The organism is Bradyrhizobium sp. P3_C3 (genome assembly GCF_056402655.1).
Genome location: NZ_JBFUGY010000022.1, coordinates 1 through 56,521, shown reverse-complemented (window position 1 = coordinate 56,521; position 56,521 = coordinate 1). Strand labels below are relative to the sequence as shown.

The following is a 56,521-nucleotide window of genomic DNA, read 5'->3' as shown; positions in this document are numbered from 1 at the left end:
ATGAGCGCGGCCGCAGCTCGATCGACGGGCTCTGGGCCGGCGGCGAAGTGTCCTCCACCGGCGCGCATGGTGCCAACCGGCTCGCCTCGAATTCGCTCTTGGAGGCGGTGGTCTACGCCGCCCGTATCGCCGACGACATCGCCGGCCGCGCGATCCCCTCGCCCGCCCGCCTTCCCGATGCGTTGGTGACGTCGCGTGGCGGCATGACGGACGCTGCCGCCGTGAAGCGGTTGCGAACGATGATGAGCGCGCATGTCGGCGTGATCCGCAACAGTGACGGGCTTGCGGAGGCCGTGCGCAGCTTCGCCGCAGTCGAACGCGGCCCCGCAAGCATCGCTCTTCGCAACATGGCGGCTTCAGCCCTGCTCGTCGCGGCTTCAGCCTGGAGGCGGCGCGAGAGCCGCGGCGCGCATTTCCGCTCCGACCATCCGGCGGATGTCCCCACGCTGGCACAGAGAACGATGACGACGCTCACGGAGGCACGTGAGATCGCGGAGAGCCTGAGCGAGCGTCCGCTGCCACGCACCGCCCGACCGATGATCGCCTGATGGAGTTCCCCATGATCACCCCGACGTCACTGCTCTATCCCGACGCCTTCCTGTCGCCGCTTGCGATCGACGAGGCCGTGCATCGCGCACTCGACGAGGATCTCGGCCGCGCCGGCGACATCACCTCGCTTGCAACGATCCCGGAGGCGACCAAGGCGCAGGCCGTCCTGGTCGCCCGCCAGTCCGGCGTGATCGCCGGCCTGCCGCTGGCGCTGGCGACGCTGCAAAAGCTCTCATCCGATATCGAGGTGCGCGCACATGTCCGCGACGCCGCACGGGTTGCCCGCGGCCAGCACGTGCTGACGATATCCGGCCCGGCCCGCGCCATTCTCACGGCGGAGCGGACGGCGCTGAATTTCGTGGGCCGGCTGTCGGGCGTTGCGACGCTCACGGCGGACTATGTCGCGCGCACCGAAGGCACCAAAATGCGCATCTGCTGCACGCGAAAAACCACGCCGGGATTGCGGGCGCTGGAGAAATACGCCGTGCGCTGCGGCGGCGGCTTCAACCACCGCTTCGGGCTCGACGATGCGATCCTGATCAAGGACAACCACATCGCGGTCGCCGGCGGCATCGGTGCGGTGCTGGAGCGCGCTCGTGCCCATGCCGGTCATCTCGTCAAGATCGAGATCGAGGTCGATACGCTCGCGCAAATGCGCGAGGTGCTCGGCACCGGGCTCGCCGATGCCGTGCTGCTCGACAACATGGACCTTGCGACGCTGCGCGAGGCTGTCAGGCTCAACGAGGGGCGCCTCGAGCTGGAGGCATCCGGCGGCGTCACGCTGGACTCGATCGCGGCCATCGCGGCGACCGGCGTCGACTACGTCTCATCCGGCGCGCTGACGCATTCGGCGCCGAATTTCGACTGCGCGCTGGATATCGAGGCGTGAGCCACACCGTCATGGTCGGGCTTGTCCCGGCCATCCACGCCTCGCCTCGCAACACAAAGAACGTGGATGCCCGGGACAAGCCCGGGCATGACGAACTTCCGTGAATGATTATCTTCGTTCGCTCACACCCATCTCGGCGGAACTCTTGGCTTCCTGGGCGAGCTCGGCAGAGAGCGCGGCGGTCTGGGCCGGGGTGCCCCAGCTCGGTTCTTTGCTGCCGTCGCCCCAGGCGCGCGGGCGATAGAAGGTGTGGACGCCGGTCTTGTACATCTTCTTCATCTCGGCGACCCAGGACGGACGCACCCAGTAGGCGTGGTAGTGGGTGGACTTGCCCACTTCGGGCAGCCAGATCTGGCCGTCGAGCATCGCCTTCGAAATCTTTTTCGCGCGCTCCCACATCTCGGGCTCGCGGATCACGTCGGCATTGTTGTCGCAGGCGAAGGTGAACTGACACGCCAAATGGCGGTGCTTGTTCTGATAGACCGCGCCGCACACGGTGTCCGGATATTTGCCGGAGAAGACGCGGTTCATCACGACTTGTGCAACCGCCATCTGGCCACGCACGGCCTCGCCGCGCGATTCGAAATAGACGGCTTCGGCGAGACACTTCTCGGCCTTTGCGCGCGACTTGTCGTCGAGCGCGAGCCGCTCCGCCGGCGATCTGGCGCGCTGGTTGTCGGCGTTGACCTCGCCCTTCGGCGCGACGCTCTCGCCGCTTTCGATGTCCCTGGCGATCTCGGCCGACGGCGGCGACAGCGCGGCCGTCACCTTCATATCAGGATCGGGCATCACGATCAGCGGCTCGGCGCCGGGCTGCCAGCTCTCGATGCTCTCGAGATTGCCGCCGAGCGAGGAGCTCCCGAAAAACAGGTTCGAGGTCTTGACGCGGAAGGGATCGCGCGGCGCTGCATCAGGAAGGGTCGCCTGCTTCAGCGCCTCGAGCGGCTGGACCGCGAACGCGCGCGCTGCGTCACTGGCCTGCGGCGGATTGGCATATTGCGGCAGCGGCGGCGCACGCAGCGCTTCCTGAAGCTCGGGATCGAGCGCCGCCGCGGACTCCGGCGACATGATTTGCGGCAACGCGGCGGTCTTGGCGCCGAACACCGAGCTGTTCGATGTCGCGGGATCCTGCTGGGCCGGCGCGGCCGATGGTGCGGTCGTCTCGGGAGCCTGCGTGGGCGTGACGCTTGCGAGGCGATCCCCCTTCATGGAGCGATCGACCTTGGGAAAATCGGCGGCCTGGTAGCGCGGCGGCGCCTGAAGCGCAGGATTGCGGCTGATCGCGCCGGTGACGTCGCGACCATCGAGGCTCGCCAGGCGAACCATCGCGCTCTGCGGAAGCGACGTGCCGATCGGACGGGAAAAGCTGTAGGTGGCGAGCTGGATCGAGGACGCGGCAGAGAACACCTGCTTCTGCCAGCGCTCGGCGACGCCGGGCTGCCGCGCCAGCAACGACGCGATATCCTGATAACCGGTCTCTCTCGGCATCAATGCGAAGATGCAGAGACCGATTCCGAAGGACGCGAACCGCGCGCCCTTCGGATGGTTACGCAACACTGACATCGACACGCTCACGCTACGCTTACGCCAGAAAAATCGAACCGCAGTACGTCCGTACAATTCGATCTTTATCGTCAATATCCAATTTAGGTTGCCGGGGCGTTAATCGGCGTTGCGCGTGCGGCACACTCAAGCGATTGCAGGTGTTTTCACGGGCAATGATGCACGTTGGTAAACGCCGCCTCTCGTAAAGCGGTAAACATTCGGTCAACGCGAATGGTGAAGGAACTCTTGCGCAGGCGTGCCATTGCGGGACGTGCGACGGGTTCCGTTGTTTTTGCGCAGTGAGTCCGCTTCATCGGTGTCATGCCCCGGCTTGACCGGGGCATCCAGTACGCCGCGGCCTGCTCAACCACAACGGCCTCGGCGTACTGGATCGCCCGGTCAAGCAGGGCGATGACACCGAGTGTGTGGCGCTCGCAAAGACGCGTGGATGGAGTGTCGTCTGAAATGAAAAGAGGCGGGGCTTTGCCCCGCCTCTCTCAACTCAATCCTGATCTTGGCGCCTACGCCTGGCTCGCGATCGCCTTGCCGAGCGCCGCCTGCGCCGCCGCGAGACGGGCGATCGGCACGCGGTAGGGCGAGCAGGAGACGTAGTCGAGGCCGATGTCGTGGCAGAAGGCGACGGAGGCGGGATCGCCGCCGTGCTCGCCACAGATGCCGACCTTGAGCTTCGGGCGCGTCTTGCGGCCGCGCGCGACGCCGATCTTCACGAGCTCGCCGACGCCTTCCTGGTCGAGCGCGACGAAGGGATCGACCGGGAGGATGCCCTTGGACACGTAGGTTCCGAGGAAGCTCGCCGCGTCGTCGCGGCTGATGCCGTAGGTGGTCTGCGTGAGGTCGTTGGTGCCGAACGAGAAGAACTCCGCGCTCTCGGCGATCTCGGCCGCGAGCAGGCAGGCGCGCGGCAGCTCGATCATGGTGCCGACCTGGTAGGCGATCTTGGTGTTGGTGTCGCGCATCACGGCTTTCGCGGTGGCATCGATGCGCGCCTTGACGAGGTCGAGCTCCGCCTTGGTGGCAATCAGCGGCACCATCACCTCGAGTCCGACGGCCTTGCCGGTGCGCTTCTCGGCCTCGACTGCGGCTTCGAAGATCGCACGCGCCTGCATCTCGGCGATCTCCGGATAGGCGATCGCGATGCGGCAGCCGCGGAAACCGAGCATCGGATTGAACTCCGAGAGCTCGCGCGCACGGTCGGCCAGGCGCCGCGGGTCGGTGTTCATGGCGCGCGCCACTTCCTCGACCTCGGCATGGGTGTGCGGCAGGAACTCGTGCAGCGGCGGGTCGAGCAAGCGGATCGTGACGGGCAGGCCCTTCATGATCTCGAACAGCTCGACGAAGTCGGCGCGCTGCATCGGCAACAGCTTGGCGAGCGCGGCGCGGCGCGACTGCTCGTCCTCGGAGAGGATCATCTCGCGAACCGTGCGGATGCGCGTCTCCTCGAAGAACATGTGCTCGGTGCGGCAGAGGCCGATGCCTTCCGCGCCGAACTTGATCGCGGTGCGCGCGTCCTCCGGCGTGTCGCCGTTGACGCGCACGCCGATCTTGCGGACCTGGTCGGCCCATTTCATCAGCGTGCCGAACTCGCCGGAGAGCTCCGGCTCGATCATCGGCATGCGGCCGGCGAGCACCTGGCCGAGCGAGCCGTCGATGGTGATGACGTCGCCGGTCTTGAAGGTGCGGGAGCCGATGCTCATGGTGCCACGGCCGTAATCGACGCGGATGGTGCCGCAGCCGGAGACGCAGGGCTTGCCCATGCCGCGCGCGACCACCGCCGCGTGCGAGGTCATGCCGCCGCGGGTAGTCAGGATGCCTTCGGCGGCGTGCATGCCGTGGATGTCTTCCGGGCTGGTCTCGATGCGGACCAGGATCACCTTGCGCCCGTCGGCCTGGAGCTTGGCCGCCTCGTCCGAGGAGAACACGATCTCGCCGGAGGCCGCGCCGGGCGAGGCCGGCAGGCCGGTCGCGATCACGTCGCGCTTGGCGTCGGGATCGATGGTCGGATGCAGCAGCTGGTCGAGCGAGGCGGGATCGATCCGCGTCACCGCTTCCTTCTTCGAGATCAGCCCTTCATTGGCGAGCTCGACCGCGATGCGCAGCGCCGCCTTAGCAGTGCGCTTGCCGCCGCGGGTCTGGAGCATCCACAGCTTGCCCTGCTCGACCGTGAACTCCATGTCCTGCATGTCGCGGTAGTGCTTCTCGAGCAGCGTGTAGATCCGCGTCAGCTCCTTGAAGGCTTCCGGCATCGCCGCTTCCATCGACGCCTTGTCGGAACCGGATTCCTTGCGCGCTTCCTCGGTGATGTCCTGCGGCGTGCGGATGCCCGCCACCACGTCCTCGCCTTGCGCGTTGATCAGGAACTCGCCGTAGAGCTTGCTCTCGCCGGTCGAGGGGTTGCGGGTGAAGGCGACGCCGGTCGCCGACGTCTCGCCCATATTGCCGAACACCATGGCCTGCACGTTGACCGCGGTGCCCCAGGATTCCGGAATGTCGTGCAGCCTGCGATAGGTCACCGCGCGCGCGTTCATCCAGGATGAGAACACCGCGCCGATCGCGCCCCAGAGTTGGTCGTGCGGGTCCTGCGGGAAATCCTTGCCGGTCTCGCGCGCGACCGCGTCCTTGTACTTGCCGACCAGTCCGACCCAGTCCTCGGCGCTGAGGTCCGTATCGAGCGTATAGCCCTGGCTGTCCTTGAAGGTGTCGAGGATTTCCTCGAAGTGATGATGCTCGAAGCCGAGCACCACGTCCGAATACATGGTGATGAAGCGGCGATAGCTGTCATAGGCGAAGCGACGGTCGCCCGACAGTTCCGACAGCGCTTCCACGGTCTCGTCGTTGAGGCCGAGGTTGAGCACGGTGTCCATCATGCCCGGCATCGAGGCACGCGCGCCGGAGCGCACGGAGACGAGCAGCGGGTTCTTGACGTCGCCGAACACCTTGCCGGTCAACTTGCCGACATGGTCGAGCGCCTTCTCAACCTGCGCCTGCAATTCCTTCGGATAGGACTTGTCGTGTGCGTAGAAGTAGGTGCAGACCGAGGTCGGGAGGGTGAAGCCGGGAGGCACGGGAAGGCCGAGATTGGCCATCTCGGCGAGGTTGGCGCCCTTGCCGCCAAGCAGGTCGCGCATCTCCGTCCGGCCCTCGGCCTTGCCGTCGCCGAACGTGAACACCCATTTGCCGGCCTTGGCCGCGGCTGGCTCCGCCTTGGCGGGCGCGGCCTTTTTGGGGGCGGGCTTCACGGCAACCTTCGGCGCAGCCGACTTGGTCGCAGCCTTCGCCGCGGGCTTTGCAGCCGCCTTTACCGCCGCCTTGGCGACCGGCTTCGGGGCGCTCTTGGCAAGCGCCTTGCGAGCCGCCAGCGCGGCTTTCGCCGCGGCGGAGGACTTTGATTTCGCTGGCGTTTTCGCTGGAGTTTTATTGGGCTTCGAGGCGGCTTTGGCCATAGCTTGCACACAACCTGCGAGAGGAAAGGGAAATCGCGCGCCTTACACCACTTTGGGCAGGCCCGCGCAAGTCGAAGAGTTCCGGAAAATGAAGGCCTAGAGATGGAGCCACTTCAACAATCCGAGCCCGATCGCACCATTTATGATGAGAAAGATCGCGACGATCAGGTTGAGAAGGCGCGGCATGATCAGGATGAGCACGCCCGCAAGCAGCGACAGAAGCGGCGAGATGTGGGCGACGGTGATGTGCATGAATTGTCTTTCCGTGACGTGAGGCGAATCGCGGCTGGATCATACCGGACCGGGTTCCGCGGGTAGAGACGCACAAGGCGCGAACAGGTTCCCGGCTTCGCGAAAACTGCCCGAAATTGCCGCTGATGCGGCAGGGCTTTTCCCGGAACATTGCGAAGGGGACATGCATTGGCAACCAGTCGCGCCAGTAGCGCCGGCTGAAATCAGTTCGAAGGAGTTGCCCATGCGGAACAGGATTCTCGCCCTCGCTGCGCTTGGCGCCGCGCTCGGCTCGCCGATCGCAGCGTCTGCGCAATCCGGTCTCACCGTTGGCCGCGCGCCTGTTGTCGTCGACAGCGGCCCGACGATTGCGGTCGAACAGAGGCCGGCATTCCGCGAATATGTCGTCGAGCAACGTGTGCCGGCCTTCCGTGTCCCGGATCGCGTGGTGGTCGGCGCCACCTTACCTGAAAGCGGCGTCACTTATTATGACGTGCCGCAACGTTTCGGCGCCACCACCTATCGCTACACCGTCGTGAACGGCGCAACCGTGCTGGTCGAGCCGCGCTCGCGGCGCGTCGTCGAGGTGATGGATTAGGTTCTCGTCCGAACGCGTTTTCTTGACGCGAACCGGCATCCCCTTCGCTTGAAAACGCTTCCGATCAACTCGATGTCCGGCGCGTCACTTCAATCAGGCTGGCGCGCATCGCGTAGTACGGACATCAGGCCCCGCCCGGTTCTCCCCCCGCCGGGCGGGGCTTTTTTGTGTGCTCTCGTGTCCCAGACGCGACGCAGCGCGCAGCGATGCGGCGCAGAGCCGGGACCCAGAATCTTTGTGAGGCTAACATGGGCCCCGGCTCTGCAGCGCACCGCTGAAGAAGCGCTGCGCTGCGTCCGGGGCACGAGAGCCTCAATCCTGGATCTTCGAGAAATCCGCGACCGCACGCGTGGCGCTGCGGATCTCGTTGAGCAGCTTCAGCCTGTTCTCACGCACCTTCGGATCGTCGTCGTTGACGCGCACCTTCTCGAAGAACGCATCGACCGGCGGACGCAGCTTTGCCATCGCGCTCATCGCGGCGGCAAAGTCTTCCCTGGCGACGGCGGCGCTTGCTTCCGCCTGCACCTCGCCGATCGCCTTCGCCAGCGCCTTCTCCTCAGCGAGGCCATAGAGCGCAGCATCGGGCGCACCGACGAAGCTCCGCTTGTCCTTCTTCTCCTCGATGCCGAGGATGTTGCTCGCACGTTTGATGCCGGCGAGCAGGTTCTTGCCGTCATCGCTCTCGAGGAACTTGCCGAGCGCCTCGACACGACGGACGATCATCAGAAGATCGTCCTGGCCGCCGAGGGCGAATACGGCGTCGACGAGATCGTGCCGTGCGCCCTGCTCGCGCAGCTGGACCTTCAGGCGATCGGCGAAGAAGGCGAGGAGATCGCTTGGAAGCCTCTCCGCATCGGCCGACTTCACCGACAGGCCCGCGAGTGCAGATGCCGCCACCTTCATGAGCGACAGACGCAGGTTGTTCTCAGCGATCAGCCTGATCACGCCCAGCGCCGCGCGCCGCAGCGCATACGGGTCCTTGCTGCCGGTCGGCTTCTCGTCGATCGCCCAGAAGCCGACGAGCGTGTCGAGCTTGTCGGCAAGCGCGACGGCGACACTGACCGAATCGGTCGGCACGCGATCGGTCGGGCCCTGCGGCTTGTAGTGCTCCTCGCACGCGGCGGCGACAGAGGCATCCTCGCCCTGGGCCAGCGCGTAGTACTTGCCCATCAAGCCCTGCACTTCCGGGAATTCACCGACGACTTCGGTCAGCAAATCGGCCTTGGCGAGATGCGCGGCACGCGTGGCCTTCGCGACGTCGGCATCGACCAAAGGCGCGATTTCGGCGGCGAGACGTTCGATGCGCTTGATCCGCGCGGCCTGAGTTCCGAGCTTCTCGTGGAACACGATCTGCTCGAACTTCGGCAGGCGGTCTTCAAGCTTCGTCTTCAGGTCCGTCTCGTAGAAGAATTTCGCATCCGACAGGCGCGGGCGGATCACGCGCTCGTTGCCTGATACGATAGTCTTGCCGCCGTCGGCCGCCTCGATATTCGCCGTGAGGACGAACTTGTTGGTCAGCTTCCCCGTCTTGGCATCCCTGACGACGAAGCACTTCTGGTTGTTGCGGATGGTGGCGCGGATCACCTCTTCCGGGATCGCGAGATATTCCGGCTCGAACGATCCCATCATGACGACCGGCCATTCGACGAGACCCGACACCTCGTCCAGCAGCACCTGATCCTCGACCAGCTCGAACCCTTGTGCGAACGTCAGCTCCTTGGCGTCGGCGAAGATGATGTCCTTGCGCGCCTGCGGATCGAGGATGACTTTTGCAGCCTTCAGCTTCGCCTCATAGTCCTCGAAGCGGCGTACGTTGATCGCAGCCGGCGCCATGAAGCGATGGCCGTAGGTGGTCTGGCCGGTCTCGATGCCATCGATTGAGAATTTGACGACATCGGGCTCTTCCGTCTCGGGCCCGAAGGTCGCGGTGATCGCGTGCAGCGGCCGCACCCAGCTCAGCGAGCCGGGCTTGCCGGAGCGCGCGCCCCAGCGCATCGATTTCGGCCAGGGGAAGGTGCGGATGATGACCGGCAGGATCTCGGCGAGCACGTCGATCGCATCGCGGCCGGGCTTTTCGATCAGCGCGATGTAGAAGTCGCCCTTCGGGTCGCGCTGGATCTTGGCTTCGTCGAGCGAGTTTAGACCTGTCGCTTTCAGAAAACCCTGCACTGCCGCATCGGGCGCGCCCATTTTTGGACCGCGGCGTTCGGTCTTCAGGTCGGGCTGGCGCGCGGGAATGCCGTGCACGGTCAGTGCAAGGCGGCGCGGCGTCGCGAACGCTTTCGCCCCCTCGTAGACGAGGCCTTCGGCGACGAGCTTGTCGGTGACCATGCGGCGCAGATCGTCCGCCGCCTTGGCCTGCATGCGCGCGGGGATTTCTTCCGAGAAAAGCTCAAGCAAAAGATCGGGCATCAGGCCGCTCCGCCCGCTTCAGTATGGATCCAGGCCTCGCCGCAGGCCTTTGCCAGCTCGCGCACGCGAAGAATGTAGCTCTGCCGCTCGGTCACGGAGATCACGCCGCGCGCATCGAGCAGGTTGAAGACATGGCTCGCCTTGATGCACTGGTCATAGGCCGGCAGCGCCATCAGGTGCGCCTCGCGCTTGCCGGACTCTGAGTTTTTTTGCCAGCCGGCGTCGAGGTACTTCCGGCACGCGGCTTCCGCCATCTTGAACTGCTCGAACAGCATCGCGGTGTCGGCGACTTCGAAATTGTGCTTCGAATATTCACGCTCGGCCTGCAGGAACACGTCGCCATAGGTCACCTTGGCGTCGCCCTCGCGGCCGTTGAAGTTGAGGTCGTAGACGCGGTCGACGCCCTGCACATACATCGCGAGGCGCTCGAGCCCGTAGGTGAGCTCGCCGGCAACCGGCGCGCACTCAAATCCCGCGACCTGCTGGAAATAGGTGAACTGGCTGACTTCCATGCCGTCGCACCAGCACTCCCAGCCGAGACCCCAGGCGCCCAGCGTCGGGCTTTCCCAATCGTCCTCGACGAAGCGGATGTCGTGCACGGCGGAATCGATGCCGATCGCGGCGAGCGACTTCAGGTACAGCTCCTGAAGGTTCGGCGGCGACGGCTTCATGATCACCTGGAACTGGTAGTAGTGCTGCATCCGATTGGGATTCTCGCCGTAGCGGCCGTCCTTGGGCCGGCGCGAGGGCTGCACATAGGCGGCGCTCCAGGGCTTTGGCCCAAGCGCGCGCAGCGTGGTCGCCGGATGGAAGGTGCCCGCGCCCATCTCCATGTCGTAGGGCTGCAGGATCACGCAGCCCTGCTCGGCCCAGAACCGCTGGAGCGCGAGGATGAAGCCCTGGAACGAGCGTTCCGGGCGCATATGGGCGGGCAATGAGGCGTCCATCGTCAGATCAGGCTCTCGCGGGGGGTTTTGAATCGCGCGGGACCGTATCGACGGCGGGGATGGGAATCAAGGCAAAGGGGGCGGATTCGGGCCGATCGCCTTCGTCCGGAGACGGTGCGGTAGGGTGGGCAAAGCGAAGCGTGCCCACCATCGTCACCACAATTGCAAAAGGAATGGTGGGCACGGCGCAAGAGCGCCTTTGCCCACCCTACGGCAGCGCGGCCTAGCCGGGCCGATACGCTCCGGTCACGGGGTCACGTTTCAGCTTCTGAATATCCCCGGCATGGGCGGCTTCAGCGACGCGCGACAGGCGCATCTCCTCCAGCTCATGGTTGATCCGGACAGCGGTCTTGTAGGCCCAGCGGACCACGGCAAGCCCGCCCAGGACGCCCGCGAAAGCGACAAACGGCGGCATCGGTCGATCCTTGTCTAGTGCTCAGCCCCCACGCACATTCTTGCGCAGACCGGGCCGCGCCGCAATTGGCTCGACCCGGACCAAATGGCGCGGGAGGGTGTCGCCTAGAACCCGAATTTCGCCCAAATCGCCCGCGTCTCGACCGCCGAGATCAACTCGTCCGGCAGGCCGGCCATTGATTCCATGGCCGAAAGCTGGCCCGCACCGGGCGATTTCCGCCCCAAAAGGCCCGAGAGCAGACCGGTCGGCTGCGCAATCACAGGGGTGAGAACCTTCTCGCCATAGCGGGCACGAAGAGTTGAGCGGAGATCGCCGATGCCGTCGGCAAGCCCCAGCGCGATCGAACTCTCGCCGGCCCAGTATTCGCCGGTGAACAGGGTGTCGTCGGCGCCCTTCAGCCGCGCGCCGCGGCTCTCCTTCACCAGCGCGATGAAGATCTGGTGGATCTCGCGCTGGAGCGCCTTCAGCCTCGCCACGTCGTCGGGGTTTTCCGGGAGGAACGGATCGAGCATCGCCTTGTGCGCGCCGGCCGTGTAGAGCCGCCGCTCGATGCCGAGCCGCCTGATTGCCTCCTGGAAACCAAAACTGCCGCCGACCACGCCGATCGAGCCGAGGATGGAGGACGGATCGCAGATGATCTCGTCGCCGGCGCAGGCGATCATGTAGCCGCCGGACGCCGCGACGTCCTCGACGAACACCAGCACGGGCAGCTTCTTCTCCGCCGCGAGCTGCTTGATGCGCAGATAGATCTGGCGCGACTGCACCGGCGAGCCGCCGGGCGAATTGATCACCAGCGCCACCGCCTTGGCGTTCCGGTACGAAAACGCCCGCTCCAGCACCCGCGCGACGCCCGCAAGCGTCATGCCCGGGCGCAACGGCGTCACCGCACCGATCACACCGGACAGGCGCACCACCGGCACCACCGCCGTGCCGGGACGGAAGCGCGCCGGCAGATATTGCATGAGCTTGTCGGCCAGGCCGGAACCCTCACGATCGTTCAATTGTTCGGCCATGCCGTTACCTCTGCTTAACCATTTCTTATCACGCGACTGTCATTGGAAGTGCCCGGAACGTGTTTTGCAGATTCCCCGTTGGGAAGCTGCAATGAGGCAGCGGAGAACACCATGAAAATCTATCTGCTGTTGCTGCTGGTCGGTGCGCTGTTCATGGCGATCCGTCTGACGACCCCGCAAGAGCAGCAGTCGGAATCGCTTCCGCAGTAAGTCGTCGCGGCTCCGCCAGCGGCAAGAGCGCCCTCCCCTCCAGAATCTCCGTCACCTGATTTTTAGGCACGCCTGACTCGTCGTTGAGCATGAGGCCCGGCAGCAGTCGCGTCGGCGCTCGGCCGCCTTTGACTGCGCGCACCAGCACGCGGATCGCGGGCCGTCCCGCCTCGCCGTGAACCGGCAGGATCGACAGGCTTCCAAAACCGCGTGACAGCGCAGTCAAAACCTCCGCGATCCCATCGGCGCGCCAGATCAGGGTCAGCGCGCCGTCCGATCGGAGGATGCGCCGCGCCGCATGCACCCATGCATTCAGCGTCTCCTCCCTCGCAACATGCGCGGTGCGGCGCGCCTGATCGGGCGAACCGCGATGGCGCGCGGGATCGTTGAAGGGCGGGTTCATCAGCACCACGTCGACGCTGTCGGGCGCGAGGCCATTAGCCGCAAACGCCTGTGCGTCGGCCGTAACGTCGAGCACGATCGTCTCGGCGGCGATCGCATTCGCCGCCGCATTGGCGCGCGCGAGTTCCGCCAGTTCCGGATCGATCTCGACCAGGCTGAGGCTGATTCCCGCGACGCGCCGGCCAAGCGCCAGCCCGGCGGTGCCGATGCCGGCGCCCAGATCGACGACACGGTCGCCCGCCTGCGCTTCCGTCGCCGCCGCGAGCAGGATGGCGTCATGCCCGGCGCGGTGGCCGGACCGCTTCTGCTTCAAGCGCAATTGCCCGCCGAGAAAGGCGTCCTCGGTGAAGTCTGTGACGACGTCAATCATCGCCGCGCAGTTCATGGCTGAGGCCGGCCTCGGTGAGGAGCTCCCTGGCCTCCTGGGCGTCATCCTCATGGACCAGGATCCGCCGCGGCAGGATACCCAGCGAGCCCTCGATAATGCTCATGTTCTGGTCCAGCACCAGATGATGGATGTTGGCGCCGTCGAGCAGCGCGCCGATCGCCGACACCAGCACCATGTCGTTGGTCCGAACCAGTTCACGCAAAACGCAGGTCTCCTGCCTGAAAGGGGCTAAAGCGGCAAATGTCAATGGTTCCGCGGCACTTGCCGCATCCGCTGCCAGTTTCTATTGTATTTGCATCAGAATAGCCCCTCCGGGGCAAATATTGGAGACCGGCGTGGCCGTCATCGTACCTTTCGAAACTCCCGGCGCGTCGATCGAAGAGCTGGTTGCCCTTGTCGCCGGTGACATGGAGCGCGTCAACGCCACGATCCTGTCGCGGACCGGCTCCGAGGTCACCATGATCCCGGAGGTCGCCAACCACCTCATCTCCTCCGGCGGCAAGCGCCTGCGCCCGATGCTGACGCTCGCCATGGCCAACCTCGCCGGCTACACCGGCGACGGCCACATCAAGCTCGCTGCCTCCGTCGAATTCATGCATACCGCAACGCTCCTTCACGACGACGTGGTCGACGAGAGCGAGATGCGCCGCGGCAAGCTGTCGGCGCGCATGCTCTGGGGCAATGAGGCGAGCGTGCTGGTCGGCGACTTCCTGCTGGGACAGGCGTTCCGCATGATGGTCGAGGTCGGCTCGCTCCGCGCGCTCGACATCCTGTCCGCGGCCGCCGCCACCATCGCCGAGGGCGAGGTGATGCAGCTCGCCGCCGCCAAGAACACCGCGACCACCGAGGACGAATATCTCGCCGTGATCCGCGGCAAGACCGCCGAGCTGTTTGCCGCCGCCTGCGAGGTCGGCCCCGTCATCGCCAACCGCCCGAAGGCGGAGCAGACCGCGTGCCGCTCGGTCGGCATGAATCTCGGCATCGCCTTCCAGCTCGTCGACGACGTGCTCGACTATGGTGGCAAGAGCGCCAAGCTCGGCAAGAACACTGGCGACGATTTCCGTGAGGGCAAGATCACGCTGCCGGTCGTGCTCGCCTTCCGCCGCGGCAACGACACCGAGCGCGCCTTCTGGATCCGGGCACTCGAGCGCGGCGAGATCGGCGACACCGACCTCGACCACGCCCTGGGCCTGATGAACAAGCATCGCGCGCTCGAGGACACGCTCAGCCGCGCCCAGCACTACGGCGCCATGGCGGTGGACGCACTGGCGCTGTTCCCGTCCTCGCCGATGAAGAGCGCGCTGGAGCAGGTGGTCGCGTTCTGTCTGGCCCGGTCGCATTAGGCGCGAGGGCCTGACGCTCTTTCCACGTCGTCATTGCGAACGCAGCGAAGCAATCCAGAATCCCTCCGCGGGAACAGTCTGGATTGCTTCGCAGCGCTCGCAACGACGGAGAGCTAGGCAACGGCGCATTCCCTCTCTTGTCCCGGACGCGCTGCAGCGGGAAACGCTGCTGCGCAGAGCCGGGAAGCGACACGCAAGGCTCTCCGCAACATGGGCCCCGGCTCTGCAGCGCACCGCCAAGAGGCGCTGCGCTGCGTCCGGGGCACGATAGCGGCTATCCGGCGGTTACCTTAAATCCCACCACCAGCCTGCTTTCACATACTCACCGCTCGCCCGCCGCGCACCTCACCGCCAGCCCCGCCTCCGCATCCTCACCGCTCACTCTACCTGCCGCCGCCTGCCCAGTGACTTGCATTTTGCAAGCCACTCTCCTACGTTCCCGCCATGCAGCCCAAATCCCCCTCAATCCTGGAATGCCCTGTCGGCCGCGCCGTTGAGACGGTCGGCGAGTGGTGGAGCATCTTGATCTTGCGGGATGCCTTCCAGGGCGCGACGAAATTCGACGAATTTTCGCAAAGTCTCGGAATCGCGCCGAACATCCTGTCGCGGCGCCTTGCCCATCTCACCGAGAGCGGCATGTTCGTCCGCCGCCGCTATCATGAACGGCCGCCGCGGTACGAATATGTGCTGACGGAGAAGGCGCGGGATTTCTTCCCTGTGGTCGTGGCGCTGCTGGCCTGGGGCAACAGGCATCTCGCGCCCAAGGGCGAATCGATCGTGCTGGCGAATCGGAGCGACGCTCGCCCGTTCGATCCGATCGTGGTCGATGCCGCCGACATGCGTCCGATCACCCTCGCCAATGCGGTCGTCGTCCCGGGTCCCCGCGCCAGCCGCGGGATGCGCAAGCGGCTCGGCTCGCTCAAAGCCATGAACCCGGCCGTTGCGCCGGCTGGAGACTGACATGCGTCGTATCGTCGTGACGGGAATGGGAGCGGTGTCGCCGCTCGGCTGCGGTGTTGAACTGTCCTGGCGCCGGCTCCTGGCCGGCCAGAGCGGGTTGCGCCCTCTGCCGGAATGGTCGCAGGCGCTGCCTGCGCGCATTGCCGGTCTCGTGCCCGACAAGGCCGATGATGCCGAAGGCGGCTTCGACCCCGCACAAGCCGCCGCGCCAAAAGACCAGCGCAAGATGGACCGCTTCATCCTGTTCGCCCTGCTCGCCACCGCAGAGGCGGTCGCGCAGGCCAAATGGGCGCCGCAGGACGCGCGCGCACAGGAACGCACCGCAACGATCATCGCCTCCGGCGTCGGCGGCTTCCCGGCAATGGCGGAGGCGGTGCGCATCACCGAGCAGCGCGGCGCGCGCCGGCTCTCGCCCTTCACCATCCCCTCGTTTCTCGCCAATCTCGCCGCCGGCCACGTCTCGATCAAATACGGCTACAAGGGCGCGCTGGGCACACCGGTCACGGCCTGTGCCGCCGGCGTCCAGGCAATCGGCGATGCCGCGCGCATGATCCGTGCAGGCGAAGCCGATGTCGCGATCTGCGGCGGCGCGGAGGCCTGCATCGATATCGTCAGCATCGGCGGCTTTGCCGCGGCCCGCGCGCTGTCGAGCGGATTCAACGACGCGCCCGCGCGCGCCTCGCGCCCGTTCGATCGCGACCGCGACGGCTTTGTCATGGGCGAAGGCGCCGGTATCCTCGTGATCGAGGAGCTGGAGCATGCGCTGGCGCGCGGCGCCTCCCCGATTGCGGAAATCGTGGGCTACGGCACAACGGCGGACGCCTATCACATGACGTCGGGCCCGCCCGATGGCGACGGCGCCCGCCGTGCGATGGAGATCGCGCTCCGCCAGGCGAAGCTTGCCCCCGCGGATTTGCAGCATTTGAACGCGCATGCGACGTCGACGCCGGCCGGCGACGAAAGCGAGCTCGGCGCGATCGCCGCGCTGTTCGGCCGCAACCGGAACATCGCGGTGAGCGCGACGAAATCGGCCACCGGCCATCTGCTCGGCGCCGCCGGCGGGCTCGAGGCGATCTTCACCGTCCTCGCCTTGCGCGACCAGGTCGCGCCGCCGACGCGCAATTTCGAAAACGCAGATCCCGGCGCTGATGGCATCGACATCGTCGCAGGCAGCGCGCGGCCGATGCCGATGCTCAACGCCATCTCCAACGGATTTGGCTTTGGCGGGGTGAATGCCAGCGTGATCTTCCGCCGGATGGGCCGAACAAGAGGCCTTGCAATCGCAGCACGCTACGTTACCAAAACGGGATGATCGAAACGAATTTCTGGCTGTTCCTGGCCGCAGCGTGTCTCATTGCCGCCGTTCCCGGCCCCGGCATCTTCTATGTCGCGGCACGGACCTTGTCCGAAGGGCGCACCAGCGGCTTTGCGTCAACCGCGGGCACGGCGTTGGGCGGGCTGGTTCATGTCATCGCAGGCAGCCTCGGCATCTCCGCGATCATCCTTGCCAGTGCGGAACTGTTTGCCGCTGTAAAATTCATCGGCGCGCTCTACCTGGTCTGGCTCGGCATCAAGACCTTCCGCAGCGCCGGCCGCGCGCTCTCGCTGGAGAGCGAGCCCGTCGGCGACAGGCGCGCGTTCCGCGACGGCGTGCTGGTCGAGGCGCTGAACCCGAAGACCGCCGCATTCTTCCTCGCCTTCATTCCGCAGTTCCTCGATCCCGCGGGGTCGAGCCCCATGCTGCAATTCATCGTGCTCGGCGCGATCTCGGTGATCCTGAACACGCTCGCCGATGTCGTCGTGGTGCTGATGGCAACTGCAACGCGCACGCAGTTGATTGGCAGGCCGCATCTGATGCGGCGTCTCACCCAGGGCTCGGGCGTCTTCATCGCGGGCCTCGGCCTCTCGCTGGCGCTGGCGCGGCGGCCGGCGCAGAGCTAGCTCGCGTCATTCCCGACGGGCATCCACCGAAAAGAGAAAGGGGCCGAAGCCCCTTTCTCAGATTTCACCAGTGGTGCCAATGATGCCAGCGGTGCCAGCGAGCCCAATGATGCCAGCGCCAGCCGTCACCCCAATGATGGTGCCAGCCGTAACCACCCCAGTAATGCGGATGGTAGTAGCCTCCATGGTAGTGGCGTTGCCAGCAATGGCCCCATTCATTGCAGACATAGCCGGTCGGCACCTCGATCGGTGCTGCTGACGCAGCCCCGCCCGACAGCGTGACCCCGCCAAGCGCGGCAAGGCCGACAAACGCAGATACAAGTTTCATGATGTTCACCTCCTAACATCCGTTGGAGGCGGCGAGTGCGTCCTGCGTTCGGCGCCTTACGCAGGTTTAATACCGATGAACGATTTCGATGAGGCGATCCGCTCACGATGACGGCGTGCGCGCGACATTGTCGCCATCGGCCCGAAGGACTTTCCGGCCCGTAATGACCAAGATGTAACGCGTGGAATTCGAACGGCCCATCGCGCGCGGCTCACCCATGGTTGTTGCGATGGAGAGTTCGATGAGGATGATGTCCTGGTCGCGTTATCGCCTCCTGACAAGGTCGTTGTCGCGCACCGCGCGGCGCTGCCACGACGCGAAGATGCGCAAGACCCGGCAGCGCCGACGCGCCATGCGCCGCCTAGCCGGCACGAGCTCGCCGCCGAAGCGCCCGTGACCTGCGGCTTGCTTGTGGAATGGCCGGCAGCAGGCTACTCCAGTCGTGCTGTTATCTCGTCCGGCATTTCGAAGGATCGGCGCCCGATGCTTGCCCCGCAAAGTCGCACTTACGAGTCACACGGCCTGCGGCTGCACTATGCCGATTGGGGCAATGACGGCGCGCCCGTCGCCATCCTGGTCCATGGCGGCCGCGATCATTGCCGGAGCTGGGACGCCATCGCCCGCTCGCTTCAGCCGCATTTTCACGTGCTCGCGCCCGATCTGCGCGGTCATGGCGATTCCGACTGGACCAAGGGCGGCAGCTACGCGCTGACCGAGTATGTCTACGACCTCGCCCAGCTCATTCGCAGCATCGCAGCGCCTCAAGTGACTCTCATCGGTCATTCCATGGGCGGCATGGTGAGCCTGATCTTTTCGGGGTCGTTCCCAGAGCTGGTCACGAAGCTCGTCGTCCTCGACGGCGTCACCATGTTGCCGGACACCCCCAAAGCGCCGACGCATGAGCGCATCAGCAAATGGGTCAGCCAGCTCGACAGGCTGCACGACCGCACGCCGCGCAGCTATTCGACCCTCGAAGACGCGGCCGCGCAGATGGTGCTTCACAACAAGCGCCTCGCCCGCGACCTCGCGCTGCATCTTGCAACGCACGGCTCGCGGCGGAACGAGGACGGCACCTATAGCTGGAAGTTCGATCCCTACCAGCGCGCCTCTGCGCCGCACCGGCTCTGGCCTGACGACCACGTCGCGCTGTGGTCGCGCATCACCAGTCCGACGCTGCTGCTGAATGCCGGAGAAAGTTTTCTCGCGGGCGCCAGGGCCGCAGGCCTGGAGCGCTATTTCCCGCAGGCGCGTGTCGAGACCATCGCCGGCGCGGGGCACTGGCTGCAGCATGACAAGCCGCAAGAGGTGTTGAGTGAGATCCGGCGGTTTCTCGGGCTCACCGAAGAGAGCCGCGGCTAGCTCAACTGCCGTAGGGTGGGCAAAGGCGCAAGCGCCGTGCCCACCACGCAGCCAGATTGCGAGAATAAGTTTGGTGGGCACGCTTCGCTTTGCCCACCCTACGGCACCGTCGTCGGGGAAATACCTAGCTCAACGTCCCCGCATGCACCCACCAGCCGGAGTGGTCGCGCCGGATCTTTTCAGCGGCGGCATGTGCCTCGTTCGCCGCGCCGTAGATCGCAAAGCACGTCGCGCCGGAGCCGGACATGCGGGCAAGCTTGACGCCGGCGGAGTCACGCAAGGCTTCCAGCACCTCGCCGATCACAGGCTCGATCCGCAGTGCAGGGGCTTCGAGATCGTTGGCCACGGTTTCGAGAACGTCGACCCAATCGGCAATGGAGGCGCCCTCGTCCGGCCAGGCCGGCGCGTCGAGGACGGAAGTGGCGCCCACCAGCAATTCGCCGTTGCGCAGGCCCAGCGCCTGGAACACGTCCTTGGTGGCGACCGGCACGCGCGGATTGACCATCACGCAGGGCATGCTCGGCAGCGCGAGCGGCAGCAGCTGCTCGCCGACGCCGGTCATGTCGCAGGCGCGCGAGACTAGGCACACCGGCACGTCGGCGCCGGTCGCGAGCGCGACTTTCTGCAAGCGCGGATCATCGAGAGACAGATTGTTGAGACGCGCTAGCAGCCGCAGCGCCGCCGCGGCATCGGCCGAGCCGCCGCCGATGCCGGCCGCGACGGGAAGCACCTTGTCGAGCGCGAAGGCGCCCAGCTTCAGGTTCGGCACGGCCTCGGCCAGGAGCCTGGCCGCCTTGACCACGAGATTGTCCGCGGTATCGCCGCAGGCCGCGGCCAGCGGCCCGGTGGTGACGAGCTTCAGCTCGCCGCCCGGCTCCAGCGTCAGCTGGTCCGCGCAGTCGGCAAACGCGACCACGCTTTCGAGATCATGATAGCCGTCGGCACGACGGCCGACGACGCGAAGGCTCAGATTGACCTTCGCGCGCCCTTCTTCAATCAACGCCGACATTGGCGATCAGCCCCCAAACGCACTCTTAGCCGCCCTTGCCGTCGTCCTTCTTCTTGTCCGCCTGCGCGGCCGAAGAGTTCGAATCGTCGGTCATACCGTTGGCGATCTTGGCCTCGATCTTCGGAAGCTCCTCCGGCTCGGGCTTGAGATCGCGGGCATGGGCCCACTGGAATTTTGCTTCCAGCGTACGGCCGACGCGCCAATAGGCATCGCCGAGGTGATCGTTGATGGTGGGATCCTCGGGCTTGAGGTCGATGGCGCGCTCGAGGTTCTTCACCGCCTCTTCGTAATTGCCGATGCGGTAATAGGCCCAGCCGAGGGAGTCGACGATGTAGCCGTCGTCGGGACGCTGCTCGACGGCGCGCTTGATCATCTTCATGCMTTCGTCGAGATTCACGCCCTGGTCGATCCAGGAATAGCCGAGATAGTTGAGGACATGTGGCTGGTCGGGCTGGAGCTCGAGCGCCTTCTTCATGTCGGCTTCGGCCTTGCTCCACTCCTTGGAGCGCTCCTCGCAGATGCCGCGATAATAGTACCAGACGCTGTTGGCCTTGTCGTTGCCCGCCGGCAGCACGTCGACGCCCCGCGAATAGGTCGCGCCGCAATCGCCGAACTTCTTGCGACCGCGCTCGATATTGCCGAGCGCCATGATGGCTTCGAGATCCTTGGAATCGTCCGATGTGACGCCCTTGAGGATCTTGATCGCCTCGTCGGTGCGGTCGGCGGAATCCAGATCGATGGCGAGCTGGATCTGCGCGTTGCGCTTCAACGGCGAGGTCGCGGGCACCCGCTCATAAACCTTGATCGCCATCTGCGGCCGCTTCACCGATTCATAGAGATCGGCGAGCGAGAGCAGCGCCAGCGGATGGGTCGGCTGGAGATAGAGCGCGAGCTGAAGATAAACCAGCGCCAGATCCTCGCCGCCGCGGCGGGTCAGCGTGGCGCCGATGCCGTAGAGCGCTTCGGCGGCACCAGCTTGCGCGGAGTCGGCCAGCGGCGGCATCTTCTTGCCGGCCTTGGTGTCGCGCAGGCCTTCCACGATCAGCGGATGGCGGGCGAGCTTCTTGTCGAAAGCCAGGTAGACGGTGGTCGCGGCCGCGGAATCCTTGTTGCGCGACAGCCAGCGCGCATAGGCCTCGGTGACGCGCAGCATGGAATCATCGAGCTTGTAGGCGCGCTCGAAGCGGATGCCGGCGTCCTTCTCCTTGCCGGAGAGCTCGAGGATCATGCCGGCATGGAGGTCCTTGAACAGCGGATACCATTCCGGACCGGCGAGCTTGTCGATGGTGGCGACGCCGCCCTTGGCATCGCCCGCACCATAGGCGGCCCAGCCGGACAGCAGCGTGGCCACGAGATCGGTGATCGGACCGCGGATCGACTGGTTGATGTTGGTTTGCGCGGTCGCATATTTCTTCATCTTGAGATCGTGCACCCCGACGACGAGACGCGCGACGCGGTTGGTCTTGTCGATGGTCAGGACGCGCTCGGCGAGCTTGACCGCCTCGTCGATGTCACCGTCGGCAACCGACGAGATGAAGGCGCGATCGAGCAGCTCATTGTTTTTGGGATCGGTGCGAAGCGCCGAGCGGTAGAAGGCGGCGGCCGAGGCCGCATCGCGCTCGACGCTGGCGTGGCGGGCAGCGAGATAGCTGCCGGAGGTCGTCAGCGACTTCAGATCGTTCCGGGTCGGGAATTGCGCCGCTGTGTCGGACGGATGGTCCGGCGTCTGCGCCAGGACCGCGCCGGGGACCGTCGCAATCGCGGTGCCCATGAGGGCGATAGCGGCAACAGTCCAGCGGTTGAAACGATTTGAGAACATCAGGGGCTCGCCTTGAGTTGTAGTGCCTGGGTTTGCAGCAGTAGGCCGTATCGCATGCAAACGCGGCCGGTGGCATGGGGACCCGGAACCGTCGGGCCGACAATGCCGCTTTTGGCGCTTCACCGCAAGGATTCGGGCATGCGATCCCCTCCGCACGCCCCAAATCGGCCGACTACGCCCCAAGACGCTGCCAGTATGGCCTTATCGTGGCCGCGGACCGCTACCCCGGGCCGGTTCTCACGCGAACGTGCGTCACAATGCCGGGGGCACGTCACATTGGCCCCGGCTTGATCGCTTTGGTCCAATGATCCCGGCTTACATGGCCTAGCTTACATGGCCTCGTAGTTCGGACCGCCGCCGCCCTCCGGGGGAACCCAGGTGATGTTGCCGTTGGGGTCCTTCACGTCGCAGGTTTTGCAGTGGACGCAGTTCTGGGCATTGATCTGGAAGCGCGGGCTCGAGCCTTCCTCGACCCATTCATAGACCCCGGCCGGGCAATAGCGATTCGAGGGACCGGCGAACACGTCGTGCTCCGAGGTCTTCTGCAGGTTCATGTCGGCGACCTTGAGATGGACCGGCTGGTCCTCCTCATGATTGGTGTTGGACAGGAACACCGACGAGAGCTTGTCGAACGAGATCTTGCCGTCCGGCTTCGGGTAGTTCTTCGGCGCGTGGCTCTTCGCCGGATCGAGGGTGGCGCGATCGGGCTTCGCATGCGACTGCGTGCCGAACAGCGAGCCACCGAACAGCGTGTTGCACCACATGTCGAAGCCGCCGAGCGCGACGCCGAGCACGGTGCCGAACTTCGACCATAGCGGCTTGACGTTGCGGACCAGGAACAGATCCTTGCCGACCGCCGAGGACCGCCAGGCGTTCTCGTAGTCGACGATCTCGTCATTGGCGCGATCGGCAGCGAGCGCCGCCGCGACATGCTCTGCGGCGAGCATGCCGGTGCCCATCGCATTGTGCACGCCCTTGATGCGGGGCACGTTGACGAAGCCGGCCGCACAGCCGACCAGCGCGCCGCCGGGGAAGCTCAGCTTCGGCACCGACTGATAGCCGCCTTCGGTGATGGCGCGCGCGCCATAGGCGAGCCGCTTGGCGCCTTCGAAGGTACCGCGGATCGAGGGATGGGTCTTGAAGCGCTGGAACTCGTCGAACGGCGACAGATACGGATCGTCGTAGTTGAGATGCACGACGAAGCCGACGGCGACGAGATTGTCGTCGTAATGATAGAGGAACGAGCCGCCGCCGGTCTTCAGGTCGAGCGGCCAGCCGAACGAATGCTGGATCATGCCCTTCTGGTGCTTGGCGGGATCGATCTGCCAGACTTCCTTGAGGCCGATGCCGAACTTCGCCGGCTCGCTCTTGGAGTCCAGCGCGAACTTCGCGATCAGCTGCTTGGTCAGGCTGCCGCGCGCGCCTTCGGCGAACAGAGTGTACTTGCCGAGCAATTCCATGCCACGGGTAAAGGAGTCCTTCGGCTTGCCATCGCGGCCGATGCCCATGTCGCCGGTGGCGATGCCCTTCACCGCGCCCTGCTCGTCATAGAGCACCTCGGCTGCGGCAAAGCCTGGATAGATCTCGACGCCGAGCGCCTCGGCCTTGCGCGCCAGCCAGCGGCAGACATTGCCGAGCGAGCCGATATAGCAGTGATGATTGTCCATCAACGGCGGCATGATGAAGTTCGGCAGCTTGATCGCGCCGCCACCAGTCATCCAGTAGAAGCGGTCGTCCTTCACCTGCGTCTTCAGCGGACAGTCGGAATCCTCGCGCCAGTCCGGGATCAGCTTGTCGAGCCCGGCCGGATCGATCACGGCGCCGGAGAGAATGTGCGCACCGACCTCGGAGCCCTTCTCCACCACGACGACGTTGAGATCGGCATTGAGCTGCTTCAGCCGGATCGCAGCCGCCAGGCCAGACGGGCCGGCGCCGACGATGACGACGTCGAATTCCATGGATTCGCGCGGGGGAAGTTCTTCGGTGCTCATCTGATCTCAGCCCTTGAGACGGTTCCTCGTCATTTGCGCCCCCTTGTTTCCGATTTTTCCGGGTAGGACAACCACGGAAATGCGTTCCACTGGGATGCAAGGCACCCCAAACTGATATAGTAAAAGTCTGACTTTCCAAATGATCCCCGAACCCGCACCCACCGTCCGAGAGCTTCTCGCCTTCTATCTGGAGGCCGGGGTCGATTGCGCGCTCGCGGAGGAACCTGTCGACCGCCTGGCGGAATTGGATGCTCCGCCGCCGGCCCCACGCGCCGCACCTCCGGTCGAGGCACCACGGCCTGTTGCCGCGCCAGCGGTGATGCGCGGCGAGGCCGCACCTGCGCCGGACATTGCGATCGCCTCCGCGCGCGAGGCCGCGCGTACCGCGCCGACGCTCGAGGCACTGCGCGAACTGATGCAGAATTTTGAAGGCTGCGCGCTGAAGCATACCGCGACGCGGCTGGTGTTCGCCGACGGCAATCCGCAGGCGCGCATCATGTTCGTCGGCGAGGCGCCGGGGCGCGACGAGGACATCGAGGGGCTGCCCTTCGTCGGGCGCAGCGGCAAGCTGCTCGACCTCATGATCGGCGCGATCGGGCTCAACCGCACCACCGCCTACATCGCCAACGTGATTCCCTGGCGGCCGCCCGGCAACCGCACGCCGACGCCGCAGGAAACGCAGATCTGCCTGCCGTTCATCCAGCGCCAGATCGAGCTGGTGAATCCCGACGTGCTGGTGACGCTCGGCAATCCCTCAACGCAGACGCTGCTGTCGACGCGCGAGGRCATCATGCGCACCCGCGGCCGCTGGTTCGACTACGAGACGGGTGGGCGCACCATCCGCGCGCTGCCGACATTCCACCCGGCCTATCTCTTGCGCTCACCGTCGTACAAGCGGCTGGCCTGGCAGGATCTGCGCGCGATCGCGAAGGTGCTGGCGTGATAGCGAGCTGTCGTATGGTGGGCAAAGCGAAGCGTGCCCACCATCTCTAGGTCGACGACGGATAGACTTGACGGTGGGCACGGCGCGTTGCGCCTTTGCCCACCCTACGATTTCAGCGTTTGTCGCTACGTCCCCTTCGGCCGCACGATGGCCCAGCCGATGCGCAGCAGCTGCTGGCGGCCGGTCACCAGCCATTCGAACGCGCGCGGCACTTCCGGAACGATGCCGGGAAAGCGCGCGAGGATTTCGGGTGGCGGGGTGCCGGCGGTGTCGGAGGCGCGCCAGACCACGACGCCGCCGGTCTCGCTGAACTTGGCCTGATTGATCCACGGCGTGCGCGCGGGCTGGGCATCGATGAAGAGATGCGGCCGGCCGGAATGCAGCGTGATCAGGCTCGCAAGCTGGGTCTCGCCGGCGACCGCGCGCAGGCGATGATTGGTGCGGCGGGCAAAGCTCTCGTCGAAGAAATCCGAGATCGCGCGCGCCGGCATCGAGGTCGCAATCTCGTTGGCGCCGGTCAAGGGCAGAAACAGCACGGCGAGCACGACGCCGGCTGCGGGCGCCACGACGGCGGCAGCCCACACCGTCCGCAGCACGCGCGCGCGGCGCATCGCGATGAGGTCGCCGGCCGTCACGACCACGGCAAGCCCCGACATGACCAGCACGACGCCGGCGCCGCCGACGACGGCATCGAGCCCGAGCAGGCCGGAGATCAGGACCGCGCCGAGCGCAGGCGCCAGCGCGAAGAAATAGACGAAGTTGTGCGCGAGCGGCTCGACCGGCGGCCGGTAGATGATCGGCGCTTCCTCGCCCTTGGCGACGAACAGGCCGCTATTGAGAAAGGTCAGCGCCGGGATCGCCGCCGCGCCAAGCGCGAGCCCGCCGAGCAGCCACGCCGCGTGCAGCGCGCGGGCGTTCAGCGCGGCGACCTCGGGCAGGGTCGGCATGACAAGTGTCTCGGCGCGCATCAGCCAGACCGCATAGGGCAGCGCCAGCACGGCGACGACGATCAGCGCGAACAGCGGATCGAGCGCGCGTAGCGTCCGGCGTCCGCCGGCGGTCGAGATCGCGAAGACGAAGAGCAGGAGGAGAAGGAAGATCGCCGCGGGCGTCGTCAGCAGCAGGAGGCCCGCTTCGATCGACCAGGCGAACCAGGCATTGCCACGGCGCTGGCCGATGATCTGCCAGGAATGCAAGAGAAGCAGCGCCCAGAGCGGCCGTGCCAGCACCAGCGGGCCAAAGTCGAGCGCCGGCGAGGAAAAGGCCAGCACCGTCATGGTCAGCAGCACGGCGAGCACCGCCTGCTGTGAGCCGACCACGGCGCGGGAGAGATGATAGAGCGCGATGAAGGTCGCGACCTCGCAGAGCTGGGCGAGGACATAGACGCCGAACACGTGGCCGCCCGCGGCGCGATAGGCGATGTCGGCGAGCCAGACCGGCAAGGGCGGCCCGAGATCGGTGCCGACCTGGTATTCGCGGCCGAACGCGAGCAGGGTCGCGAGCGTGCCGGGCGGGCTGCGATAGAACACCAGCGCCACGAACAGCCACATCGCGGCCTGGAGCAGCACGGCGATCCACACGATCAGCCGCGGCCGGGCGCGAATGAGCTCGATGACCAGGGAGGTAAACCGCATGCAACGTCCGAAAGATGCAGCCAACCCGTCCAGCCGGCCCTATTCGCTCACATCTGTTTTGATAAAGGGCGCTGCGCGTTGTGGCAACGACCGTCTGCCCTACAGGCCCGCTGACGCATCAATTTCAACGCTTGCTTCCACCTGCACTTCCATCTCGGTCACCGCGAACAGGTCCCGTACCGGCTCGACGGTCCAAGGCATGTGCTTGGCACGCGCCGCGGCGACGGGGGCGAAGAAGCTGCGGTGGTGGACGGTGGGACCGAGGCGGTCGAGCGCGTCGAGGTGATCCGGGACGGCGTAGCCCTTGTGCTGCTCGAAGCCATAGCCGGGGCAGTCCTGCGCCAGCGCGCACATCAGCCGGTCTCGCGTCACCTTGGCGATGATCGAGGCTGCGGCGATGGACAGGACGATGCCGTCGCCGCCGATCACGGCCTCGCAGTCGCAGGCGGTGTCGAGCCGATCGCGGCCGTCGACAAACACATGACGCGGCGCGTCGGGCAGCGCCACCACGGCGCGCTTCAGCGCCCACAGCGAGGCACGCAGGATGTTGTCGCGGTCGATCCGGGAGCGCGAGGCGACGGCGACCGAGACCTGCGCGGTGGCGCAGATCTTGTCGAACAGCCTTTCCCGCTCCTCGGCCGTCAGGCGCTTGGAATCGTCGATGCCGCGGGGAATGCGGTCGGGATCCAGAATCACGGCGGCTGCTACTACGGGACCAGCCAGCGGCCCGCGGCCGGCCTCGTCGCAGCCGGCAACCGGCCAGATGCCGCGCTTGATCAGCGCGCGCTCGCGGCGGAAGGTCGGCGATGCGACGGCGATGATGGCGCCCTGCCTACCGGCCGGGGCCTTAACGGCCGCCCCCTTGGCCGCCTTCACAGGCGCTGCCTTCTTGGAGGCATCCTTCTTCGGCGCGCCCTTCTCTGGCGCGTCTTTGGCCGGCTTCCTGGTGGACTTGTCCCGAATCATGGCCGGGATCGTGCGCAAGCGGCCCGGCCGGCGCAACCGGGAACCCCGGACAATTCCCGTTATTCAGACCAGCCGCCTACTCCGCCAGATGCACCCGCCGGTCCTCTCCGACCTCGATGCCCGGCGCGACCACGACCTCCCAGGGATGGCCGTCGGGGTCGGCGAAATAGCCGGAATAACCGCCGTAGTCGGTCTCATGCGCCGCTTTCAGCAGCGCCGCGCCCTTGCCAACGGCGAAGACCAGAACCGCATCGACCTCGTCGCGCGTGGCGCAGTTCCAGGCGAGCGTCATGCCGCGGAAGGTCGCTGGCCTCGGATTGTCCGGTAACTTGGCGTCGGCCGCGAGTTTGTCCCAGTGAAACAGGGCCAGTACCGGACCACCGGTATCGTAGAACGCAACCGCCTCGCCGGTCGCCTTCAGCCGACGCGCGAAGCCGAGCGCGTCATAGAAGGCGATGCTGGCACGAATGTCGCTCACACCCAGTGTGATGACGGTGAGCCGCGGCACCGGCGCGGTAAGTTCCTGGCTCATGCTACGCCTCTTCCGTTTCCCGATCAGAACAGGCTGAGCTGATCGCCGTTCCGCTCCGGCCTCGCAAAGTGATCCGTCGTCAGCTTGGAGCGCCGCTTGTTCAGCCCAAGCCTGTCGCAGGCGATCTCGAAGCGGCGGCCGATGGTCCAGGCCATCGGTCCGGTGCCCTTCATCCGCTCGCCCCATTTCGCGTCGTAATCGCGGCCGCCGCGCATGTCGCGGATCAGGGTGAAGACGTGGCGGTAGCGGTCCGGATAATTGGCCATCAGCCATTCGCGGAAGAGATCGCGAACCTCCAGCGGCAGCCGCAACAGCACATAGGAGGCTTCCTTGACGCCGGCATGGGCGGCGGCATCGAGAATGCGCTCGATCTCGGAATCGTTCAGCGCGGGGATCACGGGCGCAACCATCACGGTGGTGGGAATGCCGGCCTCCGAGAGCTGCTTCAGCGCCTCCAGCCGCTTCGGCGGCGTCGCCGCGCGCGGCTCCATGGTGCGCGCGAGCTTTGGATCGAGCGAGGTGACCGAGATCGCGACCTTGGCGAGGTTGCGCTTGGCCATCCGCGCGAGAATGTCGATGTCGCGCACCACCAGCGCCGACTTGGTGACGATGCCGACCGGATGGCCGGCGCGCTCCAGCACTTCGAGAATACCACGCATGATTTTGCGCTCGCGCTCGATCGGCTGATACGGATCGGTGTTGGTGCCGATCGCGATCATCCGCGGCTCGTAGCCGGTCGCGGCCAGCTCCTTCTCGAGCAGCGAAGGCGCATCTGGCTTGGCAAACAGCTTTGACTCGAAGTCGAGCCCCGGCGACAGGCCGAGATAGGCGTGCGTCGGCCGCGCGAAGCAATAGACACAGCCGTGTTCGCAGCCGCGATAGGGATTGATCGAGCGGTCGAAGCCGATATCGGGGGATTCGTTGCGGGTGATCACCTTGCGCGAGGCGTCGACGCCAACGCTGGTCTTGAACGGCGGCAGCTCCTCCAGGCTCTGCCAGCCATCGTCGAAGGCGACGCGGGCCTCGGCCTCGAAGCGGCCACTGGCATTGGACTGGGCGCCCCGCCCTCGCCTGCGCTGCTTGTCGATTGCGACCGCCAGTTCGGGAAAATCAGAGTCCGCACCCGCCGGCTCGGAGGGCGCCGTGACCGGCGGGTGCTTGAGAGCATGAGAGGATGCTGGACTCATGAAGCCAAGATAGCACGCCAAAGGAACAAATCAAGAACACAAACAAAAAACTGAAAAACAACCCCATGCACAGTAGCCGCCCAAATTTCGGGCGCGGTCCTTTGACCTCACGCAACACACCCGTCGCGGCGATCCTGTTCGATGCCGGACAGGGATCAATCGCACCGGAACAAAGTTGGTGACGATCGCTGGGTGAAAGTCAGCAGGAACATGACAAATCAACGACAATCGGCCTCAGGGAGCAGCGACCTCGATCTGCTCGATCGCTATTGGCGCGCCGCGAACTACCTCTCTGTCGGGCAAATCTATCTGCTCGACAATCCGCTGCTGCGCGAGCCGTTGCGGCCGGAACACATCAAGCCGCGCTTGCTCGGCCATTGGGGCACGACGCCCGGTTTGAACTTCATCTACGCCCATCTGAACCGCGTCATCCGCGCGCTCGATGTCAGCGTGCTCTATATCTGCGGTCCCGGCCATGGCGGCCCAGGCATGGTGGCCAACACCTATCTCGAGGGCAGCTACAGCGAGATCTATCCTGACGTCGCGCGCGATGCGGACGGATTGCGAAAACTTTTCAGGCAGTTCTCCTTCCCCGGCGGCATTCCGAGCCACGCGGCGCCGGAAACGCCGGGCTCGATCCACGAAGGCGGCGAGCTCGGCTACGCGCTGGTGCACGCCTATGGCGCCGCATTCGACAATCCCGACCTGGTCGTCGCCTGCGTCGTCGGCGATGGCGAGGCCGAAACCGGCCCGCTCGCGGCGTCGTGGCACTCGAACAAGTTCCTCAATCCCGCGCATGACGGCGCTGTGCTGCCGATCCTGCATCTCAACGGCTACAAGATCGCGAACCCGACCGTGCTCGGACGGATGCGCGACGCGGAGATCCGCGACCTGTTCCGCGGGTTCGGCCACGAGCCGCTGTTCGTCGAGGGCGACGATCCTGAATTGATGCACCAGGCCATGGCGGACGCGCTCGACGTCGCGCTCGGCAGCATCCGCTCGATCCAGCAGCATGCCCGCGACGGCTGTCAAAGCGTCGAGCGGCCGCGTTGGCCGATGATCGTGCTGCGCAGCCCGAAGGGCTGGACCGGCCCGAAGGAGGTCGACGGCAAGAAGGTCGAGGGCTTTTGGCGCGCGCATCAGGTTCCCGTTGCGAGCTGTCGCGAGAACCCGGCACATCTGAAAATCCTCGAAGACTGGATGCGCAGCTACGAGCCCGAAAAGCTGTTCGACGGCAGCGGCGCGCTTGTTCCCGAGCTTCAGGCGCTGGCGCCCGAAGGTAACAGGCGCATGGGCGCCAATCCGCACGCCAATGGCGGCCTGCTGAAGAAGGAGCTGAAGCTGCCGGACTTCCGCAGTTTTGCCGTGGAGGTGCCGCAGCCGGGCGGTGTGACGGGCGAAGCGACGCGTGAGCTCGGCAAATTTTTGCGCGACGTCATCCGCCTCAACGCCGAGACGCGCAACTTCCGCATCATGGGCCCGGACGAGACCGCGTCAAACCGGCTCGACGCCGTGTTCGAGGCGACGGAACGGGTCTGGATGGAGCCGACGGAGCCTTACGACGTGCATCTCGCACAGGACGGCCGCGTGATGGAGGTTTTGAGCGAACATCTCTGCCAGGGCTGGCTCGAGGGCTATCTGCTCACCGGACGGCACGGCTTGTTCTCCTGCTACGAGGCCTTCATCCACATCGTCGATTCCATGTTCAACCAGCACGCCAAATGGCTGAAGGTGACGCGACATCTGCCCTGGCGGCGACCGATCGCCTCGCTCAACTATCTCCTGACCTCGCATGTCTGGCGGCAGGACCATAACGGCTTCAGCCATCAGGATCCCGGCTTCGTCGATCTCGTCGCCAACAAGAAGGCCGACATCGTCCGCATCTACTTTCCGCCTGATGCCAACACGCTGTTGTGGATCGCCGATCACTGCCTGCGCACTTATGACCGCATCAACGTCATTGTCGCCGGCAAGCAGCCAGCCCCACAATGGCTATCGATGCAGGACGCCGCCACGCATTGCGATGCCGGCATCGGCATCTGGACCTGGGCTGGCACGGAGGATGCGGATGGCGAGCCCGACGTCGTGATGGCCTGCGCCGGCGACGTGCCGACACTGGAGACGCTCGCCGCCGTCGATCTGCTGCGCAAGGCGCTGCCCGACCTGAAGATCCGCGTCGTCAACGTCGTCGACCTCATGACGCTGCAGCCGAAGGACCAGCACCCGCACGGCCTGTCCGACCGTGACTTCGACAGCCTGTTCACATCAGACAAGCCCGTGATCTTCGCCTATCACGGTTATCCCTACCTGATCCACCGTCTCACCTATAACCGCACCAACCATGCCGGAATGCATGTGCGCGGCTTCGCCGAGGAAGGCACCACGACGACGCCATTCGACATGGTCGTGCTCAACGGGCTCGACCGCTATCACCTCGCGATCGAGGCGATCGCGCGCGTGCCGGGTCTGGCAACCAGGGCCGCGCAGGTGCAACAGCAGTTCCGCGACAAGCTGATCGAACATTCGCACTATGTGCGCGAACACGGCGAGGACATGCCTGAAATCCGCGACTGGGTCTGGCCGGGCAAGACGGGTTGACGTCATGACGGCGTCGATCCTGGTCCTCAACTCGGGCTCGTCGAGCATCAAGTTCGGCCTGTTCGACATCGCGGCGGACGAGCCTGCCCTGCTGTGCAAGGGCCTGCTCGACGAGCATGAGGCGAAGCCGCGGCTCGTGGTGAAAAGCCCTGCGGGCGGAGACCTGTTCGAGACGCAGAGGGAAGCATCCGATGCGGACAGCGGTCATCTGTTCGCGGAGGTGCTCGGCTTCATCGAGGAGCGTTTTGCCGACCACCGCCTGCGCGCCGTCGGTCACCGCATCGTTCATGGCGGGCCGGATTATTCGGGCCCGGTTGAGCTGACTGACGACGTCTACGCAAAGCTGGACGCACTGACGCCACTGGCGCCGCTGCACCAGCCGCGGTGCCTTGAACCAGTCCGCACCATCAGGGCAATAAAGCCCGACCTGGCACAGATCGCATGTTTCGACACCGCCTTTCATCACAGCATGGCGCCACCCGCGAGCCGCTTCGCCATCCCGCGGCGCTATGAAGAGCGCGGTATCCGGCGCTACGGCTTTCACGGCCTCTCGTTCGAATATGTCGCGGGGCGCCTCGCGAAAATCGCGCCGCAGTTCGTTGCCAAGCGCACCGTCATCGCGCATCTCGGCAATGGCGCCAGCCTGTGCGCGTTGCGCGATGGCCGCAGCGTCGACACCACGATGGGGCTGACGCCGCTCGATGGCCTCGTGATGGGCACCCGGAGCGGCACCATCGATCCCGGCGTGCTGCTCTATCTGCATCAGCACGAGAGGATGTCGGTCGAGGATGTCCAGCACCTGCTCTATCACGAGTCAGGCCTGCTCGGCGTCTCCGGCATCTCTGCCGACATGCGCACGCTGCTGGCGAGCCGTGAGGCTGCGGCGCGGCAGGCGGTCGAGCTCTTCACCTTCCGTGCGGCGCAGCAGGTCGCGGTGATGGCGACCACGCTGGGCGGGCTGGACTGTCTGGTCTTCACCGGCGGCATCGGCGAGCATGCGAAGGAAATCCGCACCGCGATTGGTGAGCGGCTCGGGTGGCTCGGCGTGCATATTGACGCGGGTGTGAATGACGCGGCACGCGAGCGGATCAGCAGCAGTGGCAGCACCGTCAATGTGTTCGTCATTCCGACGAATGAGGAGCTGACGATCGCTCGGCATTGCGCGGCTGTGCTGCGAGCGAAATGAAAGCCCGGTCGACCGCTGCATCTTTCCCTTCTCCCCCGTGGGAGAATTTCAGCGGGCCATGACTTGTCGGGCCATGACCTGTCGCAGCGCTGCTGCGCCACTGTCGAAAGGACCATGGTGCGCAAAGCAAACGATTTCGCCAGCGCTTCGAGCACCATGGGCCAACTACGTCGCTCCGCTCAGTACGGAGAGTACCCGCCCGGGCAAACATAGTTTCCGTAAGCGTCATAGCCGCAGCCGCTGCGGTAGTAGGCCCCCGTCGCAGCTGCGCCGATCGCCGCGGCCCCCACTGCCGCCGCACCGACGCCGTAACGATATCCGCGATACCCTGCATAAGCGCCCCGATAGCCGTAACGCCCGCCGCGCACGGCGACAGCACCGCCCCGATATCCACGCGCCGCGACCGCGCCCCCGCGGTAGCCTCCTGCCCGCACGGCACCGCCGTGGAAACCTCCTGCGCGCATGGCGCCGCCGCGACCGCCGCGGGCAGATGCGTCATCGGGAGTGAAGGCGACAAGCAGCATAGCTGCGGCTGCCGAAGCGATGAGAGCTTGACGCAACATCAGCGTACTCCTTCTTCGAGGGAGGAAGCCGCGGACAGCTGCACATCGCGTTGACCGCGGGTCCGATCGAAGTCTCGTGCGCTGGAGCTTCGTGCCTTTGATTTGGATCAACGTTCATCTACATGAACGACGGTTCCCCGCCCGCACAGTGGCGTGCAGGCCGATCTCAGGCCGATCTAATGCGTGCCCGACAGGATCTGGATGCACCCGATCACGACCTCGATCACGATCAGCACCACGACTGCGATTTCCAGACGCAGCGAGCGCTGGGTGTCGATGATGTCGGTCAGCGCGTTGGCGGTTTCCGAGACCGCGGTGAGCTTGCGCTCGAGCGTGTCGAGGCGCTCCTTCAATTCGTACTCGTCTTCGAGACGGGCATAGAGACGGTCGAGCTCGGGCTTCTCCCAGAGCACGTCCGGTTTCTCGGCCACCGCGACACGGCCGGCGACGCGCTGCTGGACCAGAAGCGCATTGCCGATCAGTTGCAGGATGCCCTTGCGCCGGGGCGGCGTGCGGCCCTGCTCAGCGAGCCCCCGCGCGAAGGGCTCGATCACGTCGAAAACCGCGGCGACGCGGCGCTCGTCGCGGGCGAGCGAGGTGCTCTTGGCGAGCGCGTCCGCAACGATCAGCAGCCGATCGTCGGAGAATTTGGCGAGGCAGATCGGCCCGCCGGGCTGGATCGCCTCGGCGTTCTCATCCTTGCAGAGCTGCGCCTGTGCGATCTCCTCTTCAAAAGGGCTGAGCTCGCCGGTCACCCGCGGTTTCAGGCTGTCGATCAGCACCTTCTCCTCCGAAGGGAGGAGGCCGATCAGCACCACGACGCCGTAGCGGAAGATCACGACGAGCCCGGCATGGACGCGGAAGGCAGCAGGCGTCGAGGAGACAGGTGCGCCAAGCTCGAGCCCGGACGGATTGATGCGTTCGCCCAGCATCACGGCGCGAATCCGCAAGATCGGCGCGGCTTCCGGCTTCGGCGATGTTGGCGTTATGCCAACGGGAAGTTGATCTGCGTTCACTGGACTATCTCACTTTGCGCGGCGAGCGTTGCACGTTTTTCCCGTCGCAAGGTTTGTGTCAGACTGCCGGTGCAGCCTTGCGGACCTGCCGTCCTCGTCCCGATCCTATCGGCAGAGAATGCCCCGTTTGAGGTTCACGAAAACGAGATTCGCCGAAACATTCGGCAACAACGCCACCCCGCGTGCGACATATTCGGGTGCGATGGACTGCCCGTGGCTTACCATTGCAGACCGAAGCGCCGTCCAAAAGTTGCACTCGGCGATGCCGCGTGTTTATGACAATATCATAACGAGCTACGCTTCTCCCGAAGTGCGGACACCGAAGCCTCAATCATGCTGAGCGTCATCATTCCGACCGAAGGCGTCGAACAGACGGCGGTCGCAACCCTCGCCGCGCTGGTGCCCGGCGCCGCCGCGGGCGTCATCCGCGAAGTGCTGCTGGTCGACGGCACCCGCAACGGCGTCATCGAGCGCGTTGCGGACGTTGCAGGCTGCCGTTTCATCGGCTTCGAGGGATCCTCGCAGGGCGCCGCGCTTGCCGCCGGCGCGCTCCAGGCCCGTTCGCCGTGGCTGATGTTCCTCCCCGCCGGCGCGGTGCTGGAAACCGGCTGGATCGAGGAGACCACCCAATTCATCCAGGCCGTCGCGACCAGTGGCCGGGATCGTGCGGCGGTGTTCCGCTACGCGCGCTCGCCCTACGCCGATACCGGATTCCGCGACATGCTCCGTGCCGTGGTGCGCAAGCTCGTCGGCCCCCTCGGCGATCAGGGACTTTTGATCGCGCGCGATCATTACGACCGGATCGGCGGCTACCCGCCCCAGGCCCGCCGTTCCGAGGCGCGGCTGCTCCGGCGGCTCGGCCGCTCGTCCCGGACCATGCTGCGCAGCCGGATCGTCATAGTCGGCTGACGTCACCGATCTGATACTTGCCAAAGTCAAATAATTGTTTGACAATGGCAAGTATTGAGGTGACCCATGCCATCAGCCCTTTCGTCATCCAGCTCTTCGCCATCCGGCCCCTCTTCGACCGAACAGGTCGCTGACGACCAGGTCGAGGCGGTTCGCGCCTTCAACCGCTTCTACACCCAGAAGCTCGGCGTGCTCGACCAACAACTCCTGAAGAGCCCGTTCTCGCTGAGCGAGGCGCGCGTGCTCTACGAGCTGGCCCATGGTGGCGAGCAGTCGGCCAAGGAGATCGGTATCGCACTCGGGCTTGACGCCGGCTATCTCAGCCGCATCGTGCAGAACTTCGACGAGAGCGGCCTGATCGCGCGCAAGCCGCTTCCGAGCGACCGCCGGCAGGTTCAGCTGAGCCTGACCGCGAAGGGCCGCCAGGCGTTCGCCAGGCTCGAACGCTCGTCCCAGGACGACGTCGCCGCGATGCTGCGGCCGCTGCCGGGCGAGGAGCGCAGCAAGCTCACCGGTGCGATGGAGACGATCGAGCGGCTGCTCGCCATGCCGCGCACGCCATCCCCGCGCGCGACCCTGCGCGAGCCCCGCCCGGGCGACATGGGCTGGGTGGTGCAGAGCCACGGCGCGCTCTACGCCAGCGAATACGGTTTCGACTCCGGCTTCGAGGCGCTGGTGGCCGAGATCGTCGCCAAATACATGACCTCCTACGATGCCTCGCGCGAGCGCTGCTGGATCGCCGACATCGAGGGCCGGCCGGTCGGCTCGGTATTTCTGGTCAAGGCTAGCGACGACGTCGCCAAGCTGCGCCTGTTGCTGCTCGATCCGGCCGCACGCGGACAGGGGCTAGGCCAGCGGCTGGTCGCCGAATGCGTCTCTTTCGCGCGCGCCTGCGGCTATCGGCGGATGACGCTGTGGACGCAGAGCAATTTGGTCGCCGCGCGAAAAATCTATCAGGATGCAGGTTTCAAGCTGACCGCCACCGAGCCGCATCGCAGTTTTGGCCAGAACCTCACCGGCGAAACCTGGGAGCGCGATCTCTGATGCGGCGGCACGCACTCATCACGGGAGAGCTCGTCGATCTCTACAAGCGCCGCGCACGACGGCTGCACGCGGAAGCGTGCCGGACTATGTGGCGCGTGGTGTGGGGCTCGCTGCGACGGAAGAGCTAGTCGCTATCACTGGCGCAGCGGGCGCGATGCGCATGATTGTGCCCTCTCCCCTTGCGGGAGAGGGCTGCGACGCTGGGAGATGCGAACTCACTTGGGTGAGGGGTATGTCTCTACGGACGCAACTCTCTCGCATCGCACTCGCCGATAGATACCCCTCATCCGGCGCTTCGCGCCACCTTCCCCCACATCCGCCTTCGCCAAGGCTTCGGCGGACATGAGGGGGGAAGGGAAGAAAAATCATCAGCGTCCGCACTTACACCGTCGCGCCCTGCGCCTTTGCCCTTCGCAGATGCTCGTCCAGGCGCGGCATGATCTCGACGAAATTGCAGGGGCGCGTGCGGTAGTCGAGCTGGGCCGCGAGGATGCCGTCCCAGCCGTCGCGACAGGCGCCGGGCGAGCCCGGCAGGCAGAAGATGTAGGTGGCGCCGGCGACGCCGGCGGTGGCGCGGCTCTGGATCGTCGACGTCCCGATCTTGGCGTGGCTCAGCATGTGGAAGGCGATCGAGAAGCCGTCCATGCGCTTCTCGAACAGCGGCTCGATCGCCTCCGGCGTGACGTCGCGTCCGGTAAAACCGGTGCCGCCGGTGGTGATGACGACGTCGATGCCGGCATCAGCAATCCAGCGGCGGACGACGGCGCGGATCGCCTCAACGTCGTCGGTGACGATCTCGCGTGCAGCGAGATGATGGCCCGCCGCGGTGAGGCGGTCGGCCAGCGTCTGGCCGGACTTGTCGTCGGCGAGCGCGCGCGTGTCAGAGACGGTGAGCACCGCGATGTTGAGCGGGATGAATTGTTTTGACTCGTCGATGGAGGCCATTGGTCCTTCCTCTCGTGTCACGGACGCGATGCCGCGCGTCAGCGGTGCGTCGCAGAGCCGGGACCCAGAGCTGAGAGACCGGCATTGTGGGCCCCGGCTCTGCAGCGCACCGCTGAAGAAGCGCTGCGCTGCGTCCGGGGCACGAAGTCCTGGCGACTACGACCCGTTGCCGAACGTATTGCAGGCCTGGACGGTGCCCTGCTGGTAGCCGGTCATGAACCACTGTTTGCGTTGCGCCGCCGAGCCGTGCGTGAAGGAATCGGGCACGACGCGTCCCGTGGCTTGGCGTTGCAGCGTGTCGTCACCGATCGCGCTCGCCGTGGTCAACGCGGCGTCGATGTCGCCGGGCTCGAGGAAGTTCGGACGCTTCTTCGACTCGCGATTGACCCAGACGCCGGACAGGCAATCGGCTTGCAATTCGACCTTCACCTGGAGCGCATTGGCCTCGGCCTTGCTGCCGGCCTGCTGCTGCAGCCGCGTCACGCGCGGAATGATGCCGAGCAGGTTCTGGATGTGATGGCCGGCCTCATGCGCGATGATATAGGCGGTGGTGAAGTTGCAGGCGGACTTGCCGGAGCAGCCGCGAAAGCGCGTCTCGACCTCGCGGAAGAAACTGGTGTCTAGGAAGATGGTACGATCCGGCGGACAGTAGAACGGCCCCATCGCCGACTCTGCCCGGCCGCAGCGGCCGCCATTGGTGACGTTGCGGAACAGCACGACCTTCGGACCGGTGTAGGACTGGCCGCTGGCCTGGAAGATTTCGCTCCAGCGGTCGTCGATCTCGCCGAGGATGCCGGAGATCATGCTGCCCATCTCGTCGGTCGGCGCGCCGCGCTTGGCGGAGGTCGACTGACGATCGGTCTGGTAGGAAGGCGCCTGGCCGCCGCCGGTGAGGATCTCGGCGCCGCCGATCAGGATGCGCGGATCGATGCCGAAGGCATAACCGACCAGGCCGAGCACGATGATGGTGCCGATGCCTAGACCGCCGCCGCCCATCGGCAGGCCGAACCCGCCTCCGCCGCCGCCCATGCCGCCACCGCCGTCGCGGCGATCCTCAATGTCGTCGCTGCGGCGGAAATCATCATAACGCATGGCGGGTTTCCCTCAGTCCTCAATTGGCGTCATTTGGGCGCAGAAGCGCGAAAGCTCAACGCGCCACACACGTAAAATTTCCAATGCGTTAATCAATATCCCGCTCGGCAATTATTGCCTAGTGCGACAGCATGCCGATGCCAGCAATTTTTTCCGGGGTCGTGCAATTTTTTCCGAGAGAAATTTGGCGACCTGACTGCTCCCGCAACGCGAAGAAATACGAAATACACTGGAAAACACGACGAATGCGCAGAGCGAAACGCGCGCCATGCGCGATGCGAGGGATGCTCACGAAAGCGGCGGGTTAAGTCGATTTTTACTTTGCCGCTCCATTGTAACGGTCAGTCGGTTGTTTGGTCCCGCGTCGCCGACAGCGTCGCCTGAGTCAGAGTTCTTGAGTCATGGTAGTGTCGCGTCGCGGGGCGTCTGCAAGGGCGCCCCGCACAAATTTTGAGTCCGCTTCGCACAGCATCATCCTCGGTGATTGCGTCGCCGAGATGTCGAAGCTTCAGGCCGGTTCGGTCGACCTCGTGTTCGCCGATCCGCCCTACAATCTCCAGCTCAAGGGCGATCTGAAGCGCCCCGACGAATCCCATGTCGATGCCGTCAACGACGACTGGGACAAGTTCGATTCGTTCTCCGCCTATGACGATTTCACCCGCGCCTGGCTGCTTGCCGCCCGCCGCGCGATGAAGCCGTCGGCGACGATCTGGGTGATCGGATCCTATCACAACATCTTCCGCGTCGGCGCGATCATGCAGGACCTCGGCTTCTGGCTCCTGAACGACATCGTCTGGCGCAAGTCGAACCCGATGCCGAATTTCCGCGGCCGCCGCTTCACCAACGCGCACGAGACCATGATCTGGGCCGCGCGCGACGAGAAGGCCAAGGGCTACACGTTCAACTACGAAGCGCTGAAGGCGGCGAACGAAGACGTGCAGGCACGGTCCGACTGGCTGATCCCGCTCTGCACCGGCGAGGAGCGCCTCAAGGGCGCCGACGGCAAGAAAGTGCATCCGACGCAGAAGCCGGAAGGCCTGCTCGCGCGCGTGCTGCTGTCGTCGTCGAAGCCCGGCGATCTCGTGATCGATCCCTTCAACGGCACCGGCACCACGGGTGCTGTCGCCAAGCGTCTCGGCCGCTCCTATATCGGCTTCGAGCGCGACAAGACCTATGCCAAGGCGGCGGAAGCCCGCATCGCTGCGATCGAGCCGCTGCCGGAAGAAAGCCTCGCCCCGTTCATGACCGCGCGCGAAGCGCCGCGGGTCGCGTTCTCCGAGCTGATCGAGCGCGGCATGATCATGCCCGGCACAAAGCTGTTCGACGCCAAGAAGAAGCTCGGTGCGCTGGTGCGTGCCGACGGCGCCATCATGTTCGGCGACAAGGTCGGCTCGATCCATCGCATCGGCGCGGTGGCGCAAGGGGCGCAAGCCTGCAACGGCTGGACCTTCTGGCATGTCGAGACCAAGAAAGGTCTCAAGCTGATCGACGAGTTCCGCGCCGAGATCCGTGCGGGGATCGGGGCGGAGTAGTTTTCTCCGCGGTCCCGTAGGGTGGGCAAAGCGAAGCGTGCCCACCACCTTGGAATATGCCGCAAGCGACGCGGTGGGCACGGCGCTTCGCGCCTTTGCCCACCCTACGGCTCCTTGAATGCCGCCACAGTCAGGACTAGATTTCACCGATCAGCCCCGTCCTGACCGGTCCGGCTCCCATGCGACGACAGTCCGAGACATTGCTGCTGGTGCCGCTGCTGCCGATCTTCCTGCTCGGCATGTTTCCTATGTTCCTGATCGCCCTGCTCGGCTTTTTCGGCCTCGCGATCTTCGGCGTGCTGATGGTCTGCGTCGGGCTCGCCAGCAGCAACGAGGCGCATGACAATTTCAATCACGACGTCATCGTACACGGCTACGCGCGCGGATCGGAGCGCAAGGCGCGGGCCTCCAGCATGCACGCCGCCACGCGGCTCGCGATGCGGCTGGACGCTGTCGGCGCCGGGATGATCGTCATCGCCGTCGTCGGCCTGGTCTATTCCAGTTGAGCGTCGAGGTGCGGCCTCACGGCGCCAGACGTGCGATCAATCGATCGGAGGCATCCATGAGCGCCGTCGCGTAGGATCGCTCCGCAGACGAAGGGCTCGGCAGGATCGCCTCGGCCTTGTTGTTGAACATGACACCGCTGCGGCCGTCGAGATCAGGCGACACCAGGAGCGGCACCAGTCGCTCGGCATAGGCGTCCGGCTCGACCATCATGAAGCTGGTCAGCCAGTTGATCAGCGAGACGAGCGCACGCGACCCGAGCAGATTGGCGCGAATATCGGTCTTCACGAAGCCGGGATTGAGACCGAACACATCGACATCGGCAAAGCGCCTGGCGGCCTCGAGGACCAGCACTTCGTTGCCCGCCACGGTGTTCGAGTGGGCTGCGAACCGTTTGTAGCTCCGTTCCGAATTCAGATCGCCGACATCGGCCCTCTGCTCCGTCCCGGGGAATCCCATGACGAATATCCGAGGCTTGAATGTGGCCGTGGCCCTGTCCTTTCCAAGACGAGAGGCGATCGCGTTCAGGATGACGAAGCGACTCAGATAGCTGACGGCAAGATCGCGTTCGATGCCTTCCGTGGTCACCTCACGCCTGGGCCCCGCCATGATGCCGGTCGTGAAGACGACGATGTCGAGCGTCTCGGCGGGAAGCTCACGGCCGATCCGCCTGGCTTCCCGCATCAAGCTCAGATCGGCCTGCATGAATGCGATGCCCGGCACGTTCTGATCTCGGAACGTCTGGCCGACGACGATGACACGCGCCCCCTTGGCCGCCAATTGGCGGCTGAACGCCCGGCCGATGCCGCCGGTACCGCCGATCACCGCCACATTCAATCCAGCGAGCCTGAGGCCTTCGAGCGCCGGCGGATTCACCTTCAGGTTCTTGTCGAGTTCTACGCGTTTCATGGATGGCTCGCCCTGCAATGTCAGCAAAGGGCAGATGGACCTTCCACTCAATGGAATAAATACCGTAAATTGGAACTGATTGATCCATTGATGGAATAATGAAATGGCGTTGCTGAACGATATGGCGCTGTTCGTGGAGGTCGCGAAGGCCCGCGGCTTCCGTCGCGCCGCCAAGACCCTCGACATGCCCAATTCGACGCTGTCGCGCCGGATCGATCTCCTGGAGAAGGAGATCGGGCTTCGCCTGTTGAACCGGACGACCCGCAAGATCGAATTGACCGAAGCCGGCCAGATCTACTTCGAGCGCTGCAAGCGCATCGTGGACGAGGCGCGCCTGGCGCACGAGCAACTGGACGGGATGCTGGCGCAGCCGAGCGGCATGCTCCGCGTCTCGCTGCCGGTGGATTTCGCGAACACCTACCTCGCACCGTTGATCGGCGAATTCGCGCAGCAATATCCCGACATCGATTTCGAATTCGACCTGACGCCGCGACGTGTCGATCTCGTATCGGAGCCGTTCGATCTGGCGATCCGCGTCGGAGAATCAGAGCCGTCCCACATGATCGCGCGGCCGCTCGCCCGCATGCCGGGATATCTCTACGCCTCGCCGCGCTATCTCGACATCAACGGCGAGCCGCATGAACCTGCGGACCTCACCCATCATCAATGCCTGTGCATGACGAAGGTGAGTGCGTGGACGTTACACAGCGGCACGCAGATGGAGCAGACCGACGTCGGCGGCCGTTTTCGGCTCAACAACGTGGGACTGATCCGCCGCCTCGCAACGCTCGACATGGGCATCGCCTTTCTGCCGCAAGAGATCGTGGCCGACGAAGTGGCGGATGGCCGGCTGCGTCGCATCATGCCGCAATGGCAGGGCTCGCCCGTCACCGTCTACGCAGTCACCGAGACGCGCCTGCTGCCAGCCAAGACGCAGCGCTTCATCGAATTCCTGCGGGAACGGCTCAGCCGGACTTGAACCGCCATTACGGCGGCGATCGGCCCTTGTTACGCCGGCTGATCTGCGTACCGCGCAGACACCGCCCGGCAAACTCGCCGGTTGCTCTCCCAGGCCATGTTCAGGCACAGAAGGCCGCGACGCTGCATTCATTCTCTAAGAAGGGAATCGGGGAGACAAACATGCTCAAATTCTATTTCAACGGATCGCCGAACCCGACCAAGGTCGCGCTTTATCTGGAAGAGGCCGGCCTGGCCTTCGAGCCGGTCAAGATCGACACCCGCACGGGCGAGCAGTTCGCGCCGGACTATCTGAAGATCAATCCGAACGGCAAGGTGCCGGCGATCGACGATGGCGGCACCATCGTGTTCGACTCGAACGCCATCCTGCTCTACCTCGCCGAGAAGACCGGCAAATTCCTCCCCGCCGCCAACGTCCGCGGCGAGACGCTGTCATGGCTGATGTTCATTGCCACCGGCGTCGGGCCGTATTCGGGCCAGGCCGTGCACTTCAAGCATTTTGCGCCGAAGGACCAGAACCACGACTACGCGCATAACCGCTACCAGTACGAGACCGATCGCCACTACAAGATTCTCGACGGTCACCTTGAAGGCCGCAGCTACATGGTCGGCGACGGCTATTCGATCGTCGACATGGCGCTGTGGGGCTGGGCGCGGATGGTGCCGTTCAAGCTCGGCGACGATGCCTTTGCGCGCTACCCGAACGTGAAGCGGCTGGTGGACGAGATCTCGGCGCGGCCGGCAGCGGCGCGTGCGATTGCCCTGAAGGACAAATTCACCTTCAAGGCCGAGATGGACGACGAGGCGCGCGCCAACATGTTCAAGCACATGACGACGAAAGTCGCCTGATCGCGCGACGCAGCTCTTGGAGGCCACGCGCATGCGCGTGGCCTTTTGCGTTTGCGGCTCAGGCGGCGTGGACCGAGCTCAGGAATTTTGCGACTTCCTGCTTCAGCCGGTTGCTGTCTGAAGACAGCGAGCGCGCCGCCGAGAGCACCTGCGAGGAGGCCGAGCCGGTCTCGGAGGCGCCGCGCTGCACGTCGCCGATATTGGTCGAGACGCGCTGCGTGCCGTGAGCGGCCTGCTGGACGTTGCGGGAGATTTCCTGTGTGGCGGCGCCCTGCTCTTCCACGGCCGCAGCAACCGTCGACGAGATCTCCGACAGCCGCTCGATGGTGCCGCTGATCTCCCGGATCGAGCCGACCGACTCCTCCGTCGCGGCCTGGATGCCGGAGACCTGCTGGGCGATCTCGCCCGTGGCCTTCGCGGTCTGCTCGGCCAGCGCCTTGACCTCGGAGGCGACCACAGCAAAGCCGCGACCGGCCTCGCCCGCACGCGCCGCCTCGATCGTCGCGTTCAGTGCCAGCAGATTGGTCTGGCCGGCAATCGTGCTGATCAGCTCGACCACGTCGCCGATGCGGGCGGCGGCCTTGGAGAGCTCACCGACCCGTTCGTTGGTCCGCGTTGCCTGACCCACAGCCTCGCTGGCGATGCGGGCGGATTCCTGCACCTGACGGGCGATCTCCGAGACCGAGGAGGACAGCTCCTCGGTCGCCGAGGCAACGGCCTGCACATTGGCCGAAGCCTCCTGGGAGGCGCTGGCGACTTCCGTCGAGAGATCCTGGGCGCGGCTGGCCGTCGTGGTCAGGGTGCCCGCGGAAGCCTCGAGCTCGTTTGATGCCGACGACACGGTGTCGACGATCTCGCCGACGGCTCGTTCGAACTGGTTGGCCAGGTTTCGCATGTCGGCCTTGCGGCTCTCCGCCTGCCGCGCCTCGACCTCGACCTGCTCGTGGCGCAGGCGGTCGGTCTCGACCATGCTCTCCTTGAACACCTGGATCGCCTTGGCCATCTCGCCGATCTCGTCGCGATTGCCGCGGCCGGGGATCTCAACCTTGAGATCGCCACCGGCGAGGGCTCCCATCGCCCGGGTCATCGTGGTCAGCGGTCCGACGATGCTGCGCGCGATCAGGAAGGCGACGAGGCCGCCGAACAGGACCGCAAGGCCGCCGGCGACTTCCTGAATCCAGGTCGTGCTGGCAATGACGCCATCGGCGGCCGCGCGCGATTTCTGGTAGTCGGCCTTCAATCCGGTCTCCGCCACCTTGAGCTTGTCGACGCTATCGCTGATCAAGGGAGCGATCTCGTTGCGGTAGATTTCATCGGCCTGGAGGATTGCGGCGGATGTCGTCTCGAAGGCCCCCTTGTAGGTCGAAAGTGAACTCTTGATCGGCCCGAACGCGGCCTTGACCTCGTCCGGCAGACCGGCCCCCTCAAGTGACTTGAGTGCTTGCTGCGCCCGATCGACATTGGTCCTGAAGGTCGCCGGCCCCTTCGCGTCCCGGACGGCGAGGAAGCGCCAGTTTGAGACACGAACAAGGAGGATCTTGGATTCGAGATCGGCGACGGGGGCGGTCACGCTGGTGTCGCCGGTTGCACCCGCGGCCTCGACCAGCTTGCCGGTGTTAGCGGTGAGCTCGTCGCCGCCGGCGAGCAAAGTGGCCTTGCCTTTCGTCGTCTCGTTGACGGCAGCGCCCATGCGCTCGCGCAGGGACTTCATCTTGTCGACGTCGCCGACGAGGCCATTGTAGATCTTGAGCCGCTCCTCGGAGACCGTCGACTTGGCCGCGGCCCTCAACAGCTCGGCCGTCGCCGCCTCCCGCTCCGCAGCCTCCTTGAAGGCCGGCTCGTTGGCGTCATAGATGTAACGCAGATTGGCACGCCGCAGCGCCTGGAGGTTGATCGAGATTTCCTGAACGCGGGCGGTGTTGTCCGAGAGCGCGGAGAGCCGCGCCATCTGGCCCTGGACGGCCCACAAATTCCAGACCGCAACCGCGGCCATGATCAAACCAACGACCACGAGAACCGAAAATCCGGCGTAGAGACGCCCCCGAATTCTCAAACGCAAGCTCGGCATCACTGTCCACCCATTGCAGCAGAAAAGCAGAAGCAGCCGACGACCTTGGCGCGATTGCAACGACTGATCATTGCAGCCACGCCTGCGAGAATCGCGCTGCGCTGCCGTACAATGCGGAACAATTGTTAATTGCGGCTGTATTTTACCGGTGTCGAATACGGAGAAGCCGACGAAGACACCACCGTATTCCGGACATCAAGCGGTGGCGCGCGCGAGCGATGTCCTCATCCCACCACGCCGCTATGGCAGGTCCACGCGCATGCGCGTGGACCTTTGCTTTTGCGGGTCCGCGCCGGTCAGGCGGCGTGGACCGAGTTCAGGAACTTCGCGACTTCCTGCTTCAGCCGGTTGCTGTCTGAAGACAGCGAGCGCGCCGCCGAGAGCACCTGCGAGGAGGCCGAGCCGGTCTCGGAGGCGCCGCGCTGGACGTCGCCGATATTGATCGAGACGCGCTGCGTGCCATGGGCGGCCTGCTGGACGTTGCGGGAGATGTCCTGCGTCGCCGCGCCCTGCTCTTCCACGGCGGCGGCAACCGCCGACGAGATTTCCGAGAGCCGCTCGATCGTGCCGCTGATCTCCCGGATGGAGCCGACCGACTGCTCGGTCGCGGCCTGGATGCTCGAAATCTGCTGGCCGATCTCGCCGGTCGCCTTCGCGGTCTGCTCGGCCAGCGCCTTGACCTCGGAGGCGACCACCGCAAAGCCGCGGCCGGCCTCGCCGGCGCGCGCGGCCTCGATGGTGGCGTTCAGCGCCAGGAGGTTGGTCTGGCCGGCAATCGTGCTGATCAGCTCGACCACGTCGCCGATGCGGGCGGCCGCCTTGGACAGCTCGCCGACGCGCTCATTGGTCCTGCTTGCCTGCCCGACGGCCTCGTTGGCGATCCGGGCGGATTCCTGCACCTGGCGGGCGATCTCGGTGACCGAGGAGGACAGCTGCTCGGTCGCGGACGCCACCGCCTGCACATTGGCCGTGGCCTCCTGTGACGCCGAGGCCACCTCGGTCGACAGATTCTGCGCGCGCGTCGCGGTCGTCGTCAGGGTGCCCGCCGACGCCTCCAACTCGTTCGATGCCGACGACACGGTGTCGACGATCTCGCCGACCGCCTGCTCGAACTGGTCGGCGAGCCGGACCATGTCGGCCTTGCGGCTCTCCGCCTGCCGCGCCTCGGTCTCGGTCTGCTCCGTGCGCAGCCGTTCGGTGTCGATCATGTTGGTCTTGAACACCTCGATCGCCTTGGCCATGTCGCCGATCTCGTCGGCCTTGCCGCGCCCGGGAATCTCGACCTCGAGATTGCCGCCGGCCAGCAGCCCCATCGCTCGCGTCATCGACGTCAGGGGACCGACGATGCTGCGGGCGATCAGGAAGGCGACGATCAATCCAAACAGGGTGGCGAGTCCGCCCGCGATCGCCTGTACCGTGGTCGTGCCGTCAATCACGGCTTCGGCCTGGCTGCGCGACTCCTTGTAGTCCTTCTTCAAGGCGACTTCCGCGACCTTGAGCTTGGCGATGCTGTCGACGATGAGGGGCGCGAGGCTCTTGTGGTAGATCTCGTCGGCCTGGAGCATCGCGGCCGACGTCGTCTCGAACGCGGATTTGTAGATTCCGAGCGAGGTCCTCACCGGCGCGAGCGTCGTGCGCAGTTCGGTCGCCTGCGGGCTCTTTTCGAGTGCCGAGAGGCGCTGCGACGCCCTGTCCACATTGGTTCTGAAGTTGGCGGGCCCCTTGCTGTCGCGCAGGGCCAGGAAACGCCAGTTCGCGATCTGGACGAGAAGGAGCCTGGATTCGAGGTCCGCAACGAGGGCCCCGGTGTCTTCGTCGACGGCTGCGCGCGCCACATCGACCAGCTTGCCCATCTTGACAGTCAGCTCGTCACCGCTCGGCAGCAGCGTAGCCTTGCCCGTCCGCGCCTCGTTGACGGCGTCGCCGAGATTGTCACGCAAGCTTCGCATTTTCGCGATGTCGGCGATCAGATCGTTGTAGAGCTTCCGCCGCTCCTCGGAGAGCGTCCCCTGCGCCCCGACCTTCAACAGCTCGGTCGCCGCGGTCTCCCGCTCTGCGGCCTCCTTCATTGCGGGCTCGCTGGCGTCGTAGATGTAGCGCAGATTGGCGCGCTGGATCGCCTGAAGATGGGTCGAGACCTCCAGGACCCGCGCCGTGCTGTCCGAAAACGCCGAAGCCTTTGCGACCTGGTCCTGCACGGACCGCAAATTCCAGATGGCGACCACCGCCATCACGAGACCAACCGCCACCAAGGCCATGAAGCCTGCGTACAGGCGCCCCCTGATCCGCAAACGAAAGTTCGGCATTCCCACTGTCCACCCAGGTGCATGTGAATTCGGGCGGACGAACGACCCCGGCAATCGTCACGGCCACCCCCGGCAGCCGCGAGTCGCTTTTCGGCACCCACGCTGCACCGCGGTACAATGAGGGACACTCGTTAATTGAACCTTCCGATTTTTCGCGCATGTGTGCGCCGGCCCGCACAGGACCTGCTGATTTTATCGGCAGTTGCGCAGGTTTCGGCGCAAAGCCCGCAGCCGCTTGCAGAGCGCTGCACGCGTCGCCGGGATGGATGTCTATTGAGCGACCGTCCCCTGCAATTTGCCGAGCGCGTTCTCGACGACTTCCAGCGTGTAGGGCTTCTGGACCACCGGCGCGGACGCCAGCTCTTCCGGGATCGGCGCGCGCTCGCCATAGCCGGTCGCAAACATGAAGGGCACGCCGATCTCCTTCAGCTTCTCGGCCACCTTGATGCTGCTCTCGTTGCCGAGGTTGAGATCGAGCAGCGCAAAACCCGGACGCGTGCGCTCGATCGCGCGCAACGCCTGGTCGACGCTCGCTGCAGTATCGACATGGCGGGCACCGAGATCGAGCAGGATGACTTCCGCCGCCATGGCGATGATCAGATTGTCCTCGACGATCAGTGCCGTCTCGGAAATTCGCGGACGGGCGGGTTGCTGCTCCTCGACGCGCATGGCGGCTCCTGCGATTGATGGGACCAGTTCGACGAAATTGGGCGGGATGACGAATTTGGCCTGGACGCCCAGCAGGTCGAAGCGGATTTCGGCTTCGCCCTTGAGGTCGAACGGCACCGAGCGCTCGATGATGGTGGTGCCGAAGCCGCGGCGCGACGGCGGCTGCACCGGCGGCCCGCCGCTCTCCTTCCACTCGATCTCGAGGCTCGAATTCGGATCGAGCCGCCAGACCACCTCGACCTGGCCGGTGGAATCCGCGAGCGCGCCGTATTTGGCGGAATTGGTCATCATCTCGTGCACGACGAGCGCCAGCGTCGCGAACGCCTTGGGATCGAGCGCGACGTCGGGCCCGCCCATCTTCACGCGGCCGGCGCGCGCGCCGAGATAGGCGCCGGCCTCGGACTCGACCAGCGAGCGCAGCGCAACCGGCGCCCAGTTCAAATTGGTGATCTGGTCGTGGGCGCGAGCCAAGGCCTGGATGCGACCGCCGAGCACGCCGGCGAACTCCTCGACCGACGTGGCGGTGTCCTTGCTCTGCGCCACCAGCGCGCGGACGAGGCTCAAAATGTTGCGGACGCGGTGATTGAGCTCGGCGATCATCAACTCCTGCCGCTCCTGAGCGCCGCGACGCTCGCGGGCGGCAAGGTCGGACAGTTGCAGGATCACTTCGAGCAGCGTGACGCGCAGGCTCTCGGCGATGCGGATGTCGGCCGTGGACCACGGTTTCGACTGGCCGGCTACCGTTTCCTGCCAGAGCTCAAAGCTCTTGCGCGGCGTCAGGCGCGGTCCGTTCGGACCCTCGTCATAGACCTTGTCGGGCGCGCCGGCCCAGTTCACCGAGCGCACGACCTCGCGCCGGAAGAAGATCAGGCAATCGCGCGGGGTCCGTGAGATCGGAATGGCGAGGAATCCGGCCGCGCGGTCGCGAAAGGACTGGCCGGCAGCATAGACCTTGGCAATCTCGGCACTCGCGAAAATCCGTCCCGGCGAAGTCCGGTTGATGAAGGCGACCAGCTCTTTCACTTCGTCCTCGGTCGGCGTCTGGCCCTGAAGCGTGATCTTGTTGTCGGACCATACCGCCACGCCGTCGCAATCGATCATCCCGCGATAGTCGCCGAGGAAGTCGACGATCGCGCGCCGGCTGTGCTCGTGCGAGGCCGCGGTCTCGATCAACCGCTCCTGCACCTGGTGGGCGCGCATCTCATAGGCGACGTTGCCCTCACGCTCGCGCCCCTCCACGATCCAGGAGAACATCTGCCCGAACAGCTCGGACGCGGTGCGCTTCTCGAACGAGATGTAGCGCGGCGAATAATGATGGCAGGCGAACAGGCCCCACAGCTTGCCGTCGCGCAGGATCGACACCGACATCGAGGCCCCGACGCCCATGTTGCGCAGATATTCGATGTGAATCGGCGAGACCGAGCGCAGCACGCTCATGGAGAGATCGAGCAGCCCCGCATTGTGCGTGGCCGTCGAAAACAACGCGGCTGGCTTCGAATTGATATCGGCGATGATGCGCAGCCAGTTGCGCTGATAAAGGATGCGGGCCTGCTTGGGGATGTCGGAGGCCGGGTAGTGCAGGCCGAGGAACCGTTCGAGGCCGGCTTCCGCAGCTTCAGCGATCACCTCGCCCGATCCGTCCGGATGAAACTGATAGACCATGACGCGGTCGAACCCGGTCAGGACCTTGAGCTGGCGCGCCGCCTCGCGGGCGAGCTCGGTCATGCCGCGCGTCTTGCGGATTCGCTCCAGCATCAGGCGGACGAGCTCGCCGGAATTGACGCCGGGCTCGTTGACGCTGGGCTCCGCCTCGATGACCAGATAGGCGCCGGAGAAGTGGATGGAGAGATCGTAAGGCGGTTTGCCGGGCTGGAGCTCGACACCGAACATGCGCTCGGTCGTATCGGGGCCGCTGAGATGATCGACGCGGCTGCGAATGGTCTCGACGGCGGCTTCCGAGATGACGCGCGACAACGGCTGCCGGAGCAGGTCGGCGACGTCGGTCCCGAGAAAGCTGTCGACATTGTCGGAGGCCATGCAGATCGTGAAATCCGACAGCACCGTGAGCAGGAAGCCGAACGGCTGGACGCTGCCGGGGATGTGGATCGGCTCGCGATCGCAATTGGTGAGATTGACCGCCTCGTTCATGCGCGGTCCGCCGCCTGCTCGAAGGCCGCGAACGCGAGACGTGCCGACTCGATCACCTCGCCCTCGTCGCATGCCTCGTCGTTTTGAAGCTTTGCCAGAAAGCTCTGCCAGAGCCGTTTGCCCGCGCCATGGCTGAGATAGGCGGTGGCCTCGCGGATGAGCGGATCGCCCGCATCCGCGACCGCCTTCAGCAGAAACTTTGCGCCGAGCCGGGAGCCCTCCAGAACGTACAACGTGCCGAGCATGCCACTGCGCGTCAGCGGCTGCACGGACACGGTGGATTGTGCGGCGCTGCCGAGCTGCGCGAGATCGGCCGCGATCGCGGCGCTACGCGCCCGCTCCCGCCAATCCGGAAACATCTTGGCGACGCCGGCCTGCACAAGCGCAGCTTCGAGCGGAAGAAGTGCGCCGGCGCTGGCCTGCAGGAAGCGGCGGTAACCGGACAGGACTGTGAGGTCGAACGACGAAAGCTGCGCATCGAGCTCCCGGTGCGCATTCGCAGTCGCATCTCTCAATCGTTCGCGGAGTCCGGAAAAGCTGCGGCCCACCTGTGTTGAAACGTCCGAAACCCCAGCCAGCATGAAATGTCCCAAACGCGTGCGATGCCGGGGGCGCGATTGCCTCCGAACCGAGCAAACGCCCGGCGGAACCCGAAGGTTCCCCCGGCTACGATAAAATGGGAGGCAGGCGGCGCCTGGATCTCGTTCGTTTGTCTAACTCCGTCGCACCGGTCTCCTCAGTTCGTACGCGATCTCCGCCCGGGTCATGCCGCAGTCCTGAAGCTCCCGTTCGCTCATGGCGGCGAGTTGGTACCGGGCCCGGGACCGTTCGCGCCTGATACGGACAATCGCTGCCAGCCTGCGCCAGATCGACACGACCATCGCCGACCGGGGCCGACGGCACCGGTCGGCGGACGAGATGGTCCTCGATGCGGTCAGCTCGCGGCCCTCACGGGCGTCTGCGGAAACGGACCGAGCGCCTTCTCGGTCAGGGTCGAGTCGCAATATTCCCGGATCTCCTTGATCTTCCCGTCCTCGAGGCGAAACACCAGGCAGTAGTCGTTGTCATAACGAACGCCCTCGGGCGTGACGTTGTCGCCCTTGGCTTCCACCACGACGACGTCGCCATCGGCGATGAAACAGTGAGCTACGGTGCGGGTCCGGTCGCGCAAGCGGGTGCGCACATAACCGTGCAGATCGTTGAGGATCGCCTCCTTGCCGGTGAAGGTGCGCGACCAGGAATACTGGCCGGTCACGACCCATCTGGCATCGTCGGCGAGGCTTGCGGTGAACAGGGCCCGGTCGCGCGCGGCCGGATCGGGATTGGCGGCGGCGGCAAAGATATCCTGCATCAGTTTCTTATTGGTGCTCGCGCTCATGACGGCATCTCCGTTTGGTGGCAACACGGAGATCATCCTTGCCGGATAAGAATTCTTCAAATCGATAGTGGATATGATATCTATTCGCCTCATGAATTTGAATTCGCTTGACCTTAACCTCCTGACCGCGCTCGACGCGCTGCTGCGCGAGGCCAATGTCAGCCGGGCCGCGCTTCGGATCGGGCTGTCGCAGCCGGCCGCGAGCCATGCGTTGCAACGCCTGCGCGACATCTTCGGCGATCCGCTGCTGGTGCGCACCGGCGCGCGCATGGAGCTGACGCCGCGGGCGCAAGCCCTCCGCGCACCGCTGGCCCAGGCGCTCGACCAGGTGCGCGGGCTGTTCATACTCGACGACTTCGATGCCGCGCGCAGCGAGCGGCAATTCCGCCTGATGATGCCGGATCTCGCGGTCGAGCTGCTGATGCCGCCCTTGATGGAGAAGGTGACGCGGGCCGCGCCCAACGTCCGCATCGACGTCGTACCGTGGCGGGGCCCTGCGATCTTTCACGCCGAGTTCGCCCGCACCATCGACCTCGTGATCTCGATCGGCAACGCCTTCAAGGGCTTTCACCGCCAGTTGCTCTACACCGACAGCGACGCGCTTGCAGTGCGGCGCGGCCATCCCATGGCTGCGAAGCTGAAGCGGCGCGAGACGTTCCTGGCGGCACGCCATGTCGGCGTGATCATCCGCGGCCAGCCGGAGGATCTCATCGACACCTGGCTGCGAGCCAAGGGCATCGAGCGGCACATTTCGCTGGTGGTGTCAGGCTATCTCGAAGCGCTGCACGTCGCCGCCCGCACCGACCTCGTCGCCTTCGTGCCGCGCCGGCTGATCGCGGCGCTGTCGAAACAGCTCGGCCTCGTCACGGTGACGCCGCCGCTCGATCCCGGGATCGACGAGCAGTTCATGTTCCATCCGACCCGCGCACAGATGGATCCGGGCTCGATCTGGCTGCGGCGGCTGATGCTGGCGACGGGACGGGAATTGGAGAAGAAGGAACGGCGTGCTGGGTAGGACGCAGCTTCAAAACAAATGGTGTCGTCCCGGACAAGCGCAGCGAAGCGGAGCGCCGATCCGGGATCCATAACCACAGGGCGCGGTTTGGCGAAGACTCGTGGTTGTCAGCTCGTGTCACAACTTCTCCCTGTGGTTATGGGTCCCGGGTCTGCGCTGACGCTTGCCCGGGACGACAGGGGAATATGTAGCCGCCGTTCCTTACGCCTTCTGCGCGTCCATCACCTTGCGCACGGCGGGGCGGTCTGACATGCGCTTGAAGTGATCGGCGATCTTCGGCGTCGCGTTGATGTCGACGCTGTCACCCTCGAGCCAGAGCGAGAGCGTGTGGAGGTAGGGATCGCAGATTGTGAACTGGTCGCCCATCACCCAGGGACCTTTGAACATCTTCTGCTCGATCAAGGAGAAGCAGGCGCCCATGCTCTTCGGCACCATCGCCTTCATGTCGGCGAACGAGCTCTCCTGCGTCGCCCAACGCGCACCGCGCATCTTGTGGGCATGGTTGATGTGCGCGGTCGAGCAGAGATAGGAATTGAACGACTGCACCTGGGCGAAGTCGAAGGGATCGTCGAGCGGGGCGAGCTTCGCCTTGGGGAAGGTCTGCGCGATGTAGGCCAGCATCGCAGGCGTCTCGGTCAGCACGCCGCGATCGGTCACCAGCGCCGGCACGCGGCCCTTCGGATTGATCGCGAGATAGTCCGGGCTGTTCTGCTGGTTATCCTTGAAGCTCAGCCGTTCAGCCGTGTAGTCGGCGCCGGCCTCCTCCAGGGTCATGTAGGTGGCGAGCGCGCAGGTGCCGGTGGCGTAGTAGAGCTTGAGCATGTCGGACCTCATGGGAAAATTGGAAACTAACGGCTGCGGGCCGCCAGGTCCATAGCACGCTGTTCTAGGTGCTTTGCTCTTCGCAGTTGCCCACCGCCGCCCGCCTGTGCCAAGACGCCCGCAATCGGAGGGGTTTTGTCATGACCGTACTCATCGCCGGTGGCGGCATCGGCGGGCTGACGCTTGCGCTCAGCCTGCACGGAATCGGCGTTCCCGTAAAAGTGTTCGAGAGCGTCGCGGAACTGAAGCCGCTCGGCGTCGGCATCAACGTGCTACCGCATGCGGTGCGCGAGCTGATCGAGCTCGGGCTGATGGACCGGCTGGACGAAAGCGGCGTGCGCACCCGCGAGCTCGCCTATTTCTCCAAGCACGGCAAGCCGATCTGGAGCGAGCCGCGCGGGCTGGAGGCCGGCTACAAATGGCCGCAATTCTCGATCCATCGCGGCACGCTCCAGCAGCTCCTGCTCGACACTGCGGTCGAGCGGCTCGGTCGCGACAACATCCTGACCAGCCACCATCTGACCGGCTGGACCGAGACGGCGGGCGGCGTCCGCGCCGACTTCATCGACAAGGCGAGCGGCAAGGCCGCCGGCACTTACGAGGGTGCGATCCTGATCGCCGCCGACGGCATCCATTCCGCCGTGCGAGAAAAGCTCTATCCGCAGGAGGGACCGCCGATCTGGAACGGCCGCATCCTCTGGCGCGGCGTCACGCCGTCAAAAGCCTTCCTCACCGGCCGCACCATGATTATGGCCGGGCACGAGATCCTGAAATTCGTCTGCTATCCGATTTCGAAGGCGCCGGATGCGGCGGGCAACCATCTGATCAACTGGGTTGCCGAGCGCCACATGCCGCCGACCTATCAGTGGCGGCGCGAGGACTATAACCGCACCGCGCGGCTGGAGGAGTTTCTGCCCTGGTTCGAGAGCTGGCAGTTCGACTGGCTCGACGTCCCCGGCCTGATCAAGAACTGCCCGCACGCCTACGAATACCCGCTGGTCGACCGCGATCCGGTGTCGCAATGGACCTTTGGCCGCGTCACGCTGATGGGCGACGCCGCGCATCCGATGTACCCGATCGGCTCGAACGGCGCCTCGCAGGCGATCCTCGATGCCCGCACCATCACCCGCGAGATCCTGGCGCATGGCCCAACGACCGCGGCGCTGCTCGCCTATGAGGCCGAGCGCAGGCCCGCGACCACCGACCTCGTCCTGCTCAACCGCAAGAACGGCCCCGAGCAGGTGATGCAGCTCGTCGAGGAGCGCGCGCCGGATGGTTACGACGTCGTCACCGACGTGCTGTCGCAGCAGGAGCTGGAAGACGTCGCCGCCAACTACAAGCGCGTCGCAGGCTTCCAGGTCGAGGCGCTGAATGCGAAGCCGCCGATCGTGAGCGCAGGTGCGCGCGCGAAGGTGTGATGCTCTCGCTCAAAGCGAGATGCGCATAAATGCGCCCTCGCCCCTTGTGGGAGAGGGCAGCGACGCTGGCAGATGCGGGCTCACTTGGGTGAGGGGTATCTCTCCGCGAGTCCAATCCGCATTTGAATTTGCGGAGACAGACCCCTCATCCGGCGCTTCGCGCCACCTTCTCCCACAAGGGGAGAAGGGAAGAAAGAGCGAGTCTATTTCCCTACCACCCTCGGCGCCTCCAACAACCGTTCACTCGCCGTTGCCGTCGCCAGCACCGTGCCGTCTTCGGCCATCAGCTTCGCCTCGACGAACGCAATCGTCTTGCCGAGTTGCGTCACCTTGGCCTCACCGATGATCGGGCCGGGCCTTGCGGGGCTGAGGAAATTCACGGTCATGCTGATCGTGGTGGTGTAGAGCCGGCCCTCGCTCATCACCAGCACGGCCGGCCCCATGGTGTCGTCGAGCATGGCCGAAAGCATGCCGCCCTGGATGAAGCCCGCCGGATTGCAGAACTCGGGCTTGCCCTCGAAGGCGAGCCTGATCCAGCCCTCCTCCGGACGGGCATCGAGCAGGCGCCATCCGAGCAACTCGGCGCAGGGCGGCCTCTTGAAGTTGTCGAGTGCGGTCCTGACCATTGGCAGCCTCCGTATCGGGCGCTGATAGCGTAGCGCTGCTGCCAGCGTGCTGTCAGGAAGGTGGGGCCGCTGAAGGGTCCAGCGCGTGCGCGATCACCTTGCGCATGACGTTGGGCAGCGCTTCACCGGCGAGGGTCGCGATCGGCACCCAGCGCATGCCTTCGGGCGCGCGCGTGCGCGCTTCGGCCTTCGCCGTGTAGACCACCAGTTCCAGCGGAAAATGCGTGAAGACGTGGGTGACGACGCCCACCTTGCGCTGCCAGCGCGACAGCCCCTTCAGCTCGGGCGCCTGCTGCTTCGCCGTCGCGTCCTCCTGGCCGGCCAGCCAGTCCGAGCCCGGCACCTCGGTCATGCCGCCAAGGAGGCCTTTTTCGGGCCTCGAGCGGACCAGCAGCTCGCCGCCGCGCGTCACGACGAAGGCAGCACCGCGCCGCAACGTTCCGCTCTTCTTCGGCGCCTTGCGCGGAAACGTTTCCTGCGTCGCTAGCGCACGCGCGGTGCAATCCTCATTGAGCGGACAGAGCGAGCAGGCCGGCTTCTTCGGCGTGCAGATCGAGGCGCCCAGATCCATCAGCGCCTGCGCGCTGTCGCCGGCGCGAGACGTCTCGTCGCCGGCGCGAGCGTCCGCAAGCAGCGTCGCCGCCAGTTGCTGGATCAGCGGCTTGGCCTGCGGCAGCTCCTCCTCGACGGCGAACAGGCGCGACACCACGCGCTCGATGTTACCGTCGACCGGCATGGTGCGGCGGTCGAACGCGATCGCGGCGATCGCGGCCGCCGTATAGGGCCCGATGCCCGGCAGCGCGCGCAGCCCCTCTTCCTTGTCCGGAAACACACCGCCGTGCTCGCGCGTCACGGCCACCGCGCAGGCATGGAG

51 protein-coding genes (1 of these 51 cut by a window edge) are annotated in these 56,521 nt (G+C 65.5%); 20 read left to right on the top strand and 31 right to left on the bottom strand.

Features of this window, described 5'->3' with window-relative positions:
- Together AC1DW2_RS24110 and nadC are read left to right on the top strand one after the other, a co-directional pair.
- Positions 1 to 548 carry the 3' end of an L-aspartate oxidase gene (locus AC1DW2_RS24110; protein WP_477007258.1) on the top strand. The gene continues 1,060 nt to the left of window position 1, outside the view, so only the last 548 of its 1,608 coding nucleotides appear in the window; its start codon lies beyond the left edge, outside the window; its stop codon occupies positions 546 to 548.
- Between the two features lie 11 nt (positions 549 to 559).
- Positions 560 to 1,438, top strand: a complete 879-nt coding sequence (nadC, locus tag AC1DW2_RS24105; protein WP_477007257.1) for a carboxylating nicotinate-nucleotide diphosphorylase — start codon at positions 560 to 562, stop codon at positions 1,436 to 1,438.
- Positions 1,439 to 1,546: 108 nt separating this feature from the next.
- Here nadC and AC1DW2_RS24100 read toward each other — a convergent pair whose 3' ends face one another.
- The 3 genes from AC1DW2_RS24100 to AC1DW2_RS24090 all read right to left on the bottom strand — a co-directional run bounded on the left by AC1DW2_RS24100 (position 1,547) and on the right by AC1DW2_RS24090 (position 6,696).
- Positions 1,547 to 3,001, bottom strand: a complete 1,455-nt coding sequence (locus tag AC1DW2_RS24100) for a cell wall hydrolase (RefSeq protein WP_477007256.1) — start codon at positions 2,999 to 3,001, stop codon at positions 1,547 to 1,549.
- Positions 3,002 to 3,504: 503 nt separating this feature from the next.
- Positions 3,505 to 6,444 (bottom strand): pyruvate, phosphate dikinase, encoded by a 2,940-nt coding sequence (gene ppdK, locus AC1DW2_RS24095; protein ID WP_477007255.1) that lies wholly within the window; start codon positions 6,442 to 6,444, stop codon positions 3,505 to 3,507.
- A gap of 96 nt (positions 6,445 to 6,540) precedes the next feature.
- A complete protein-coding gene (locus AC1DW2_RS24090) occupies positions 6,541 to 6,696 on the bottom strand; it encodes a DUF3096 domain-containing protein (protein ID WP_014497329.1) in 156 nt (51 codons plus the stop codon).
- 223 nt (positions 6,697 to 6,919) lie between these two features.
- Between AC1DW2_RS24090 and AC1DW2_RS24085 the strand changes: the two genes are divergently transcribed.
- Positions 6,920 to 7,273 carry a DUF1236 domain-containing protein gene (locus AC1DW2_RS24085; RefSeq protein WP_038944551.1) on the top strand — a complete coding sequence of 118 codons (354 nt, stop codon included), beginning with the start codon at positions 6,920 to 6,922 and terminating at the stop codon, positions 7,271 to 7,273.
- 312 nt (positions 7,274 to 7,585) lie between these two features.
- Here the strand turns inward: AC1DW2_RS24085 and glyS are convergent, their stop codons facing one another.
- The 6 genes from glyS to AC1DW2_RS24055 form a co-directional block, all read right to left on the bottom strand.
- Positions 7,586 to 9,685, bottom strand: coding sequence for a glycine--tRNA ligase subunit beta (gene glyS / locus AC1DW2_RS24080; protein WP_477007254.1), 2,100 nt, complete (start codon positions 9,683 to 9,685; stop codon positions 7,586 to 7,588).
- Entirely contained in the window at positions 9,685 to 10,632 is a 948-nt protein-coding gene (locus tag AC1DW2_RS24075; protein ID WP_477007253.1) for a glycine--tRNA ligase subunit alpha, read from the bottom strand. The genes glyS and AC1DW2_RS24075 overlap by 1 nt, the downstream gene beginning before the upstream one ends.
- Positions 10,633 to 10,855: 223 nt before the next feature.
- The gene (locus AC1DW2_RS24070) at positions 10,856 to 11,047 is read right to left on the bottom strand and encodes a hypothetical protein (protein WP_071916131.1); all 192 of its coding nucleotides are present in this window, start codon (positions 11,045 to 11,047) and stop codon (positions 10,856 to 10,858) included.
- A gap of 104 nt (positions 11,048 to 11,151) precedes the next feature.
- Positions 11,152 to 12,060 (bottom strand): S49 family peptidase, encoded by a 909-nt coding sequence (locus AC1DW2_RS24065; protein WP_063985105.1) that lies wholly within the window; start codon positions 12,058 to 12,060, stop codon positions 11,152 to 11,154.
- A gap of 151 nt (positions 12,061 to 12,211) precedes the next feature.
- Positions 12,212 to 13,042, bottom strand: a complete 831-nt coding sequence (locus AC1DW2_RS24060) for a tRNA1(Val) (adenine(37)-N6)-methyltransferase (protein WP_477007252.1) — start codon at positions 13,040 to 13,042, stop codon at positions 12,212 to 12,214.
- On the bottom strand, positions 13,035 to 13,262 hold the full coding sequence (locus AC1DW2_RS24055; protein WP_014497336.1) for a putative signal transducing protein: 228 nt from the start codon (positions 13,260 to 13,262) through the stop codon (positions 13,035 to 13,037). Before AC1DW2_RS24055 ends, AC1DW2_RS24060 begins: the two co-directional genes overlap by 8 nt.
- Positions 13,263 to 13,395: 133 nt before the next feature.
- On the opposite strand from AC1DW2_RS24055, the gene AC1DW2_RS24050 reads away from it, so the two are divergent.
- From AC1DW2_RS24050 to AC1DW2_RS24035, 4 genes are all read left to right on the top strand, one after another.
- A complete protein-coding gene (locus AC1DW2_RS24050) occupies positions 13,396 to 14,403 on the top strand; it encodes a polyprenyl synthetase family protein (protein ID WP_354179088.1) in 1,008 nt (335 codons plus the stop codon).
- A gap of 444 nt (positions 14,404 to 14,847) precedes the next feature.
- Positions 14,848 to 15,363, top strand: coding sequence for a winged helix-turn-helix transcriptional regulator (locus AC1DW2_RS24045; protein ID WP_247314264.1), 516 nt, complete (start codon positions 14,848 to 14,850; stop codon positions 15,361 to 15,363).
- A 1-nt stretch (position 15,364) separates the two neighbouring features.
- On the top strand, positions 15,365 to 16,675 hold the full coding sequence (fabF, locus tag AC1DW2_RS24040) for a beta-ketoacyl-ACP synthase II (RefSeq protein WP_477007251.1): 1,311 nt from the start codon (positions 15,365 to 15,367) through the stop codon (positions 16,673 to 16,675).
- Positions 16,672 to 17,304, top strand: coding sequence for a LysE family translocator (locus AC1DW2_RS24035; RefSeq protein ID WP_477007250.1), 633 nt, complete (start codon positions 16,672 to 16,674; stop codon positions 17,302 to 17,304). Before fabF ends, AC1DW2_RS24035 begins: the two co-directional genes overlap by 4 nt.
- Before the next feature lie 64 nt (positions 17,305 to 17,368).
- On the opposite strand, the gene AC1DW2_RS24030 is transcribed toward AC1DW2_RS24035, so the two are convergent.
- Entirely contained in the window at positions 17,369 to 17,632 is a 264-nt protein-coding gene (locus tag AC1DW2_RS24030) for a hypothetical protein (protein ID WP_477007249.1), read from the bottom strand.
- A 483-nt stretch (positions 17,633 to 18,115) separates the two neighbouring features.
- Here AC1DW2_RS24030 and AC1DW2_RS24025 point away from each other — a divergent pair, with 483 nt between their 5' ends.
- A complete protein-coding gene (locus AC1DW2_RS24025; protein ID WP_477007248.1) occupies positions 18,116 to 18,991 on the top strand; it encodes an alpha/beta fold hydrolase in 876 nt (291 codons plus the stop codon).
- 124 nt (positions 18,992 to 19,115) lie between these two features.
- Here AC1DW2_RS24025 and AC1DW2_RS24020 read toward each other — a convergent pair whose 3' ends face one another.
- The 3 genes from AC1DW2_RS24020 to AC1DW2_RS24010 all read right to left on the bottom strand — a co-directional run bounded on the left by AC1DW2_RS24020 (position 19,116) and on the right by AC1DW2_RS24010 (position 23,810).
- On the bottom strand, positions 19,116 to 20,000 hold the full coding sequence (locus AC1DW2_RS24020) for a 4-(cytidine 5'-diphospho)-2-C-methyl-D-erythritol kinase (protein WP_477007247.1): 885 nt from the start codon (positions 19,998 to 20,000) through the stop codon (positions 19,116 to 19,118).
- A gap of 25 nt (positions 20,001 to 20,025) precedes the next feature.
- Positions 20,026 to 21,819, bottom strand: coding sequence for a tetratricopeptide repeat protein (locus tag AC1DW2_RS24015; protein WP_477007246.1), 1,794 nt, complete (start codon positions 21,817 to 21,819; stop codon positions 20,026 to 20,028).
- A gap of 329 nt (positions 21,820 to 22,148) precedes the next feature.
- Positions 22,149 to 23,810, bottom strand: coding sequence for an electron transfer flavoprotein-ubiquinone oxidoreductase (locus tag AC1DW2_RS24010; protein WP_477007245.1), 1,662 nt, complete (start codon positions 23,808 to 23,810; stop codon positions 22,149 to 22,151).
- Between the two features lie 139 nt (positions 23,811 to 23,949).
- Between AC1DW2_RS24010 and AC1DW2_RS24005 the strand changes: the two genes are divergently transcribed.
- Positions 23,950 to 24,753: a uracil-DNA glycosylase gene (locus AC1DW2_RS24005; RefSeq protein WP_477007244.1), complete on the top strand. Its 804-nt coding sequence runs from the start codon at positions 23,950 to 23,952 to the stop codon at positions 24,751 to 24,753.
- A gap of 125 nt (positions 24,754 to 24,878) precedes the next feature.
- Here the strand turns inward: AC1DW2_RS24005 and AC1DW2_RS24000 are convergent, their stop codons facing one another.
- The 4 genes from AC1DW2_RS24000 to AC1DW2_RS23985 form a co-directional block, all read right to left on the bottom strand.
- Positions 24,879 to 26,387, bottom strand: a complete 1,509-nt coding sequence (locus AC1DW2_RS24000; protein ID WP_477007243.1) for a glycosyltransferase family 39 protein — start codon at positions 26,385 to 26,387, stop codon at positions 24,879 to 24,881.
- Positions 26,388 to 26,486: 99 nt separating this feature from the next.
- On the bottom strand, positions 26,487 to 27,353 hold the full coding sequence (locus AC1DW2_RS23995; protein WP_477007242.1) for a ribonuclease HII: 867 nt from the start codon (positions 27,351 to 27,353) through the stop codon (positions 26,487 to 26,489).
- Positions 27,354 to 27,429: 76 nt separating this feature from the next.
- Complete coding sequence (locus AC1DW2_RS23990) at positions 27,430 to 27,885, bottom strand: VOC family protein (protein ID WP_477007241.1); 456 nt, start codon at positions 27,883 to 27,885, stop codon at positions 27,430 to 27,432.
- Between the two features lie 23 nt (positions 27,886 to 27,908).
- Positions 27,909 to 29,072, bottom strand: a complete 1,164-nt coding sequence (locus AC1DW2_RS23985) for a PA0069 family radical SAM protein (protein ID WP_477007240.1) — start codon at positions 29,070 to 29,072, stop codon at positions 27,909 to 27,911.
- 210 nt (positions 29,073 to 29,282) lie between these two features.
- Between AC1DW2_RS23985 and AC1DW2_RS23980 the strand changes: the two genes are divergently transcribed.
- Complete coding sequence (locus AC1DW2_RS23980) at positions 29,283 to 31,670, top strand: phosphoketolase family protein (RefSeq protein ID WP_477007239.1); 2,388 nt, start codon at positions 29,283 to 29,285, stop codon at positions 31,668 to 31,670.
- 4 nt (positions 31,671 to 31,674) lie between these two features.
- On the top strand, positions 31,675 to 32,856 hold the full coding sequence (locus AC1DW2_RS23975; protein WP_477007238.1) for an acetate/propionate family kinase: 1,182 nt from the start codon (positions 31,675 to 31,677) through the stop codon (positions 32,854 to 32,856).
- Between the two features lie 179 nt (positions 32,857 to 33,035).
- On the opposite strand, the gene AC1DW2_RS23970 is transcribed toward AC1DW2_RS23975, so the two are convergent.
- Both AC1DW2_RS23970 and AC1DW2_RS23965 read right to left on the bottom strand, forming a co-directional pair.
- On the bottom strand, positions 33,036 to 33,419 hold the full coding sequence (locus AC1DW2_RS23970; RefSeq protein ID WP_071916148.1) for a hypothetical protein: 384 nt from the start codon (positions 33,417 to 33,419) through the stop codon (positions 33,036 to 33,038).
- Between the two features lie 176 nt (positions 33,420 to 33,595).
- Positions 33,596 to 34,435 carry an RMD1 family protein gene (locus AC1DW2_RS23965; protein ID WP_477007237.1) on the bottom strand — a complete coding sequence of 280 codons (840 nt, stop codon included), beginning with the start codon at positions 34,433 to 34,435 and terminating at the stop codon, positions 33,596 to 33,598.
- A 333-nt stretch (positions 34,436 to 34,768) separates the two neighbouring features.
- On the opposite strand from AC1DW2_RS23965, the gene AC1DW2_RS23960 reads away from it, so the two are divergent.
- From AC1DW2_RS23960 to AC1DW2_RS23950, 3 genes are all read left to right on the top strand, one after another.
- Positions 34,769 to 35,344, top strand: a complete 576-nt coding sequence (locus AC1DW2_RS23960) for a glycosyltransferase family protein (RefSeq protein WP_477007236.1) — start codon at positions 34,769 to 34,771, stop codon at positions 35,342 to 35,344.
- A 66-nt stretch (positions 35,345 to 35,410) separates the two neighbouring features.
- Positions 35,411 to 36,388 carry a bifunctional helix-turn-helix transcriptional regulator/GNAT family N-acetyltransferase gene (locus tag AC1DW2_RS23955; RefSeq protein WP_477007235.1) on the top strand — a complete coding sequence of 326 codons (978 nt, stop codon included), beginning with the start codon at positions 35,411 to 35,413 and terminating at the stop codon, positions 36,386 to 36,388.
- The gene (locus AC1DW2_RS23950) at positions 36,388 to 36,516 is read left to right on the top strand and encodes a hypothetical protein (RefSeq protein ID WP_275552127.1); all 129 of its coding nucleotides are present in this window, start codon (positions 36,388 to 36,390) and stop codon (positions 36,514 to 36,516) included. Before AC1DW2_RS23955 ends, AC1DW2_RS23950 begins: the two co-directional genes overlap by 1 nt.
- A gap of 253 nt (positions 36,517 to 36,769) precedes the next feature.
- Here the strand turns inward: AC1DW2_RS23950 and moaB are convergent, their stop codons facing one another.
- Both moaB and ypfJ read right to left on the bottom strand, forming a co-directional pair.
- Complete coding sequence (gene moaB, locus AC1DW2_RS23945) at positions 36,770 to 37,333, bottom strand: molybdenum cofactor biosynthesis protein B (protein ID WP_085402539.1); 564 nt, start codon at positions 37,331 to 37,333, stop codon at positions 36,770 to 36,772.
- Between the two features lie 156 nt (positions 37,334 to 37,489).
- Positions 37,490 to 38,425, bottom strand: coding sequence for a KPN_02809 family neutral zinc metallopeptidase (gene ypfJ, locus AC1DW2_RS23940; protein ID WP_476076306.1), 936 nt, complete (start codon positions 38,423 to 38,425; stop codon positions 37,490 to 37,492).
- Between the two features lie 401 nt (positions 38,426 to 38,826).
- Between ypfJ and AC1DW2_RS23935 the strand changes: the two genes are divergently transcribed.
- Together AC1DW2_RS23935 and AC1DW2_RS23930 are read left to right on the top strand one after the other, a co-directional pair.
- A complete protein-coding gene (locus AC1DW2_RS23935; RefSeq protein WP_354120996.1) occupies positions 38,827 to 39,957 on the top strand; it encodes a site-specific DNA-methyltransferase in 1,131 nt (376 codons plus the stop codon).
- Between the two features lie 179 nt (positions 39,958 to 40,136).
- Positions 40,137 to 40,463, top strand: a complete 327-nt coding sequence (locus AC1DW2_RS23930; protein WP_477007234.1) for a hypothetical protein — start codon at positions 40,137 to 40,139, stop codon at positions 40,461 to 40,463.
- Positions 40,464 to 40,479: 16 nt separating this feature from the next.
- On the opposite strand, the gene AC1DW2_RS23925 is transcribed toward AC1DW2_RS23930, so the two are convergent.
- Positions 40,480 to 41,370 carry an SDR family NAD(P)-dependent oxidoreductase gene (locus AC1DW2_RS23925; RefSeq protein WP_477007233.1) on the bottom strand — a complete coding sequence of 297 codons (891 nt, stop codon included), beginning with the start codon at positions 41,368 to 41,370 and terminating at the stop codon, positions 40,480 to 40,482.
- 103 nt (positions 41,371 to 41,473) lie between these two features.
- On the opposite strand from AC1DW2_RS23925, the gene AC1DW2_RS23920 reads away from it, so the two are divergent.
- Positions 41,474 to 42,349, top strand: a complete 876-nt coding sequence (locus tag AC1DW2_RS23920) for a LysR family transcriptional regulator (RefSeq protein WP_477007232.1) — start codon at positions 41,474 to 41,476, stop codon at positions 42,347 to 42,349.
- Positions 42,350 to 42,510: 161 nt separating this feature from the next.
- Complete coding sequence (locus tag AC1DW2_RS23915) at positions 42,511 to 43,197, top strand: glutathione S-transferase family protein (protein WP_477007231.1); 687 nt, start codon at positions 42,511 to 42,513, stop codon at positions 43,195 to 43,197.
- 58 nt (positions 43,198 to 43,255) lie between these two features.
- On the opposite strand, the gene AC1DW2_RS23910 is transcribed toward AC1DW2_RS23915, so the two are convergent.
- From AC1DW2_RS23910 to AC1DW2_RS23885, 6 genes are all read right to left on the bottom strand, one after another.
- Positions 43,256 to 45,265, bottom strand: coding sequence for a methyl-accepting chemotaxis protein (locus tag AC1DW2_RS23910; protein WP_477007230.1), 2,010 nt, complete (start codon positions 45,263 to 45,265; stop codon positions 43,256 to 43,258).
- 296 nt (positions 45,266 to 45,561) lie between these two features.
- Positions 45,562 to 47,571 (bottom strand): HAMP domain-containing methyl-accepting chemotaxis protein, encoded by a 2,010-nt coding sequence (locus AC1DW2_RS23905; protein ID WP_477007229.1) that lies wholly within the window; start codon positions 47,569 to 47,571, stop codon positions 45,562 to 45,564.
- A gap of 270 nt (positions 47,572 to 47,841) precedes the next feature.
- Positions 47,842 to 50,388, bottom strand: coding sequence for an HWE histidine kinase domain-containing protein (locus AC1DW2_RS23900; RefSeq protein ID WP_477007228.1), 2,547 nt, complete (start codon positions 50,386 to 50,388; stop codon positions 47,842 to 47,844).
- A complete protein-coding gene (locus AC1DW2_RS23895; protein ID WP_477007227.1) occupies positions 50,385 to 50,969 on the bottom strand; it encodes a biliverdin-producing heme oxygenase in 585 nt (194 codons plus the stop codon). Before AC1DW2_RS23895 ends, AC1DW2_RS23900 begins: the two co-directional genes overlap by 4 nt.
- A 132-nt stretch (positions 50,970 to 51,101) precedes the next feature.
- On the bottom strand, positions 51,102 to 51,269 hold the full coding sequence (locus AC1DW2_RS23890; RefSeq protein WP_477007226.1) for a YjiS-like domain-containing protein: 168 nt from the start codon (positions 51,267 to 51,269) through the stop codon (positions 51,102 to 51,104).
- 53 nt (positions 51,270 to 51,322) lie between these two features.
- Positions 51,323 to 51,766 (bottom strand): nuclear transport factor 2 family protein, encoded by a 444-nt coding sequence (locus AC1DW2_RS23885; protein WP_477007225.1) that lies wholly within the window; start codon positions 51,764 to 51,766, stop codon positions 51,323 to 51,325.
- A gap of 91 nt (positions 51,767 to 51,857) precedes the next feature.
- Here AC1DW2_RS23885 and AC1DW2_RS23880 point away from each other — a divergent pair, with 91 nt between their 5' ends.
- Positions 51,858 to 52,781: a LysR family transcriptional regulator gene (locus AC1DW2_RS23880; protein WP_477007224.1), complete on the top strand. Its 924-nt coding sequence runs from the start codon at positions 51,858 to 51,860 to the stop codon at positions 52,779 to 52,781.
- Between the two features lie 201 nt (positions 52,782 to 52,982).
- Here AC1DW2_RS23880 and AC1DW2_RS23875 read toward each other — a convergent pair whose 3' ends face one another.
- The gene (locus AC1DW2_RS23875) at positions 52,983 to 53,603 is read right to left on the bottom strand and encodes a glutathione S-transferase family protein (RefSeq protein ID WP_071917660.1); all 621 of its coding nucleotides are present in this window, start codon (positions 53,601 to 53,603) and stop codon (positions 52,983 to 52,985) included.
- Positions 53,604 to 53,743: 140 nt separating this feature from the next.
- Between AC1DW2_RS23875 and AC1DW2_RS23870 the strand changes: the two genes are divergently transcribed.
- Complete coding sequence (locus AC1DW2_RS23870) at positions 53,744 to 55,021, top strand: flavin-dependent oxidoreductase (protein WP_477007223.1); 1,278 nt, start codon at positions 53,744 to 53,746, stop codon at positions 55,019 to 55,021.
- 203 nt (positions 55,022 to 55,224) lie between these two features.
- Here the strand turns inward: AC1DW2_RS23870 and AC1DW2_RS23865 are convergent, their stop codons facing one another.
- Both AC1DW2_RS23865 and AC1DW2_RS23860 read right to left on the bottom strand, forming a co-directional pair.
- A complete protein-coding gene (locus AC1DW2_RS23865; RefSeq protein ID WP_477007222.1) occupies positions 55,225 to 55,647 on the bottom strand; it encodes a PaaI family thioesterase in 423 nt (140 codons plus the stop codon).
- A gap of 52 nt (positions 55,648 to 55,699) precedes the next feature.
- Positions 55,700 to 56,521: A/G-specific adenine glycosylase (locus AC1DW2_RS23860; RefSeq protein ID WP_477007221.1), on the bottom strand; the 822-nt coding region annotated here is incomplete at its 5' end.

Coding starts and splice junctions, on each gene's coding strand:
- nadC (WP_477007257.1), top strand. CDS start 560: ATGATCACCCCGACGTCACTGCTCTATCCCGACGCCTTCCTGTCGCCG.
- AC1DW2_RS24100 (WP_477007256.1), bottom strand. CDS start 3,001: ATGTCAGTGTTGCGTAACCATCCGAAGGGCGCGCGGTTCGCGTCCTTC.
- ppdK (WP_477007255.1), bottom strand. CDS start 6,444: ATGGCCAAAGCCGCCTCGAAGCCCAATAAAACTCCAGCGAAAACGCCA.
- AC1DW2_RS24090 (WP_014497329.1), bottom strand. CDS start 6,696: ATGCACATCACCGTCGCCCACATCTCGCCGCTTCTGTCGCTGCTTGCG.
- AC1DW2_RS24085 (WP_038944551.1), top strand. CDS start 6,920: ATGCGGAACAGGATTCTCGCCCTCGCTGCGCTTGGCGCCGCGCTCGGC.
- glyS (WP_477007254.1), bottom strand. CDS start 9,685: ATGCCCGATCTTTTGCTTGAGCTTTTCTCGGAAGAAATCCCCGCGCGC.
- AC1DW2_RS24075 (WP_477007253.1), bottom strand. CDS start 10,632: ATGGACGCCTCATTGCCCGCCCATATGCGCCCGGAACGCTCGTTCCAG.
- AC1DW2_RS24070 (WP_071916131.1), bottom strand. CDS start 11,047: ATGCCGCCGTTTGTCGCTTTCGCGGGCGTCCTGGGCGGGCTTGCCGTG.
- AC1DW2_RS24065 (WP_063985105.1), bottom strand. CDS start 12,060: ATGGCCGAACAATTGAACGATCGTGAGGGTTCCGGCCTGGCCGACAAG.
- AC1DW2_RS24060 (WP_477007252.1), bottom strand. CDS start 13,042: ATGATTGACGTCGTCACAGACTTCACCGAGGACGCCTTTCTCGGCGGG.
- AC1DW2_RS24045 (WP_247314264.1), top strand. CDS start 14,848: ATGCAGCCCAAATCCCCCTCAATCCTGGAATGCCCTGTCGGCCGCGCC.
- fabF (WP_477007251.1), top strand. CDS start 15,365: ATGCGTCGTATCGTCGTGACGGGAATGGGAGCGGTGTCGCCGCTCGGC.
- AC1DW2_RS24035 (WP_477007250.1), top strand. CDS start 16,672: ATGATCGAAACGAATTTCTGGCTGTTCCTGGCCGCAGCGTGTCTCATT.
- AC1DW2_RS24030 (WP_477007249.1), bottom strand. CDS start 17,632: ATGAAACTTGTATCTGCGTTTGTCGGCCTTGCCGCGCTTGGCGGGGTC.
- AC1DW2_RS24025 (WP_477007248.1), top strand. CDS start 18,116: ATGCTTGCCCCGCAAAGTCGCACTTACGAGTCACACGGCCTGCGGCTG.
- AC1DW2_RS24020 (WP_477007247.1), bottom strand. CDS start 20,000: ATGTCGGCGTTGATTGAAGAAGGGCGCGCGAAGGTCAATCTGAGCCTT.
- AC1DW2_RS24010 (WP_477007245.1), bottom strand. CDS start 23,810: ATGAGCACCGAAGAACTTCCCCCGCGCGAATCCATGGAATTCGACGTC.
- AC1DW2_RS24000 (WP_477007243.1), bottom strand. CDS start 26,387: ATGCGGTTTACCTCCCTGGTCATCGAGCTCATTCGCGCCCGGCCGCGG.
- AC1DW2_RS23995 (WP_477007242.1), bottom strand. CDS start 27,353: ATGATTCGGGACAAGTCCACCAGGAAGCCGGCCAAAGACGCGCCAGAG.
- AC1DW2_RS23990 (WP_477007241.1), bottom strand. CDS start 27,885: ATGAGCCAGGAACTTACCGCGCCGGTGCCGCGGCTCACCGTCATCACA.
- AC1DW2_RS23985 (WP_477007240.1), bottom strand. CDS start 29,072: ATGAGTCCAGCATCCTCTCATGCTCTCAAGCACCCGCCGGTCACGGCG.
- AC1DW2_RS23980 (WP_477007239.1), top strand. CDS start 29,283: ATGACAAATCAACGACAATCGGCCTCAGGGAGCAGCGACCTCGATCTG.
- AC1DW2_RS23975 (WP_477007238.1), top strand. CDS start 31,675: ATGACGGCGTCGATCCTGGTCCTCAACTCGGGCTCGTCGAGCATCAAG.
- AC1DW2_RS23970 (WP_071916148.1), bottom strand. CDS start 33,419: ATGTTGCGTCAAGCTCTCATCGCTTCGGCAGCCGCAGCTATGCTGCTT.
- AC1DW2_RS23960 (WP_477007236.1), top strand. CDS start 34,769: ATGCTGAGCGTCATCATTCCGACCGAAGGCGTCGAACAGACGGCGGTC.
- AC1DW2_RS23955 (WP_477007235.1), top strand. CDS start 35,411: ATGCCATCAGCCCTTTCGTCATCCAGCTCTTCGCCATCCGGCCCCTCT.
- AC1DW2_RS23950 (WP_275552127.1), top strand. CDS start 36,388: ATGCGGCGGCACGCACTCATCACGGGAGAGCTCGTCGATCTCTACAAG.
- moaB (WP_085402539.1), bottom strand. CDS start 37,333: ATGGCCTCCATCGACGAGTCAAAACAATTCATCCCGCTCAACATCGCG.
- ypfJ (WP_476076306.1), bottom strand. CDS start 38,425: ATGCGTTATGATGATTTCCGCCGCAGCGACGACATTGAGGATCGCCGC.
- AC1DW2_RS23935 (WP_354120996.1), top strand. CDS start 38,827: ATGGTAGTGTCGCGTCGCGGGGCGTCTGCAAGGGCGCCCCGCACAAAT.
- AC1DW2_RS23930 (WP_477007234.1), top strand. CDS start 40,137: ATGCGACGACAGTCCGAGACATTGCTGCTGGTGCCGCTGCTGCCGATC.
- AC1DW2_RS23925 (WP_477007233.1), bottom strand. CDS start 41,370: ATGAAACGCGTAGAACTCGACAAGAACCTGAAGGTGAATCCGCCGGCG.
- AC1DW2_RS23920 (WP_477007232.1), top strand. CDS start 41,474: ATGGCGTTGCTGAACGATATGGCGCTGTTCGTGGAGGTCGCGAAGGCC.
- AC1DW2_RS23915 (WP_477007231.1), top strand. CDS start 42,511: ATGCTCAAATTCTATTTCAACGGATCGCCGAACCCGACCAAGGTCGCG.
- AC1DW2_RS23910 (WP_477007230.1), bottom strand. CDS start 45,265: ATGCCGAGCTTGCGTTTGAGAATTCGGGGGCGTCTCTACGCCGGATTT.
- AC1DW2_RS23905 (WP_477007229.1), bottom strand. CDS start 47,571: ATGCCGAACTTTCGTTTGCGGATCAGGGGGCGCCTGTACGCAGGCTTC.
- AC1DW2_RS23900 (WP_477007228.1), bottom strand. CDS start 50,388: ATGAACGAGGCGGTCAATCTCACCAATTGCGATCGCGAGCCGATCCAC.
- AC1DW2_RS23895 (WP_477007227.1), bottom strand. CDS start 50,969: ATGCTGGCTGGGGTTTCGGACGTTTCAACACAGGTGGGCCGCAGCTTT.
- AC1DW2_RS23890 (WP_477007226.1), bottom strand. CDS start 51,269: ATGGTCGTGTCGATCTGGCGCAGGCTGGCAGCGATTGTCCGTATCAGG.
- AC1DW2_RS23885 (WP_477007225.1), bottom strand. CDS start 51,766: ATGAGCGCGAGCACCAATAAGAAACTGATGCAGGATATCTTTGCCGCC.
- AC1DW2_RS23880 (WP_477007224.1), top strand. CDS start 51,858: ATGAATTTGAATTCGCTTGACCTTAACCTCCTGACCGCGCTCGACGCG.
- AC1DW2_RS23875 (WP_071917660.1), bottom strand. CDS start 53,603: ATGCTCAAGCTCTACTACGCCACCGGCACCTGCGCGCTCGCCACCTAC.
- AC1DW2_RS23870 (WP_477007223.1), top strand. CDS start 53,744: ATGACCGTACTCATCGCCGGTGGCGGCATCGGCGGGCTGACGCTTGCG.
- AC1DW2_RS23865 (WP_477007222.1), bottom strand. CDS start 55,647: ATGGTCAGGACCGCACTCGACAACTTCAAGAGGCCGCCCTGCGCCGAG.